Origin of the sequence: Mucilaginibacter kameinonensis (assembly GCF_003675385.1) — a bacterium.
Classification (GTDB): Bacteria; Bacteroidota; Bacteroidia; order Sphingobacteriales; family Sphingobacteriaceae; genus Mucilaginibacter; species Mucilaginibacter kameinonensis.
Genome location: NZ_RCWZ01000005.1, coordinates 519,044 through 576,714, shown reverse-complemented (window position 1 = coordinate 576,714; position 57,671 = coordinate 519,044). Strand labels below are relative to the sequence as shown.

Here is a 57,671-nt window from a genome sequence, read left to right as displayed (position 1 = left end):
TTGATCAGCCTGGCAAGCCTGTTTTCAGGGTTGACCCTTGCTTTGCTGTTGTGGTTGCTGCCTGGGCACAAGCAAACTAACCGGCTGATGGGCCTGATCCTGCTTGCAAGCGGGCTTCAGCAGGTATCGGGCTATGTCGGTTGCTCGGTATTACTCGGCCCATTGATGTATCATTACGTACAAAACCGTGTGAACCCGGATTGGAGATGGCGGTGGTATGATGGATTACATTTGGCCACAGGACTCTTAACCTTCTTTTTAAAAGACTGGATCGTACCCTCCATCATTATCTTTTACTTATATGGCTCATGGCGGCTTATTCGCCCCGCTGCCCGGATATTTCAACCGGGGCAAATGGACAGGCCGCTGCATGCATTCCGTTCGCTGGAACGTTCGCTGATGTTATTAATGACCTTAGGTCTGCTGTGGCTGTTTAATGATGTCTTTAGTATGTGTTTTGCCGCGGTGCTGATCGTGTTGGCAGCGCAGTCGGTGTTAAAGGCAGCTTTTGTTGAACAGGTAACCGCGGCAGTGGGTACACCCCCGGCATTGCGGGTCAGGGGCAGATGGCTGAAGCGCGCTGTAAAGGACGCCCGTCTGTATGAGGACCCGGAGCTGACGGTTACCTCCATGGCCGAAAGACTGGCGATACAGCCGCACGAATTGTCAAGGACACTTAACCTTGGATTGAAAAAAAGCTTTGCTGATTTTATCTCAGAACTTCGGATCGCCGAGGTAATCCGCAAAATGCAGGACCCGGCCTATGACCGGATCACCTTATTAGGCATCGCCTACGATTCCGGTTTTAATTCCAAGACTTCCTTTCATCGCATCTTTAAGGAAATGACGGGCAAAAGCCCGGCGGTTTACCAGAAAGAACTCAAAAAAGAAGTCCCGTTTTCTAAACTGGGACCTTCCGCTGCGACCTGGCCGGTAATTTCGTACCAGGTAACCCGAAATCATATGTTTAAAAATTATTTGAAAATCGCCTGGCGGAATACGACCAGGAACAAAGCCTCTTCATTAATCAATATCTGCGGCCTGGCCGTGGGCATGGCTGTGGCTATGCTCATTGGTTTATGGATCTGGGACGAGGTATCGTTCAATAAATTCAACGCGAATTATGACCGCATCGTGCAGGTGCTGGCCAATAAGCATGTCAGCGGCGGGATAGCGACACAGGCCTCGCAGCCTTTTCCGCTTACAGCCGTATTGCGGGAGCAGTATGGGAGCGATTTTAAAGCCGTCGCCGCCGCGGTAACCTATGAGCAGAACATCAATTATCATAACCATGCCTTTTCCCGCACAGGTTGTTTTGCCGAACCTGCCATGACCGATATCATCACGCTGCATATGGTCAAAGGATCGAAAACAGCTTTCAAGACACCGGGCACGATACTGATTAATGCATCACTCGCGCGGGCCGTGTTCGGAGATACTGATCCCATCAACAAGATGATCAAGATCAGTGATGCCTACCTGGTCCAGGTTGGCGGTGTGTACCAGGACCTTCCCCAAAACACCCAGTTTGGCAATGTCGAATTTATAGCACCTATCCGCCTCCTGTTTAACAGTACCGGAGATATGAATAACTGGTACGATAGTTCTTTCCAGGTTTTTGCCTTGCTGAATCAAGGAATCCAGCTGCCGCAAACAACCCATAAAATACAGCACATCCTGAATGAACGCCGGAAAGATGCTACCAAACCCGAGCTGGTCTTATTCCCGATGCGGGCCTGGCACATCTATGAGTTTAAGGATGGCATTGCTGTCGCAGGCCGCCTGCAGTTCATCTGGCTTTTTGGCATTATCGGCTTATTCGTCCTGCTGCTGGCCTGCATTAATTTCATGAACCTGAGCACGGCCAGGAGCGAAAAGCGGGCAAAAGAAGTGGGGATCCGCAAAGCCATCGGCTCCCTGCGCGGCCAGCTGGTGACGCAGTTCCTCAGCGAATCTTTTCTGATCGTCGCCATATCATTCCTGCTCGCTGTTCTGCTGGCCTGGCTCAGCTTGCCCTTTTTCAACGACATTTCGGGCAAGCAGCTGCACCTGATCTGGAACGACCCACTGGTCTGGCTGATCTGTCTTTGCTTCTGCCTCCTGACCGGCTTGACCGCAGGTAGCTATCCGGCGCTTTACTTATCATCCTTTAATGCCGTTAAAGTATTGAAAGGAACCTTCAAGGCGGGGCCAATGGCTGCCATGCCCCGCAAAGTACTGGTGGTACTTCAATTTGCGGTCTCTGTTACGATCATCATCGGGACCATCGTTGTTTTCAAACAAATTGAATTCGCCAAGGATCGGCCGGTAGGCTATAGCCGGGACAAGCTGGTATCGATCCCTTATAATGCCATCAAAGAATATAGCGCTTTCCGTCAGGAACTGCTGAACACAGGCGCTGTATCCGGCGTATCCCCCTCGTCCAACCCGACAACCGGCACCTGGTCGTCAGCGGATAACCTGAGCTGGAGGGGAAAAGACCCCAACCGGCAGGAGGTTTTCGGCACCGTGCTGGTCGATCCCGATTTCGGCAGTGTCGTTGGCTGGAAAATGAAGGAAGGCCGGGATTTCTCCAGTCAGTTCCGGAGCGATTCCTCAGGATTTTTGTTTAATGAGGCAGCCATCAGGCAGATGGGGCTTAAGCAACCGGTAGGGGAAACCATCAAATGGCATGGCAAAGACTGGAAGGTGCTGGGCGTGGTGAAAGACATGGTCATGAATTCACCTTTCGAACCGGTAAGCCCGGTGGTGTTCCTAATGGATGACCACCAGCGGTCCTTCAATGTGGTCATTTTAAAACTCAAAGCCGGCCAGCCCGTAGCGCGCGAACTCGCCAGCATCGAAGCCGTCTTTAAAAAATTCGCACCGGAAGCACCTTTTAATTACAAATTCGCGGATAGTGAATATGAACAAAAATTCCTGGCCGAAGAACGTACCGGAAAACTGGCCTCCGTGTTCGCGGTGCTCGCTATCTTTATCTCCTGTCTTGGATTATTTGGCGTGGCATCATTCGTAGCTGAACAGCGCATCAAGGAGATCGGCATCCGCAAAGTACTGGGCGCCTCCGTTATCAGCATCTGGGGTTCCTTATCAAAAGAATTTATGCTGCTCGTGGGAATCGCGCTGCTCATCGCCGTCCCATGCTCCTGGTATTTCATGCATCAGTGGCTTCAGCATTATACTTACCGCACCGGATTGTCCTGGTGGGTCTTTGCATTAACCGCAGCAGGCGCCTTACTGATCACTTTAATCACAGTCAGTTACCACAGCATCAAAGCAGCACTGACCAACCCGGTAAAAAGCCTGAGAGCGGAGTGATTGAAGTAAGTTGCATGAGGTATCAATTATTTTAATCTAAGTGCTGCTCTGACCGATTCGCGATAGCTGTTTCCGACGGGTACACGTTGACCATGCACCGTAAGTTGGTTGCTACCGATCATCATAATATCCCTTACCGCAACGATGCGAGCCTGCGTTTGACATTTTCCAGGCCAATGCCTCCTTTTTCTTCCTCCGGCTTTTTGACGGAGCCGTGATCCATATTTTCATAGATAAAAACCAGTTTTTGGTGGTCAACGGCGATCTCCATGACAATAAACTACTGATTGCCGATGGCAACGCCGGCTTGAAAGCATGCTCTAAAAAGGCAGGAGCAGAGTGGGTGCAACTTGCACGGATAATACCGGTGTAGACCCAACTGCCACTACACACATTTTCAGGAGTTGAATTTTTACACAACAAGCCCTTTAAGCTATGACAACATTAAAAAACCGGCCTGAAGGACAGAGCCCGCACAAAGGCAGTAAAAATGAAATCGTTTTTCTCGTTTGGAATAACCAATCCCACCACGACTACACACATTTTCGGTATGGCCGGTAAGCGTTAATTTTTAAATTCCAACATCTATGAAAACTACCCAAAAGACCCTCCGTACGGTTATCAAACTCAAAGTCTGGAAAGTCAAAGCTGAGTTCGCCCATACCAGTACCGAGGTATCTGGCGATAATCCTGCTCATCCGGGCAGCACACTTTTGATCACACCCGGTAAAAATGACATAAAGCAACGATAGGAGTGGTGGTGATGGGATGATGCCGTGATATACCCGGTTTTGGATCGGTTTTACGGAAAAATTGAATGTTTAGTAAAGCCCCGGTACTATGACCGGGGGCTTTACTATTATCGAAAGACCAACTGCAGAGCGACCGGTCTGATTTCGGATAACACGATAAAAAGCTTTATCTTAGAAGCCAACAAAAACCTTACACGATGAACACGATAACAAATGCCGGACTGGTATTGCTCAACAGCTATGTCCCAATGTTATTTGAGCGCCTCGGCCTGATCAATGACCGGAGCGCGTTTACAGATGATAACGCCCGCATCAAGGCGGTACAATATTTACAAGTCCTGGTAACCGGCGAAAGCGCGGCTGATGATAATTTGTTACCCCTGAATAAATTATTATGTAATATGCAATTGACGCAGCCTGTACCATTCGAGATTGAAATCGGAGTAGCAGAGAGCCACTTGATTGAAGGCCTTATTAGTGCCGCGATCAGTCTTTGCCCTGACAGCGGAAGTTCTTCAATCCCTGGTTTCAGGGGAAACTGGCTCCTGCGGGAAGGACTGCTTACCGAAACAAAGGAGCACTGGGAACTTAAAAGTGGCAGCCGAAAAAAAATCACAACTGGATCAGTTGCAGGATAAACTGATGGCAGTCGAAGAAAAATGGATACACGATCAGATCTCAAAGGATACTTACGACCGCTGGACAGGAAATTATAACAGCGACATCGTATTCTTACAAGCCGAGATCAATAAACTTAATAAAGATCAGTCTCCGGCTCTGGCTATTTTAAATAAACACCTGCACCTGCTTACTGACCTCAGATATGTATTTACCCAGGCTGATACGATACAAAAACGGGAATTTATAGCGCAGGGGTTCGATAGCAACTTGTACTACGAAAATGGGGTCTATCGAACCCCTACGATGCTCGAAATATTTTCACATAATCACCTGAAAATGAGAGAGAAAAACTTGGTGATTTTTGAAAAAAAAGGGATTTTCTTACGAAAACCCCCGCGGGTGGAGCCGGAGGGATTCGAACCCTCGTCCAAACATGGTATAAGGTAAGCTTTCTACATGCTTAGCTTCTGTTTAATTGTAGGGAAGGGGAAGGTCAGTCGCTTACCTATACCGTCTTCCTTAGGTGCTTTATCTCGTTCGCTATGCACACCTTAAGCAAACCAGTTTCATCTTTCGATGCCCCGATTGCCGATCCGATGAAACGGAAAACCGGCGGGACAAAAGCTATGCTAATTCTAAATTAGGCAGCTAAGGCGTAGTTATTTTCGCCATTTGTAAGTTTGAGCGTTCAGATTAAAGCGCTAATTCACCCAACGCGCTGCATGCTTACCTACTTATCTCCATCCTGTCAATTCCGGTCGACCCCATTTTTGAGTCTGCAGTTGCCGGTGGGCAGTTTGCAGTTAAGCGGTTACAAATATACGGATTTACTTTGCAGTTGCGGAGAATAGTTCATGGATTTTAATCGTCATTACAACTAAAATTTATCCGGCGACATATTTTAACATCGGTAGCTTACTCATCACATAGATCAGGAGACTGGACAGTAAAAAGGTTAATAATGCCACTAATGGAATACTGAAAATCGGGTTAAAAATGTTGTATGTGATATCATTAAGCTCAAGCACATTTAAGATGAAAGCATGGCTAAGGTATAAGCCCAGGGTATATTTACCTACATTGTTTATGAGTTTGTTTACAACCGGGTTTAAATTGACTTTAATAAATCTTGCCATTAAAAACGCGCTCGACGACAGTATAGCTATAAAAGGACTAACTGGCTCGTGAAAGAAAGTATTTAAGTTTCTGGTTTTCAGTAGTATAAAATACGTACCTGAAGCTATTAGTAAGGCACATGATGCAAATACCAACGCCGCGATTGGAGCTATATTTTTAAATTTAAATGGCTTATAGGCAAGGTAATAGCCAAGTACAAGATACCCAATATATCCGGTAAAATTATGCAGGTCGACGCCGGGATCTAATATGGTTAAATAAGGGCGGCTCAAGATTACTGTTAAAAACCAGACACCTAAAAAGTATAACAACTCTTTTTCTGTTGCGTTACGTACAAACTTGCTTATTACGGGTATAAACAGGTAAAGGCCCATTAAAAGATAAACGTACCATAAATGATAATAACTACCGGTTTGAAGCTGTTGTAATACAAGTTTTATATTGGGCCATATATTATCTGATAGTTCTATCTCTTCGTTGTAAAGTCTATAACCAATATAAACCAAACTCCAAAAAATAAATGGAGGTATTAGCCTGCCAAATCGCCGTTTTAAGAAATCTTTAAGTTCATACTCGCGCTGTAATAATAAAGCTCCTGTTATCATCACAAAAACTGGTACACAAAAACGTACCAGGGCATTGTAAGCATCAGCAGCAAGCCAATCGTTAATGGATGCATCTTTAACACGGAATAACAAGGGAGATGCTGTATGTAGAACAATAACGGCAAACATAGCTATCAACCTTAAATTATTTATCCAGTTGATATTGTGGCGTTTATCTGTGCTAATTGTTTGGCTAAATTTCATTGAATAGGCCTGTGATATATTATATACGATTGGTTGGGGCAAAAAACAACAAAACCCGTTTTGAGCCGGGTTTTGTCTTAATTAAGATATATAAAACGATTTAATTACCAACTGCCAGTTCTGAATTAGCAACTGTTCTGCCCGGATAAACTTTCAATGCTTCATCCAAGCAAACCATAGCTTTTTTAAGATCATCGTTGTTCAATACGTAAGCCATACGTACTTCGTTTGATCCGGCGTCGGGCGTACTGTAAAAACCTGTAGCCGGAGCCATCATAACTGTTTCATTATTAAGGCTGAAGGTTTCCAGCATCCACTGGCAAAATTTATCGGCATTGTCTATAGGTAGTTTAGCCACTACATAAAACGCACCACCTGGGTTAGGGCAATAAACGCCATCCATTTTGTTCAACGCGTTTACAAGGGTATCGCGCCTGCTTGTGTATTCTTTATTTACTGCTTCAAAATAGCTATCCGGGGTATCAACGGCAGCTTCGCCGGCAATTTGTTCAACCATACCGGCACTTAAACGAGCCTGGGCAAATTTCAATGCTGTGGTACGGAGTTCCTTGTTCTTGGTGATCATACAACCTAAGCGAGCTCCGCAGGCGCTATAACGTTTACTGACCGTGTCCATTACAACAACGTTTTCTTCCAATCCATCCAAATGCATTGGCGAGATAAAAGTACGGCCGTCATAGCAAAACTCACGGTATGCCTCGTCCGAAAAAAGGTAAAGATCATATTTTAAAACCAGCTGTTTCAAAGCTTCCATCTCTTCTTTTGAATACAGATAACCGGTAGGGTTATTAGGATTGCAGATGATGATCGCTTTAGTTTTATCTGTGATCAGTTTTTCAAACTCGCTGATAGGAGGCAGGGCGAAACCATTGTCTATAAACGAAAGTATGGGCTTAACCACGATATCGCTTTGGCTGGTAAAGCCATTGTAGTTGGCATAAAACGGCTCTGGAATAATCACTTCATCTCCCGGATCAAGGCAGGCCATCAGCGCGATGCTGATAGCTTCAGAGCCACCTGTGGTAACTATAATATCCTCAGGCGTGATATTATAGTTAAGTTTATTATAGTACTCGGTAAGCTTTTTACGATAGCTTAAGGTACCTTCACTCGGGGTATAGGCCCAAACTTTAAAATCGATGTTTTTAATGGCATTAAGCATGCCATCTGGCGTAGCAATATCGGGTTGGCCGATGTTTAGATGATACACCTTTTTCCCATCCTGCTTAGCTTTATCAGCATAAGGTGTTAATTTACGAATCGGTGATGAGGGCATTCGCTGCCCTTTTTCAGATATTTTTGGCATCCTGCAAATTTACTAAATTGAAAATATACTTTGTAAAACCTTTGTAAACGAAAAAAGACCCGGTTTCGGGTCTTTTAAATATTATTTTAAATATCCCGATTGATATACGGGATATATCAAGCTCATAATAAATTACTTGCTTGCCGCGGGTTTAGCTACAACTTCACCAACAATGTTCAGATATTTTTCTGGTGTTACAGCGTTTGATTTAACAACAATGGTTTTGTTGAACGGAGCAGCAGCAGCAGCGTTGTAAGTGATTTTGATTGTACCTTTGTCGCCACTTTTTACAGGAGTTTTAGTGTAATCGGCAATGGTACAGCCGCAGGTTGGCCTTACTTCTGTTAAAATAAGTGGTTCTTTACCAACGTTAGTAAATTCAAACACAGTAGTAACCGGAGTGCCTTGTGGTATTTTACCGAAGTCATGTTTTTCTTCGTTAAATTTAAACTCAGCTTTTCCGCTATCTTGTGCTGATGCGGTGAAGGCAAAGCCCAATATTACCGCGCAAATCATTAATATCTTTTTCATACGTTATATTTGATTATTACAAATATAAAAGGTTTAACGTAATTACAAAACTATTACTAAAACTCCGGGTTTTATCTGTTAGTTTGCCTAATACAGAATAGAATTTTATACTTTTACCGTCTAAACAAAATTTTATATGCCTGAAACTACAACACGCGCTACCAGTAAATTTAATACTGCCGAGCTAAGTTTTGATGATTTCAAGAAGATTGTTATTGATGATTATCGTATTGGTTATGAGAGTCGTCAGGCCAGTTTGATAGGCCGCAGGGAAGTACTTACGGGCAAGGCAAAGTTCGGTATTTTTGGCGACGGCAAAGAGGTTGCACAACTGGCTATGGCCAAGGCTTTCCGCGCCGGCGACTGGCGCGCGGGGTACTATCGCGACCAAACTTTTATGTTTGCTACCGGCATGAGCAATATGAAAGAGTTTTTTGCTCAGTTATATGCTAATCCTGATATTGAAAAAGATCCTGCATCCGGCGGCAGACAGATGAACTGTCACTATGCTACACGTTTTGTAAATACCGATGGCAGTTGGGTTAACCAGGTTGAAACGATGAACAGTTCATCGGATATTTCAACAACTGCCGGTCAAATTCCCCGTTTGTTGGGTTTAGCTTACGCGTCAAAATTATACCGCCAAAATAAAGAACTGGATTACCTGAAACAGTTTTCGGTTAACGGTAATGAAGTAGCTTTTGGCAGTGTTGGCAACGGTGCAACATCAGAGGGTTCGTTTTTTGAAACTTTCAATGCTGCCGGTGTCTTGCAGGTGCCTATGGCTATTTCAATTTGGGACGATGCTTATGCTATTTCGGTTCCGGCCAGCCTGCAAACAACTAAAGAAGATATTTCTGAAGTATTAAAAGGCTTTCAGCGCGAAAACGGAAGCAACGGTTACGAAATATTTAAAGTTCGTGGTTGGGATTATATCGCCCTTTGTGAAACTTACGAACGGGCTATCAATATTTGCCGTGAAGAACATGTGCCTGTGCTGATCCATGTAACTGAAATGACGCAGCCGCAGGGGCATTCAACTTCAGGCTCACATGAACGCTATAAAAGTAAAGAGCGACTGGCCTGGGAGGATGAGCACGATTGCCTGTTAAAAATGCGCGAATGGATGATTGCTTCGGCCATTACAACCGAGATAGAACTAGAAGAGCTTGAGGCTGAAGCTAAAAGATATGTACGTGAATGCCAGCGAGAGGCTGCTAATGAACTGGCTGTTGTAATAAAAGCTGAAATAGAAGAAGCTATAGGTTTAATAGATGCTTTCGCCGAATCATTACCGGCACAAAAAGAAGTCATATCGGCTTTATCGGTTGGTTTGCGTTCAAGTATCGATGCGGGGCGACGTGAAATATTTACGGCCATCCGTAAAGCATTGCGATTGACGGTTCATGATGACAATACCGAACGCAACGCATTGTCGGGTTGGTTGAAGGCCGAAGGCGTTAAAAATGCCGAGCGTTACAATTCAAAACTATTTACCGGAACACCAGAATCTCCTCTGTACGTGCCTGTTGTGCCGGCCATCTATAATGATGATACAAGGGTAATGGACGGTAGGGAAGTGCTAAATGCAGCCTTTGATGCCAACTTTGCCCGCGATAAAAGCATAGTTGCATTCGGCGAGGATCTTGGTGCCATAGGTGATGTAAACCAGGGCTTTGCCGGTTTACAGGCCAAATATGGAGAAATTCGTATTAGCGATACAGGAATCCGCGAAACAAGTATCATAGGGCAGGGTATGGGCCTGGCTATGCGTGGTTTAAGGCCAATTGCAGAGATTCAATACCTCGACTACCTGATATATGCGATAACTATCATCAGTGATGATATTGCCAGTTTAAGTTACCGTACCATGGGTGGGCAAAAAGCTCCATTAATTATACGTACCCGTGGTCATAGGTTGGAAGGGATCTGGCATTCAGGTTCTCCAATGAGTGTTATTTTGGGGTCGATGCGTGGCTTCCATATTTGTGTACCCCGCAATATGACCCAGGCTGCAGGTATGTACAATACGCTACTGAGAGGAGATGAGCCGGCATTGGTAATTGAATGTTTGAATGGTTATCGCCTAAAAGAAAAATTACCTGCCAACGTTGGTGAGTTTACTGTTCCGCTTGGTAAGGCCGAGGTTTTACGGGAGGGTAATGATATTACGGTTGTATCTTATGGTTCAACTCTGCGCATTGTCCAGGAAGCATCTGAAGAACTTGCCGCTATGGGAATTAATATCGAAGTAATAGATCCTCAAACTTTATATCCATTTGATACAGAGAATGTTTGTGGTACTTCCTTAAAGAAAACCAACAAGTTATTAGTTGTTGACGAAGACCTGCCCGGAGCTGGCTCAGCCTACATTTTGCAGAAGATACTGGAAAACCAAAGCGGCTATTATTCGTTGGATGCCCAGCCTAAAACGCTAACTGCTAAAGAGCACAGGCCGCCTTATGGTTCGGACGGCGACTATTTCAGCAAACCATCTGTTGATGACGTAATTGAAATCGTTTATGCCATGATGAATGAGGCTAATCCGTCAAAATACCCAGCTATTTATTAATAAATTATAATTACGAGTTGGTGAGATTGGTGATTTATAAATCATTAATTTCACCAACTGTTTTTTTATCTAACTATGGACAACACTTTTTTAACCGTCGCCGAAAATATTAAAGCCCGCCGTACCGTAAAACCAGCCATGATGAATGGTCATAAAGCACCAAACGGACATATTGCGGCATTACTTGAACTTGCCGATTGGGCGCCAACTCACGGCTTTACCGAACCATGGCGTTTTATCGTTTATGAAAATCCTGAACAATTTTGTGCCGATCATGCAGAGGTTTACAAAAGTAGCGTATCCGCCGAAGATTTTAACGAAGCTACTTATAACAACCTAAAAACGCTTGGTAATAAAGTATCTCATGTTATCATATCAGTAATGCAACGTGGTGATTTGCCAAAGATACCACCGTTTGAAGAAGTTGCAGCAGTATCAAGTGCTATTCAAAATATCCTGTTAGGTGCTACTGCCTTAAACATGGCGTCATTCTGGAGCACAGGTGGGGCTATCCTGAAACCAGCGTTTAAAGATTTTCTGAATTTAAGAGAGGAAGATAACGTAATGGGTGTATTGTATCTTGGTTACGCCGATCAGTATCCTGAAGGAAAACGTACCGTTCCGCTTGAAGATAAAGTTAAATGGGTTAAGTAAAATTAACCCATATAACCTTTCCCGTTTCCGCTCCGTATAACTGCCCAAAATATTGCTTAGTTTTAAACTTATTTTCATTTAAGTAAAAATTTATTGTTTACTGATTTGGATTTTAGGTTTTAAAGTATATTTTTGTGTTGGCCTGTTAATAACAGGTTAACACACCGTCCAGAACCTGTTACTATACCCTAATTATTTTAAATTAAATTAAACTCAGACAAGCGTATGAGGAAACATTTTTTGTGGGTCACTATGGCGATTTTTTTTATGTCAGCAACAATTTTAAGCTGGAAATCGGATGGTGCAAACAGATCAGTGAGTGTTCGGAAAAAAAGTGCAGCATTTACAACAAAAGAACTATTTGAGCAATACGTTAACAATTTATATGAATCGGCCCATCTTGGGGAAACAGGTTTAGCTTTTAACGTATTTGAAAAAGCGGTTACAGGTTATACTAATTTGAAGCTTTCGCACATGGTGCCCCAAAGCAGTGATGTGCTTACGATAGTTGATTTTTCTAAATCAAGCCGTGAAAAGCGTATGTGGATCGTTAACCTGTTAAGCAAGCAATTGATACTTAATACCTGGGTTGCTCATGGATCGGGTAGTGGCGAAGAAATGGCAAGCCATTTTTCGGATGCTAACGACTCGCATGAAAGCAGCCTTGGATTTTATATAACCGATAAAGTTTACAACGGAAAACACGGTCGCTCTTTATACCTTGATGGTATGGATGAAGGCTTTAACAGCAATGCCCGTATGCGCAGTATTGTTGTACATGGCGCCAATTATGTTGGCCCTGCGGCTATTAACAAGCAAGGATATTTAGGGCGGAGCTTTGGTTGCCCCGCGGTATCTCCGAAAGTAATTAATAAAGTAATTAATGCAATTGCCGGAAAAACTGTTATATTTATTAACGGAAACGACGAATCGTATTATTCGAAATATTTGGATGAGGCTGGCCCGCTTAATTTGATGGCGAGTGCTGATACATCATTCAACTTTGCTAAGTTTTAAATCCAACCCCAACTATAAACCAAATCATGAGGCCCGGCTAACCGAAAGTTAACCGGGCTCTTTTTTTTTATTACTTAGCCAAAAAGTTCTGCAGGTGAGCGTACAGCACAATATCTAAACCGTAAACGTCCGGTCTGTATTGTATGGCGCCATTTTCATCAGCCCAGCAGGTTACATAGGTGATATAGATAGGCATTTTCTTCGGCAAACCAATATTGGTTGGTTCTGGTTTATCCTCAATCATATCTTTCGAAATGGTATCAAGGTCGGCCCCTTCTCCAAACAGGTTTGTTGCAAGACCAAGCGGATCACCCAGGCGTACACAGCCATGACTTACTGCCCGCATAGTATGCCTGAATGCTTCTTTATTAGGCGTATCATGCAGATAAACGCTGCTGCGGTTTTTAAACAGGAATTTTATTTTCCCCAGCGAATTATCTTCGCCCGGGCGTTGTTTAAACTCATATTCAAGATTATCAGGTGTAACTTGTGTCCAGTCAATGGTTTCCGGATCTGCAATCTTCCGGCCATCTTTAAATACGTCAATGTTTTTGTTGGAAAGATAGAAGCGGTCTTCGGCTGCCTCAACAATAATTTCTTTTGTGGCAATGCTGCGCGGAATGTTCCATACCGGGTTTACCTCAACACTATGGATCACACTGTTTAGGATAGGCGTTTCGCGGGGAAATGGTTTATCTGCCCTTGCGGTATCGTCAAAATGTTCAAGAGTATTCTGGTTTTTCATGTTGCGCCCTTGCCCCACGCAAACCTTCATATTTAACACCGATTTGCCATCTTCCATCACGTCAAGCCTGAAATCGGGAATGTTGACGATGACGTATTTGGGCTCATAAGGCTTGTTCCGCCAGCGTAAACGCTCAAGGCTAACCAACAAATAACGTTTGCTTTCCTCTTTTGAAAGGCCATCAATAGTAGCACTATCCCTGTACGCTTTTTGTAAAGCTAAATATTGCGGGTTTTTAGGCTGAATGCTATCCAGAAATGCTTTATAATCGGCTCTTTCTAAAGTAGCAAGCATGGTTGTACTATCAGGCCGGCGGGTAGCCATAAAATACCTCGAATAGATTTTTTTAGGGTTAATCACCCCATATTGCAGCGCATTGGAATATTTTACAAGTGCTCCCGCGGTTAAAATTTCGAGCTTAGCAACCGTTTCGTAGGCTTCATCAATTGTTGTGATCGCTGTTTTGTTTTTGAGTTTGGCAACAAGTGTTTTTATCTCTGCTGTAGGATAAACTGTTGGGTCAAGACCATGCTCATTGATCTTTTCCAGGTATTCAGGTAAAGCATCAAGATCGCCGTTGTTCAAGTGATTTATGACTAAAATGGGTTGATAGTCGTTCTTTTTAAAAAATGATTGGATAACCAGTGGGTTGGCTGTTTTAGACCTGTATTTGGCAAATACCCTTTTAAAAACGGGAATGTATTCTTCGGTATCGGCCTTTTTGAAGATTTCATTTTGAGTAATCCTGAACATATCTTCAGCAATCATCTCGTGCTTTTTTTTACAGCTTTGTAGTACAACGGGCAAAACCAAACACGTGGAAAGTATAATCGGGATAAAGTGTTTCCTAAGGGAAATAGGTATCATATAAACGAAAGATAGTTAAATATTGCATATGAATAGCAATAGCCATACCATAAACGGCTATGCTTTTTATTTATTTTTGAACAAAGCCCATTGTAACCACTAACAGGTATTAATTGTTTAATTAAAATGAAAAAACTCTTTTCGCTTGCCTTAATCATATCATTGCCTTTCATGGCTTTAGCACAAAGTTTTAAACCAGTAAATAAAGAAGCATCATCTGAAGTAAAAAAATTACTGAGCTTCCTTTATAGCATAAAAGGCAAACATATTTTGTCGGGGCAGCAGAATTACAACAGCGACCGTGACGTTTTTTCAGACAGTGCCAAAGCAATTACCGGACAGTATCCCGCTGTGTGGGGTTCAGATTTCATGCTTTGGGGAGATAAAGACCTGGGCCCCGACCTGGTTAATGAAGCTAAACAAAAATGGCAAGACGGTTATCTGGTAACACTCATGTGGCATCAGGGCCGGCCATTGGACAATCCACCGTATGATTGGAAGCAAAGCATCCAGGGGAAAATGACCGATGCGCAATGGAAGGAATTAATTACCCCCAATACTGAACTGAATAAAAAATGGCTGGCCCAGATTGATGTGGTAGCTGGCTATTTGAAACAACTCAGAGATGCCCATGTACCGGTTTTATGGCGCCCTTACCATGAAATGAATGGCGTGTGGTTTTGGTGGGGAAACAAAAAAGGGAATGACGGTATTATCAAACTTTGGAAAATGATGTACGACCGTTATACTAATTATCATCATTTAAACAACCTGATTTGGGTATGGGGGCCTAATGGTTTGCGCGATCTGCCATTAGATGAGGCATATGACTATAAAGACTTTTACCCGGGTGCCGATTATGTAGATATCTTGGGTGCCGATATTTACCATTTTGATTATGAACAACGGGATTACAACGATTTACTAAAGGTTGCCAATGGTAAGATCATAGCGTTGACAGAAACCGGCGAACTGCCAAAACCCGAAATTCTGGCAGCCCAGCCCGAATGGGCCTGGTTTATGGTGTGGACAAGCTGGCTTTGGACTGATAATACACATGAGCGGGTAAAAACCATATATGGCCTGCCTCAAACGTTGAATCATGAACAAGTAAAATCAATGCTTAATAAAAACTGATGTCAGCAACAAAACTACCAGAGGTTTGGCTCCGTGGGCCATTAGTTGATGTACCGGCCTTGCTTCAACCGGTAGCACATGCCCTTTTACAGGCCAGGGAAGAATTGAATGAATTGATGGAAGGGTTTCCTGAAGCGCTGCTATGGGAAAAGCTTGTCGGGATGGCATCGCCTGGCTTTCACTTGCAACACCTTACCGGGGTGCTTGACAGGCTTTTTACCTATGCAAAAGGCGAGGTGCTAAGCGAAGCCCAATTGGGTTACCTTGCTGCTGAAGGAAAACGGGGCGAGAATATAATCAGCGTAGCGGATTTAGTAAATGCTTTTAACACTCAGGTAGATAACGCTATTGCCCAGCTTAAAGCAACCGATGCCAATAATTTAACCGATTGGAGAGGGGTAGGCCGGGCACAGTTACCATCAACGCTTATTGGTTTGTATACGCATTCTGCCGAACATACCATGCGTCATTTCGGGCAGCTTTTGGTTACGGTAAAAGTGCTTAAGCAATAATAGCAACTGCGTCTTTCAGATTTTGTGAGCGATAGGTTACCAGGGCGTTTGGATGTTTATTTTCAGGGTCATATAAGAAGGTATCGATACCCAATTCGCTTGCCGCTTTTATTTCTGATTCGGGATCGTCACCAATAACGAGTACGTCTTCGGGTTTGTAATTGTGCTTCTCCAATATCGACGCGAAAATATCTTTCTTGGTTAGAGGCGAAAGCTCCGGGTCTACAATGTGGATGGCTTCAAAATCAGCCTCGATATTCAGCATTTTTACCTTGCTCCATTGTAGCTTGGTAAAGCCGGTAGTAACCAAAAACCTGGTGATCTTAGCTTCGCGGATATGTTTGTAATCATCAAAAGGCTGCATTGGCCGGTTATACTCGATATTATTTAATAGTTCGAGCCCTTTGCTTTTAACGAGATCGCTAAACTGGTATTTGTCGGCCACCTTTTGATATGGGATCCTTTTTAAATCCTCTTTGGCATTATTGATATGCTCAACACCCTCGCCTGCGATATGCAGATCAAGAAAATTGAACAGTTCATTAAATAGATGATCGGCGATAGAACTAACCGGGTATATGGTATTATCAAGATCTAATATGATAGCTTTTTTCATCGCAACAATTTAAGGTAAAACAGGGACTTGTTTGTTGAACTGTATCGAACGTTTCATAAGTAGGTATCCACAGGCAACAAGCAGGCAAACACCACCCAATAACCACCAGAGCATTTCAAAGCCACCATAGGCAATAACCTGGCTGCCTAAAAACGGCGCTATGATTTGTGCGCCTGCCCATGACATGCTGTACAACGCAGCATATTCGCCGCGATTGCGAACATTGGAACGAGCTATCCAAAAGGTATTCATAAAAGGCATGCAAAGCATTTCGCCCAATGTTATCATGCACACAATCAATATGGCAACTGCTGGTACATGCGGCATGAGGTTAAGCAATACAAAGCCACTGCCAGCAACTAAAATGCCTGAGATGATATAACTCAGCGGATGACGTTTACCTTCAAGCCAGTTGATCAGTATCATTTCAATCAACACAATGAGTACTCCGTTTAGCGCCAGCAGAAAGCCTATAAAACGTTCATTAAAATGCCATTGTATTTTGTAAAACACAGGTTGCATAATAAAGAACTGGAAAAAGCAGGTTGCAAATAGTGTGGCAAGCAGGATGAACAACAAGTAAACGCCATCTTTATAAGCCGATGAAACGATTTCATCAAAACCTGCAACGGCTTCTTTAATGGTTTTTGCCACTTTTGAGCGCGGCATCAGCGTAAGTAATAGTATGCCCGCGGCGATATTGGTACAGCCATCTACCCAGAAAAGTAAGTGATAATTGATTGAGGCTAATAATCCGCCTAAACCACCACCAAAAGCCCAGCCCAGGTTTGTAGCCAACCGGTTAAGCGAGTAGGAGCGTGTTTTATTTTCCTCGGTACTGTAATGTGCTATGGCTGTGGAGTTTGCCGGTCTGAACGATTCATTACAGATGCTTAGTACCAGCGTGAAGATAGCCATGCTGATAAAATTGGTTTGATAACCCAGGATCAGAAACAGTAATCCGCCGGTAAGCAAGGCGCCCACCTGTAAATCATAAAATCCTATTCTATTGATCAGCTTACCACCTATAAAGCCACCTGATACCGCACCTACACCAAAAATAGCCATGATATAGCCCGACTGCTCAATGGTAAAATGCAGTTGCCTGATGGTGTAAATGGTCATGAAAGGTACAACCATGGTACCGCTACGGTTAATAAGCATTACGATGCTCAGGTACCAGCTGTTTTTTGAAAGTCCGCTATAGGCTTGTTTGTATAATTGGATAATTGAGGTTAGCATGAGGATGATATGCAAATGTGCGGATATGCAAATGTGCAAATTATGAAATGAATACAGATGTGCGAATTAATACTTAATCTGCACATCTGCATATTTGCACATCATTAAATCAAACGAGCGTTCCTATTTCTGAGCCAATGGTCGGCCAGTACAAGGGCTGCCATGGCTTCTACAATAGGCACAGCGCGCGGTACCACGCAAGGATCATGACGGCCTTTGCCTGATATTTCTGCAGCGTTGCCCTCGCTATCAATTGTAGCCTGATTTTTCATGATAGTAGCTACCGGTTTAAAGGCAACCCTAAATTCAATAGGCATGCCATTGCTGATACCGCCCTGGATACCTCCCGAAAAATTGGTGATAGTTTGAATATCACCTAAATGCGATTTTACAAAAATGTCGTTATGTTCTGACCCACGCATTTCGCTGCCTTCAAAGCCTGAACCAAATTCAAAGCCATGAACGGCGTTGATGCTCAGCATTGCCTTGCCTAATTCTGCATGCAGCTTGTCAAATACCGGTTCTCCAAGGCCAACAGGACAGTTTTTTACGTAACAACTGATTTTGCCGCCAACGGTATCGCCATCTTTACGTACGCTATCAATGAATTCGATCATTTCTTCGGCTGTTGCCGGATCTGCGCAGCGTACAATGTTTTTTTCACGTTCCTCAATAAATTCAAGCGGATCGCTGATAGATACGTTAGGCGCGTTGATCTTTCCTACGCTGCTTACGTGCGCAACAATTTCGATGCCCTGTGTTTTAAGCAACAGTTTGGCTAATGCGCCTGCAGCAACGCGGGCAGCAGTTTCACGGGCTGACGAGCGACCGCCGCCGCGGTGATCGCGGATGCCGTATTTGGTTTGATAAGTATAGTCGGCGTGTGACGGGCGAAAAACATCCACGTTATGGCTGTAATCTTTTGAGCGCTGATCTTCATTGGGGATCAGCATAGCAATAGGAGTGCCGGTGGTTTTACCTTCAAATGTGCCTGAAAGGATTTTTACCGTATCGCTCTCTTTGCGCTGGGTAGTGATCTTTGACTGACCAGGTTTGCGTTTATCCAGCTCGCCTTGAATATAATCAAGGTCAACTTCCAGACCGGCCGGGCATCCGTCAATAATTACGCCGATGGCTTCGCCATGTGATTCGCCAAAAGTGGTTATCCTGAATAATTGCCCAAATGAATTGCCTGCCATAGTTTTTAGATATGAGATGTTAGATATGAGATATGAGAAACCATATCTGAATATCCTTAATTGGTTTGTTTATTACCGTCATTGTAGAATATAGACTTACGAAGTTTTTAAAACTTCGTAAGTCTTAACCCTTGATTGGAATTGCTTCGTAGCAATGACGGGCTTTAGTATTTTGCTTCGAGCCTTCGGCTTTCTGCCTTAAGCTTCTTTTTCTTCCACTTCAAATCCTTGCTTTTTCAGATCGTTCCAGAAAGCTGGATATGATTTGTCAACAACCGGTCCGTTCTCAAACTCCATTTGCGGGAGGACGAGGGCGAGCGGCGCAAAGGCCATAGCCATACGGTGGTCGTGATATGTGTTAATAAAGATATTCTCCGGAATAAACTTTCCGCTGCAATCAAGTGTATAAACCTCGTCTTTTTCAATCAGTTTAACACCCATTTTAGCCAGCTCTGTTTGCAGGGCCAGGATGCGGTCGGTTTCCTTGATTTTTAAAGTTTCCAAGCCGGTGAACGAAGCTTCGTGATTTAAAGCGGCGCAAACAACAATTACAGTTTGTGCCAAATCCGGACATTCTTTCAGATCAAATTCGCGGCGGGAAATCGGTTTGTTCTCTTTTTTCAAGTGAACACCGCCATCCTTGAATTGTGAAGTAATACCAAAGTTGGCCATGAGCTCCGTGATCACGCTATCACCCTGCAAGCTGTAGGGTGTGAGGCCTGTTAAAAACAGTTCGGCTTCGTTAGCAAGGGCTGCGATAGCATACCAGTATGAAGCGGCGCTCCAATCAGGTTCAACGTACAATGATGTCGTTTTAAATTCCTGATTTGAAATTGCAATAACATTGCCTTCCCATGTGTGCTTGATACCAGAAGTTTCAAGCATGGTTAAAGTCATTTCAACGTAAGGGCGAGATGTTAACTCTCCTTCAATATGTAACTCCAAACCTAAAGGTAAGCGGGCGGCAATAAGTAGCAAGGCAGTAATATATTGGCTGCTGATATTACCTTTAATATTGATTTTGCCGGTTTGCTGTTTAAAGCCACCTTTTAGTTTGATGGGAGGATACCCGTCATTTTCTTCGTAATCAATATTAGCACCTAAAACCCGTAAAGCATCAACCAATATACCTATTGGTCGTTCCTTCATGCGTTTGCTACCGGTTAAGATCACCTCATCTTCCTGAATAGCATAGTAAGCCGTCAGAAAACGCATAGCAGTGCCGGCAGGACCGATATCAACGATTTCGGACTTGCAATTTTCGATTTCGGAATTATTTGCTGCAGAATCTGCTGGTACAGCCTCCTGATTCCCCCTCAAAATTCCCGACAACAAAACAGCATCAGCAGCGTCTGAAACATTTTCAACCTTTACTTTGCCTTCGCTAAGCGCTTCGATGATCAGGGCACGGTTACACTCACTTTTTGAACCGGTGAGGTTAACCGTACCATTAACAATCTTGTTGTTTCTTTTAAGAATGATGTTTTGCATCATTATAAAATTAAGCGTGTGTAAGTTTTTCTGCAGCCTGACCCTGAGCAGCATCAGCGTTCATAACGTCTGTTTGCCTGCGGATAGATTCGTTGTGAACCAGTTCAAGCAATTTTTCAGTGAACTCGGCGCTCAGTTTTAAAGCTTTACCATAAGTAGTACGTTTTTGAAGGATCTCATCCCAACGGCCAACTTGTAAAATGGTAATGTTGTTATCTTTTTTGTACTGACCGATTTTTTCAGCAATCTGCATACGTTCAGCAATTTTCTGAATTACCAGGTCGTCGATTTTGTCAATCTGGTTACGTAGTTCGGCCAGCTTGTCGCTTACTTCTGCGTTTTTAACTTCTGGTTTGCGTAAAGTTAAATGGTCAATGATATCAGCAAGAGCAGCAGGAGTAACCTGTTGTTTAGCATCAGTCCATGCTACACTCGGATCGATGTGCGATTCGATCATTAAACCTTGCATATCAAGGTCTAGCGCTTTTTGTGAAACGTAACCAATCAAATCACGATTACCGGTGATGTGGCTTGGATCATTGATGATAGGTAACTCAGGAGCTAATGTTTTTAAGCTGATAGCAACATCCCACATTGGTTCGTTACGGAAAGCTGATTTTTCGTAAGATGAGAAACCGCGGTGAATAGCAGCCAGTTTAGTGATACCTGCATTATTTATGCGCTCTAAAGCACCAACCCATAATGAAAGATCAGGATTTACAGGGTTTTTAACCATTACCGGTACGTCAACACCTTTTAATGCATCAGCAATTTCCTGAACGGTGAAAGGGTTAGCAGTTGAACGTGCACCTACCCAAAGGATATCAACGCCTGCTGCAAGGGCTTCTTCAACGTGTTTAGCGGTAGCAACCTCAACAGCGGTTGGCAAGCCGGTTTCTTCTTTGGCGCGTTTTAACCATTCCAAACCAATGCTGCCAATACCTTCAAACTCACCCGGGCGGGTACGTGGTTTCCAGATACCTGCACGCAGTGCTGAAATTTTACCTGTTTGGGCTAATAAATGTGCTGTGGCTACTAATTGCTCTTCGGTTTCAGCGCTGCAAGGGCCTGAAATTACCAGAGGTTCCTTACCTGTTTTAATCCAGGTACTAAGCGGCTGTATGTTTAAATTTAGTTTCATCTTGTTTTTTGTTTGTCCGGTGATAGCCGGGATTGTTAGTTGATAATTTAAATTATGTTAGTTTTTTTGGTTTCTGTTTGATAGCGCCTTTAGCTTATGCATTGCGTCTGATGTTGATATACTTGCGGATGCTGCGTTCGGCGCGGTGCGGCTTTGGCGTAGACGACGGTTCATCATCATGCCTTTCGTACTCGCCAAGGATATTGAAATTATGGGTATACTTCAGGATCTGTCTTATCGAAGTATCATATTGTTTTTGCTCGTCCCATTCAATATCTACATAGAAATTATACTCGTTACGTTTACCCAAAATCGGCATCGACTGAATTTTGCTCATGTTTACACCTTCTTCGGCAAAAATATTGAGCACTTTGGCCAATGCGCCAACCTTGTTGCTTACCTGGAAGCATAATGATGCTTTGTTGGCGGGCTTTTTCTCAACGTTATCATGCTGAGTCATGATCAGGAAACGGGTAAAGTTTCTTTTGTTTGATTCGATACGGCGCTCCAGTACGTCCAGCCCATAAAGCTGGGCCGCCAAAGCATTGGCAACAGCAACAGTATCGGTTAGTTGTTCATCCCTGATGCGTTTAGCACAGGCAGCAGTATCACTGCTTTCCACAATTTTCAGGTGTGGATATTCGTCAAAGAAATCAACACACTGGCGCAAAGCGATGGGGTGGGAGGTTACATATTTAATATCCTCAAACTTTACGCCCGGCAAAGCCATCAGGTGCAGTTGGATTGGCAGATAAATTTCGCCCACAACCGGAAAGCCATAATCAAGCAGCAGGGTATAGTTTGGCAGGATACTGCCGGCAATGCTGTTTTCGATAGCCATCACCACATAATCAGCTTCACGTTTCTTTAAGCTTTCAAATGTTTGCTTAAAAGAGTTACACTCAATGGTTTCGATGTTTTCACCGAAATACCTTATCGCGGCTTCTTCGTGAAAAGAAGCCCTGATCCCCTGGATTGCAACTTTTGGTCTTTCTATTTTCATAAACCCCTGTTAAAGCAAAAAGTCCCGGCTTTTTGGCCGGGACTTTTTGTGTTTTTTATATGTTTTGTTTAGTACATATTAGTCCCGGCTCTCACTGGTAAAGTAAAAGTAGTAACCAAAAAAGTATGCACCTGTTAATTTCATTTGTTGTTTTTTATTACGACGTAAATGTACGGTAAAAAAAGAGTTTGTCAATAGAAAATTTTATTTTTTGTTAAAAAAGAATAGACAACCAAATTAAATTTGGTGACAAAGCCATTTTTACCTACTGCTAAAAGAAGCAAACCTCTGGTTAGTGACAGTTTTAGGCGTTTTGGGGAATTTTTCGAGCAACGTCATTCCATCAAGTAAATTAGTGGGTTGAATAAATTCACCATTCTTAAACATTATTTTTATTTTGCCTACTGATCCTTTACTGCCAAGAGTGTATGAGATTTCGGTTATATCGGTTTTATCATATACCATAATATGCTGTTCGTCGTATCCGTATGAGAATTGGCTTTTTCCTTTTGATAACTGTAAATATTGATGCCTCCCTCTCATAGTTTTTGTGGTAATATAACCGATCAATATCCCCAACGCTATCACCAGCGTTAGAATTGCACCCACAGGCATAGTTTTCTCTTTTCCAATAGAGGTAAAAAACAGGATGCTTAATACAAATAAAAAGTAAACTGAAATCACTAACCCAATTGCGAATATTTTGACGGAGTTAAACCAATATATAAAATCATTGGTTATAAAATGAGGTTTGTTGCCAATATTAAAGAAGTGTTTTTCAAATAAATTTAAATCGCTCGTCTGATTAAAAAAGTCTGTAACTAAATTGCAGGCTTCATCGATATTTTTTGCGTGGTACTCATATAAATGATTTGCCTTGTCGAGGTAGTAAACACAGAATTTACCATTAAAATAGAGTCCAAGTTTAAGGTAATTTAGGTCGCCGTCCTGAATGGTGACAGAAGGTCCGGTTAATTGAATATCAGTTAGCGCTCTTTCGGCATCCCACGGGAAGTTTTTTATAATCTGAATTGCTTCATCTAAATCACGGGGCTGTTCGTCAGAAAATTCACCCTTTTCGTAAGTATTGTGCTGAAGTTTGGATATTAATTGTAACATGGTTTAGTGCGGCACAAAATGCCACGCCAAATATAATATTGTCAGGCTGCAGTTTCGTGCTTTTTATGTGCCTCTTCCATTTCTTTATATTCTCGTTGCAATACACGTGCAGTTTGAGTGCTGCCGTCGTGGCTCCATCCGGGTGGATGAATAAAGTATCCTATTTTTGATTTAAGATCGGGGGCATTCTTTACATCATGCAGGAGTGCTTTCCATTCGTGAAACAATACATTCACCGGGCCCATATCCTCAGGTTGTTTGGTTAAGCCGTATTTAACCGGTTCAGGTAAGTCTTCGTCACGGAACGTACCAAATATCCTGTCCCATATAATAAATACCATGCCCATATTTTTATCAAGATATGGAATATTGGAAGCATGATGTACGCGGTGATGTGCTGGTGTTACGAAGATCCATCCGTACCATTTGGGCAAAGGAATCTTATATTGAGTATGTACCAGGTTGCCGTACAGCTGTGTTATTAAGTAAGCGTACAAAATATCCAAAGCAGTAAACCCCATTACAGCCAGTGGCAGGTAAAAGAATACCCTGTAAAGTGGTTCAAACACTGTTGAGCGAAAGCCGGTGGTAAAGTTGAAATGCTCGGACGAGTGATGGGTAACGTGCATAGCCCAAAACATGCGACAGTAATGCCCAGTATAATGCAGCACCCAATATAAAAAGTCCTGAACTACCACCAGCACAAACCAATACCAAAAAATGTTCTCGATTTGAAAAAGCCTGTAGTGATGATAGGTATAATCAAGTATAAAAAAAGTAAATACCTTAACACAAAGGTTAGTAACCACAGCCAGCGATGTAAGATAAATATTGGTAAGCGTATCGCGTGTTTCATAATATTTGCGATCTTCCCAATAGCTTAAGGCCATCTCAACCAGGGTTAAAACAACTAATAAGCCCATTAGCACGAGGGCCGCCTGGTTACGCGGATCTAAATGTTGCAACATGTTACAGGTTAATGTAATATCTCAAACTTTCACAAAGTTCGTCAGCAGTGCAAACATTATCAATACTAAACTGGCCTATGCGTGTCAGTAAGGTGCAATTAATCTCGTCGCCTACGTTCTTTTTGTCCTTTTTCATATTAAGGAGTAACTCGTTAAAGTTTTCTTCTTTAATAGTGTATTTAGGGTAAAGATCGGTTAATACCTTAACAATTTCATGAAGTTCGTCTGAAGTCAATCCCGTCTTTTTATGAGCAAGGTATGATTCACAGATCATGCCTATAGCTACAGCTTCGCCGTGCGATAGACTATCCTTATCATGCAATAAAGAGTAAGTTTCAACGGCGTGCCCTATAGTATGCCCAAAGTTAAGTGCCTTACGGATACCTTTCTCATGCGGGTCCTCGATAGTAATCTCATTCTTAATCTCTACCGAACGATGAACAAGCTCAACTGATGGATTTTTGAGATCGCTGTTTTTTAGATTATTCCAATAGGCAGCGTCAACAATTAAACCGTGTTTAAGCATTTCGGCAAGACCTGAAAGGATTTGTCGTGCCGGAAGGCTTTGTAAAAACTCATGGGCGATAAAAACAGCTTTGGGCATAGTAAATGTACCGATGATGTTTTTGATACCATCAACATCAATACCTGTTTTGCCACCAACCGATGCGTCAACCTGCGAAAGCAGGGTAGTGGGCACCTGTACAAAATCTATCCCTCTTTTATAGGTAGATGCAGCAAAACCGCCCATATCTGTAATAACACCTCCGCCTAAATTGATCATCAGGCTTTTACGGTCGGCACCAAAATCAATCAGCATTTTCCAAACACCAACACAAAAATCAATATTCTTGCTTTCTTCACCAGATGTGATCTCTATCAGGTCGTAATTATTAAAGCCGGTAAGTTTGCTTGTTAATAGTGGCAGGCAGTGCTCGCCTGTATTTTCGTCGGTTAAAATAAAAAATTTGGAGTAGTTGCCTTTTTTAATAAAATCAACTAACTCATCAAGGCTATTGTTAAAATAAACCGAGTAATTATCGCTTAGAATAGTGTTCATTATTATATTACTATAATTTTATTCCCATCGAACTCCACCGTGTCACCTCTTTTTACTTTAAGGCGTTTGCGGTAGTCAATCGTGCCGTTATACTTCACGAGACCCTCAGTTACAACTATTTGTGCCTCGCCGCCGGTTTGTACTAAGTTCACAGCTTTGAGTAGCTGGATCATTGGGATAAAGTCCCCTTCTAACTTAAATTCGATCATGGGATGGCAAAAATAAACTATTCATGCAATTATGAGTTATCATTTTATAATTTTGCAGATGACCTCTTTTGAAACTAACAATAATCAAGGGCAAAATACGCCCTCATTCGAAAATACAGAAATAGCATTTCGCCATTCATCCAATACCGATCTGAACCGGGCTTACTGGCTGTTCAGGATGATCAATATCAACTTTTTAGTAAAGATAGGCCCTCCAGTCACCAATTTTGCCATGAAGATTGGTTTACCGATAAAAAGCATTATCAAAGCTACGATATTTAAGCACTTTTGCGGCGGCGAAACCATTGCCGAATGTGACAATACCATTAAAAACCTTTACAGCGGCCGGGTAGGTACTATTTTAGATTATTCGGTAGAGGGAGAGGAAGAAGAAACTGTATTTGACAGTACCCGTGATGAGATCATCCGTACCATTGAGCGTGCTGCTAAAGATAAAGCCATCCCACTAACTGTATTTAAAATAACGGGGGTAGGCCGTTTTGGTCTGCTTGAAAAATTAGATGCTCGTCTTAAATTAAACGACACAGAGGAAGAGGAGTGGAGAAGGGTACAAGCCCGAGTGTTGGCCATTTGCGACAAAGCCTTTAAAAACAATGTGCCTGTAATGATAGATGCCGAAGAAAGCTGGATCCAGGACACCATCGATCTTTTGGCGCTTACCATGATGACGCAGTTTAATAAGCAAAAGCCTATAGTATATAATACCTATCAAATGTACAGGCATGATAAGTTGGCTTCAATGTTAAATGACCATGCCATAGCTCAAAGTGAAGGATTTATACTGGGTGCGAAGATTGTGCGCGGTGCCTATATGGAAAAAGAGCGTAAACGTGCTGAGGAAAAAGGATACCCTTCGCCAATTCAACCTGATAAGAAATCTGCCGACCTGGATTATGATTCGGCACTTGATTACTGCACCAGCCATATTGAACAGATCGCTTTTATTGCAGGTACACATAACGAAGAAAGCTGTCGTTTGCTGGCCGAGCTGCTGGACAACAAAGGCATTGATCATAAGCATCCGCATGTTTATTTTTCGCAATTGCTGGGCATGAGCGATAACCTCAGCTTTAACCTGGCTGACGCAGATTATAATGTAGCTAAATACGTGCCATACGGACCGGTTAAGGCTGTGTTGCCATATTTGTTCCGCCGGGCACAGGAAAATACGGCTATAGCCGGACAAATGAGCCGAGAACTTAGCTTAATAGCTAAAGAAAGAAAACGCCGAAGCGCTTAATTTATAGAGACCAGTAAAAGGGAGCGTTTATTAAATTAAGTGCTCCCTTTTTGCAAATAGCTGTATAGTATCCGGCGCCGTCATTAAAAAGGTTTGAATGCCCAGTTTTTTGGCAGCCTCGAGGTGTTGCGGACTATCGTCAATGAATAAAGTTTCCTCAGGCTTTAAATTATTCTCTTTTAATACTTGCTCAAAAATAGCCTGCTCTGGTTTGCGCTTACCTGTAAGGTGCGAGTAGTATGTTTTTTCAAACAGGTGATCGTTACCATCAAAGCCAAAATCGGTTTTAAGATAGTTCATGATATAATCAAAATGGATAGCATTGATATTGCTGAGCAAAAAGGTGCGGTACTTATCTTTCAACTTTAACAGCAAATCGTGGTTGCCTTCAGCAATTCCAACTAAAATACTGTTCCATGCGGCATCAATTTGCGCATCGGTAAGCGAAGGGTTGCTGGTTTTTTCTCTTACGTACTCCCTGAATTGGGCAGCTGTAACTTCGCCGCGATCAAATTTATCAAAAATTTCATCCTGGGTTTTGTGACCAAAAAAAGTTTCGGGGTTGGCGATACCTAACTGATTCCATGCTTGTTGTACATTGGCGAAGCTAAGACTGAATATAACGTTACCATAATCGAAGATGATATTTTTAATATTTTCCATAAAAAGAGTTTGAGATATGGCCGCAAATATGTAAAATTGCACCCGCAAACAAAAACAAAATAACCGCGCCTATAGCTCAGTCGGTTAGAGTAGAAGACTCATAATCTTTTGGTCCCTGGTTCGAGCCCAGGTGGGCGCACAGGGTATAAAACCCGCTTTTTACGTATGTAGAGCGGGTTTTTTCGTCTTACACACGCGGGTCAGGATCCCCTGCAGCACCGTGGCTGTTATTTATCTTTACTGGATTTACATAGTTTTTTATTGAACCTGGTGTCTCCATGTAAATAAATACGTAACTGGATTGCATCATAATTTACGTTAATTATGACGCCGCTGTAAGTACGAGAGCTTATTCGCACCATGAAAAAGCAGACGCTATTTTCAATATGAAATACATTGTCTATTCGAAAAAAGGGAAGAATGTTTACCGGCTCGCCCCATTTTGTTCCAAAGGCAGATCGCCAAAAAATTGAGATTAAGGACAGGTTTAATCTGTAAAAAACATAAAAAGAAGTGATAATATTATAAATCCCTTGTCCGTTAAATTAGCAATATTTGTATTGTGGTAAAAAAGCTGTTCGTAACCTTCTTAATGGTGTTGTACCTGGGAGTTTCTTCCGGGGCTACGCTGCATTACCAGTACTGCATGGGCAGATTGGTAAAGGTATCGCTATGGCATAGTCACACTGATAAATGCCATATCTGCGGAATGGATCGCAAGGCAAAAGCAACCGGGAAATGTTGTACGGATCAACATCAAAAGCTTAAATCCGAGAAAAGCGGCTCTATTACTTACAGTCAGCTTACGTTTGCAACAGGAGATGCGCTCCCTGTAGTATTGCCTTATGTATCTGTAGATTACATTTATGTGCCGCTTACCATTCAGTATCCGGTAAGTAAGGCACCACCTGCTCCATCAGGCATACCTGTATTTCTACGTAACTGCAATTTTCGTATCTGATCTTCTTTTATCCTTTCTTCAGGCCTGAGGAAACCTGCAACCTTACGGGTTGCAGCCAATACTGAAGCTTCTTTAATCCAATCGTTTCCTGCATAGCAGGAACGCATCATTTATTCTAATAAAAACTAAAAAATGAAAAGTTTTCAAATTTTCGCATGCGCCGTTATGATGTTATTATTCGTATCACAGGTAAAAGCGCAAACCAATTCATCAAAAGATGCTGTACTGACTGCCTATTACGGTGTGAAAAATGCATTGATCAGCGGTAATGCAACCACAGCTAATGCCAAGGCTAAAGAATTTCAAACTGCAGTAAGTGCCGTTCCTGCGGATCAACTGACCGAAGCTCAAAAAGACAAATTATTGTTTGATGCGCGTCATATTGGCGAAAGCAATGATATTGCCCATCAACGCGAACATTTTGCGAACCTTTCGGAAAACATGTACGCGCAGGTCAAGGCCGGTAAGTTTAACAGCGCCCCGGTTTACCGCGACTATTGCCCGATGAAAAAGTCGTACTGGCTAAGCGAATCTTCCGCTATCAAAAATCCTTACTATGGCAATCAAATGTTAACCTGCGGCGAGGTAAAAGAAACTTTACCAGCCACTAAATAAATGCAAAACACCGGGGTGCGAGCCCCGGCGTTCCTACTACGATGAAGAAGTTTAATTTATTGATTTGCCTGTTTTTACTTGTTCAGGCAGCTTCGGCCCAGCACGCCATGATGGGCATGAAGCATAATACAAAGGACAAGCATCTGCCGCTTTATACCAGGATTGGAAAGCGGGTGATCTATCATTTGTATATTAATGATACCACCGTCAATTACACCGGGAAAAGCCGGCCGGCAATGGCTATCAACGGTAGTATTCCCGCGCCAAAACTGGAATTTACCGAGGGTGATACTGCAGAAATCTACGTGCACAATGAAATGATGATGGAAACCTCCATTCACTGGCACGGACTGATCCTACCTAATCGTTATGATGGCGTTTCGTATCTGACAACAACTCCTATCGAAGCCGGGCAGACCCATCTCTTCAGATTTCCGCTGGTACAACATGGTACTTATTGGTATCATTCGCATACTATGACGCAGGAACAAAGCGGGCTGTACGGTGCTTTTATTATCCACGAAAAACAAAGGGCTCCGATAAAAGAATATACCTTATTGCTGAGTGACTGGACGGATGATAACCCGGAACAGGTACAGCGCAGGTTACACAATGCTTCTGATTGGTATGCCATCCGAAAAGGCAGCACACAGGATTACCTGCAAGCCATCCAAACAGGTCATTTGAAAACAAAACTCACCAACGAATGGAAACGGATGACCGCGATGGATGTCAGCGATGTTTATTACGATCGTTTTTTCAGTAATGGTAAGGTAGGGGATTCAGCACCGCAATTCAAGGCCGGCGAAAATGTAAGACTGCGTATTATCAACGGCAGTTCTTCAACTTATTTCTGGCTCGGCTGGGCAGGCGGCAAACTCAAAGTAGTTGCCAACGATGGTGAAGATGTGCAGCCTGTGGAAGTTGACCGGATGATTGTGGGTGTGGCCGAAACCTACGATGTAGAAGTGAAGATACCCAAAAACGGCAGCTATGAATTTTTGGCTACCCCCGAAGACCGGACAAAATACACGTCACTATGGCTGGGCAGCGGCACTAAGCATCCTGCCTTAAAGCTGCCCAAACTAAAATATTTTGACGGCATGAACATGATGAACGGCATGATGGATATGCAGGGCAATATGAAGGAAATGGAAGGAATGAAAATGACCAACCAGGTGATGGATATGAACACGGTCATGTACCCCGAGATCGGACAGGGAGAACCACCGGTAACGCTGAACTACGGGATGCTGAAATCCATTCACCCAACCACCTTGCCGGAAGGGTCGACCAAAACGCTCAACTTCGAGCTCACCGGAAACATGAACCGTTATGTATGGACGATCAATAACAAAACGGTTTCCGAGTCGGACAAGATATTGATCAAACAGGGCGAAAATGTGCGCATCATTCTTTACAACAATACGATGATGCGACATCCCATGCACTTGCACGGCCATTATTTCCGGGTATTGAATGGGCAGGGCGAATATTCACCTTTAAAAAACACATTAGACATCATGCCGATGGAAAGGGACACCATCGAGTTCAGGGCTACCGAAAGCGGAGACTGGTTTTTCCATTGCCATATTCTTTACCACATGATGAGCGGCATGGGCCGTATTTTTAGCTACGAAAATTCACCTGCCAACCCCGAGGTGCCCGATCCGGTGGCTGGCTTCAAAAAAGTAGCGGCGGACGATAGAAAATTCTACGCGGCTGCCAAACTTGGTTTAGAAACCAACGGCAGCGACGGCAATGCGGCTTTAGCCAACACACGCTGGAAGTTTTCGACCATGTGGCACCTGGGCATAAACGACAATAAGGGCTACGAAAGCGAGACGATGCTCGGTCGTTACTTTGGCCGGATGCAATGGCTGTACGGTTATGCCGGATTTGATTACCACTATAAGAAAACTAATGAGCAAGAGAAGAACCTGTTCGGTCAGGTTAGCAATAAGAACAATCGTCATACTGTAGTTGCTGGTTTGGCTTATACCTTGCCGCTTCTTTTCGTGGCCGACGCCCGTATCGACGGAAATGGTAAACTAAGGTTCCAGTTGGGGCGCGATGATATCGCTTTAACAAGCCGTTTGAGATTCTCGGTTGTAGGCAATACCGATAAAGAATACAGCGGCGGCTTACGTTATATTGTCAATAAAAACTTCTCTGTGTCAAGTCACTATGATAGTGATATGGGGCTGGGGGCAGGAATAACACTAACTTATTAAAATTATGGAACACCTATCTTAACATTACTGTTTGTACAAACTAAAGATTAAGAAAAATCATATAGCCCAGGCGGGGCCGCACCCTGGCAAAGAGCTCCACGAAGGTGGGGCTCTTTCTGTTTATACCCTGGGTGAAGATGGTAACCTTTAATTTACTTCTGTCTTTCCGCTGTTTTTTTTCTTGGTGTTCATTTGCCATTCCTGTTGCCTTTCCCTGGAAGGATTTTGGCTAAGGTGCATAATGTCAATATTTTATTTACAAAGTTTACATTTTTATTTACAATCCAAATTCCTCGTACTGAATGACATCAAAGTAATTTTGTTGCGCCGACTTTAAGAGGACATGAAAAATAAAAAGATGTCTTAAACGGTCCTCATTTATCAGTAGATAGATCGATGTTAATTAAACCTAAAAAGAAATGAAAAAAGTAATTTATGCGATGATCTTACCGCTGGTTGTGGTAAGCGGATTTGTATTTGCAAACCATGAAATTAAAAATGACACTTCTAAAAAGTTAACCTCAAAGCCGCTTTCTGCTGCTGAAAAGGAAGCTGCATTGAAAAAATGGGAAGCAAGCCCCGATGGTATAAAGTACAAAAAATGGGAAGCATCTCCGGAAGGTGAAAAAGTGTATGCCGGTGCGGCTAAAATAAGGAGGTACATTAGAAATTATACCAATATGGAGGCAGTTGTAACTTCTCTTTCTCTTCCGCCAGGCTCATTATTAGGTTTCGGGGTAATGGCCAGGATTAATGGTGACGATTATATTCTTAGGTTTGACGATGAGCCACAGCAGCTAAATAGCCTGAAGGTTAACGACAAACTGATTATAAAAAGCCACGGCGTATCGTATGCGCCTAAGTATGCATATCCAATTGTATCGGGCGAATATGTAGAACGAGATGGTAAAATACTTTATAAGCATGCCCCCGCAAAGGTGGTTGCTAAGTACAAGTATGTAAATTTAGAAATACACGCGTATATGTTTGCCTTTCATGTTTGAAAGAAATTCAGGCTAACACGCAATCTTCATTTCAAGTACATAAAACAACTAATTGCTGCAATTCATTCATAAAATGGTTCGAGAGCTGCATATTTAGTGCACGGAAATAAAAGCACTTATGACGAAAATCTAAGTGCTTTTTTGTTTGCAATACTCAAAAGATTAATAAGAAGAAATGTTTATTATAAATTTATAATTATCAATATTTTAGTGCTGGTAATGTACCTCGCCTATAATTAGCCCATGAAAAAGCTCCTCTTATTGCTTCTCGCGTTGTTTCCTTTGTTCGCGCAAGCCCAAACAGATTCTGTATTGGTTTTATCAGACGTGCACGTTGATTTGAATTTAAAGCCGGATGTGTTTTATCATAAAGTAGATACCGATACAGCGCTTTTTAAATCGGCGACGAAAAATGCAGGATCAGGGAAATATACTTTCGTTATTATGCCAGGTGACCTTCTTTCGCACGGGGACAATCATACTGAAGCGGATATGGGTAAAACCTTCAAATATGTGGTAAATCATGTTCATCTAATTGATAAAAACGCGGTCATTTTGCCAGCTTTAGGGAATAACGATTGCGCACAGCATAACACACCAGATACCACAACTTACCGCATATTTTATAATTCACTGCTGGCGCGTATTGACCACAATAATCATATCTATAACACTTTTAAAAAAGGAGGCTATTATACTTATGATAAAGGCGATCTGTCTGTCATCGTACTCAATACCTTACTTTTCGCATTCGGGCCGGATAGCGAGGCAATAAAAGAGTTGGATTGGTTAAAGAAAACGTTGCGTGAGGATAGTAAAAAGCATAAAAAGGTCTGGATGGTTTACCACATCCCACCAGGAACAGATCGTTATGCCGACGGGCCATTCTGGCATTCAAATATTAAAGAACTTTACCTAAGTATCATTAAAACATATGCTTCAACCGTAAAATTTCAACTGGCAGGGCATACCCACATGAACGATGCTGAACTGATCTCTGATCATGGAAAGTTAATTTCATATGTGGCTATAGCACCTGGATTGGATACCAGGAACCAAAATAACCCCGGTTACCAGGTTATCCATTTCAATAAACGGGATAAAGCGGCAAATGAAATACGAACTTATTATACCAGCGGTTCAAATCCTTATCAGTGGCAGTCTTTTAGTTTCCGGGCGTTAGATTTTAATTTCCTCCGCAATTTTAAAGCTGAAAGCGTGCAAGGGATAAACTTTGTTAAAGATTACTCGATGCAAAGGGGGACAGTGATATCAAGCAAGAAGCAGGAAATTGTATGGAATGAAAAGTTTAGTACGGATTCTCAGGTTAAGTAGTGGTTTATAAGGAGGGGACATTTATTTAAACACCCCTAAATTCTAATGGTGTTTTACCTGTTTTTTGCTTGAAAAGCTTGTTGAAGTATTGGGGGTATTCAAATCCAAGGGTGTAGGCGATTTCCACTACGGATTTGCCGGTATTTAGCAATATGTTTTTGGCTTCCTCAATCAAATAATAATGAATGTGATCTTGGGTATTTTTGCCCGTTTCTTTTTTGAGCAGGTCGCTTAGATAGCCTGGAGATAGGTACACGTGTTCGGCAAGTTGCTTTACTGTGGGTAAGCCTTTTTCACTAATATCGGTTTGCTTAAAATAGTCTTTCAGAATATTTTCCACCTGCGTAACTACCGCGTTATTGGAGTTTTTGCGGGTGATGAATTGCCTGCCGTAAAAACGGGAACAATAGTTTAACAGCAATTCAATGGTGGATACAATTATGGACTGGCTGTGGATATCGATATTCTCCTTTAATTCGGTTTCTATTTTTGATACACACTCCATTAGCACCTGGTTTTCTTTTTCAGAGAGGTGAAGCGCTTCTGATACTTCATACGAAAAGAAACTATAATCTTTCATCTTATCGTTCAGCGTTGTTGCCCTGATCAGATCGGGGTGGAAAAACAAGCCCCAGCCGGCTACTATTGCTGTAGGTTCAACTTCCTTTTCCAGTTCAAGCACCTGGTTGGGCGCCATACAAATCAAACTACCACCCTGAAAGTCAACAATCTTACAGCCGTACCTAACGTTATTCCTATTGTAGTTTTTGCAGATCAACGAATAGAAATCAGTAGAAAGCTTGATTTCGTCCTGTAAATCCTCGTTTACCCGGCTAAAATCAACCACCGCAACCAAGGGATGCCTAACAGCGTGATCAAGCTGAAAAAAGCGGAACAAGTCTGAAATGGTTTGCAGATGGAGGAATGTGCTCATTAATTGTAAATATAAACAATAGCGCCCTCGCACAGGCAAGGGCGCTATCAATTTAAAGTCCGAATTGTGTTTTTATAGTTCCCATAAAGCTTGCATCGTCTGCCTGGAGACGGTTCGCAATTGTTTCCCTTGCGTCTTCCCCTGCTGTATACCTTAACCTGGTGGTACCATCGGTAGCAGCTTCATAAATAACATCGGCAACAACGCTTGCAGGTGAAGCGTGCTCAAAAAAGGCAGGCATTCCGGCCAATACTTTTCCAGCGATTGACTGATATTCGGTCAAACTCTCGTCATTGCTAAAATCAAGCGAACGGCCGGCGAAATCGGTAGCTATGGCACCTGGTTCTATGATTTTTACTTTTCCACCAAATTCTTCTACTTCGTAGCTTAGGGATTCTGAGATACCTTCAACCGCGAATTTTGTTCCGTGATATAACGTGCCCAATGGGAAGGTCATTTTTCCGCCAATAGAAGAAATATTGATGATCACACCGCTTTTGTTAGCGCGGAAATGGGGTAGAAGGGCTTTGGTAACGTCAACAAGTCCGATGACATTGGTGTTGAACTGGCGGATGATTTGATCCCTTGTAAAAGATTCCAGGATCCCGAACGCGCCGTAGCCTGCATTATTAACCAGTACATCTATCTTTCCAAATTTTTTTATGCCTTCATTTACTGCGTTTTGGATAGATTCCAAATCCAATACATCGAGCCTGGTAAGCAATAGGTTATCTGTTGCATTTAATTCTGTTTGTTTTTCCGGTTGCCGCATAGTAGCAATAACGTTCCATCCTTTAGCTTGAAATAGTTTGGCAGTTGCCGCACCGATACCACTGCTGGCACCGGTTATTAATATGGTCTTGTTCATCTTATTTGTTTTTAAATAACGATGTAAAGTTCCGGGGAAACATGGGGCGGGAGATAATACAAACTCCGGGGATTTGTATGCTTTTTCCGGTAACTGCTGTGATTAGTATAATTATCGCGGGTGCTGTGATGTGTTTAATGGCTATAGTTTCCTTTATGTTAAAGCAGCATTAGTGCCAATATGAAAATAATTGCGGACAGGCCATGAAAAAAATTATAAATTGAAACCGTCAATTTATCTGCCTATGTACCGTAATGTTTTTGTCGCTTTACTGCTTGCTGTCCCGGCTATTGTATCTGCACAGGAAAGGAGGAAGCATGCGACCCTCCCCAATGTAATCTATATTTATGCCGATGATTTGGGTTATGGAGACCTGAGCTGTTACAGCAAAACCGGAATCCGTACACCCAATTTAGATAAACTGGCAGCTTCGGGTATCAGGTTTACCAATGCCCATGCTACTTCTGCAACGTGTACGCCATCAAGGTATGCTTTAATGACGGGTAAATACCCATGGCGCCAAACAGGAACTGCTATCCTGCCCGGAGACGCAGCACTGATCATCCCCACAGATAAAACTACTTTACCTAATCTTTTCAAAAAAGCCGGATACAAGACCGCAATTGTGGGTAAATGGCATCTTGGTTTAGGAGAAGCGGTTGCCAAGGATTGGAACGGCGAAGTAAAACCTGGCCCCAACGAGGTGGGTTTTGATTACTCGTTTATTTTTCCCGCTACGGCCGACCGTGTACCGACTGTATTCTTAGAAAATCATAAAGTACTGGCATTGGAAGCCAACGATCCTATATCTGTTGATTATAGTAAAAAGGTTGGTAATGATCCCACTGGTGAAGAACATCCTGAACTGCTCAAATTAAAGTCTTCGCCGGGACAGGGGCACAACCAAACCATTGTAAATGGAATAGGCAGGATTGGTTATATGAGCGGAGGGAAGCTGGCCCGCTGGACAGATGAGGAATTATCTTCTACTTTCCTGGCAAAAGCCGAAGGCTTTATTGAAGATCAACGTAAAGCCACTTTCTTTCTGTATTTCGCCCTCACCGAACCTCATGTCCCCAGGATGCCGGCAACACGTTTCAAGGGCAAGAGCGGGCGGGGCCTGCGCGGTGATGCCATACTGCAACTGGATTGGACGGTTGGTGAAATAATGAAGCAGCTAAAGTACCTCGGCCTGGAGAAAAATACGCTAATTGTTTTCAGCAGCGATAATGGGCCTGTACTTGACGACGGTTACCAGGATGAAGCGGAAGAAAAGTTTAAGGTGCATCCGCCGGCCGGCCCGTTGAGGGGAGGGAAATACAGTGTGCTGGAAGGAGGTACCCGTGTTCCGTTTCTTGTTAGCTGGCCCGGTAAAATTAAACCTCAGGTATCATCGGCAATGGTGAGCCAGATTGATCTTATAGCCTCTTTTTCGAAACTGATTGGCCAGCCAATCCCGGCAGGTGATGCATCTGATAGCGAAAATGTACTTGATGCCTTGCTTGGGCAAAACAAAAACGGGCGTTCTGTACTGGTTGAACAAGGTATTGGTAGCAGTATCGCCATTGTAAAGGACGGATGGAAATATATTCCACCTAATAACGGCGATGCGGTTATGAAGCTGGTAAATATCGAAACCGGAAACCTGGCTCCGCCTCAATTATATAATTTAAATGAAGATATAGGCGAGCAAACTAATCTCGCTACAAAATACCCCGATAAAGTGAAGGAACTGGCTTTGCTTTTAAGTAATATCCGGAATAAGTAATAGATAAACAAGATATCATCAAAACATGAAAATATTTCATACCATTAGCCGCAGACCAAATGGGGCAGGTAAAACCTGGATGTTGTTAGCAATAACTATTTGTTCCTTTGTTTATACGCATGCCCAAACCGCAAAGCGCTCGTTAGCGCTTGAAAAGATTAAAGGTGAAAAACCAAGAAACGTTATTTTTATTTTGACCGATGATCACCGTTTTGATTTCATGGGGTTTACTGGTCGTGTGCCATGGCTCAAAACGCCTAATCTTGATAAGCTATACCATGAAGGAGCATGGTTTAAGAATGCATTTGTAACAACGTCTTTATGTTCGCCCAGTCGCGCGTCGATATTGACTGGTGCTTACTCGCACGTACATACCATTGTAGATAACAATGCGCCCGAACCGCCAAACCTCACTTATTTTCCGCAGTACCTGCAGAAAGCCGGGTACCAGACTGCCTTTTTTGGTAAGTGGCATATGGGAAATGATGATGACTTTCCTCGTCCTGGATTTAATCATTGGGAGAGCTTTAAGGGGCAGGGCGTTTACTATAATCCTACGCTGAATATCGATGGTAAACGTGTAACATACGGCGACTCCACCTACATTACCGATCTGTTGACAGAACATGCATTGGGATGGCTAAAAAACAGGGATAAATCAAAACCATTCTTTTTATATCTGTCCCATAAAGCGGTGCATGCACCTATGCAGCCTGCTAAAAGGCATCTTGGATTATATAAAAACCTGAAATACCCCTTACCATCCACTTATTATCAAACCCAGACAGATGAGTATAAAAAACTGGGCTGGCCAGAATGGGTTAAGCAACAACGGTACAGCTGGCACGGTGTAGATTACATTTATCATACACACCAAAACGTAGAAGAATTAGTGCAGTCATACTGTGAAACCCTAATGGGTGTTGATGAAAGTATAGAGGAAGTGATGGACTATCTTAAAAAAGAAGGATTGGATAAGAATACTTTGGTGATTTACATGGGTGATAACGGTTTTAGCTTTGGCGAACACGGCTTGATAGATAAACGTCATTTTTATGAAGAGTCGGTAAAAGTACCTTTCCTGGTGCGTTGTCCTGACCTTTTTAGTGGTGGTAAAACCATCAATAAAATGGTACAGAATATTGATGTAGCGCCAACCATTTTACAGGCTGCTGGGTTACAGAAACCAGCCAATATGCCTGGCAAATCATTTATACAATTGCTTAAAGGAGATTCCACAAAATGGCGGGATAAGATTTTTTATGAGTATTACTGGGAGTATGATTTTCCGATGACGCCGGTTATTTACGGCGTGCGAACTGATAAGTTCAAGTATATCCGTAATCAGGGCGTTTGGGACACCAACGAACTTTATGATCTGGAAAAAGATCCGGCGGAGCGAGTGAACCTTATTGGCAAACCCGAATACGCGGATACGGTAAAGAAAATGGCAAACGAACTTTATGACTGGCTTGAGCAAACAGGAGGGATGCAGATCCCGTTAAAGCGTACTGTAAAGCATCCTTTCGGTGATTACCGGCATCCGGATAATGACTAAAAGTGTTGCTTGTTTATTGGAAGCCGCTTGCAATGGCGTCCAGGTAAGCTGGGATATTTGATTTTTTAAATTCAATATCCCGACATTGGTTAAAATGTACAAATGCTTTCAGGGCACTTATAATCTTTGTTATCGCGGTTTCATCCAATTCCAGATCTTCAAAGTGCAGGTTATGAACAATCAATACTTTTTGTTTGCGGTCGGCTTTGGCATCCATTCTGGCAACAAAGGTATCACCGACCAATATGGGCAGACTAAAGTATCCGTACTTACGTTTGGCTGCAGGTACAAAGCATTCTATCTGGTAGTCAAAACCAAAAAAATCTTTTAAACGATGACGAAATACATTCAGGATATCAAAGGGGGATAGAATGAATGCTTCGCCGGACAGTTCAATGGCCGTCGGTTGATCGGGCAGCATATAAAGCTGGGCACTTTTCAATCCTTCTATTTGAACAGTGAGCAATTCTCCCTCGGTTACCATTTTTGCAAGCTCCTGTTTAACCAGGTTGCCTTTTACATAGCGGGCCCGCCAGGCCATCTCTTTGGCATAGGCGATGCCTAATGCTCGCAGCGTTCTCCTGATTACAAAACGCGCGTATTCCTCATCTGTAGGTACAGTGAGGTCGGTTTCTTCTGGTACCATGTTCATGGGCAAGTCATACATCTTATGAAAAGCCCTGGTGCGGGTGATCATGAGTTCACCATCAAGGTATAATCGTTCAAGGGCAACCTTCGCGGGGCGCCAGTCCCACCAGCCGGAACTTGCCTGCACGCGGTCATTTTCAAAATCGCCGACCATCAGCGGCCCCTCGCGTCCTACCCGGTCAAGTACCTGTTTCATCAAATTTATTTCCTGCTTATCGGTTGTTTTATGCCTGTTGGTAAAGGCTTGTTTAACCGGGAGGGAAAATCGGAAATCATGCATAGGCAAATAGCCGGCATCGGAGGTAAAGTATTCAAAAATTAGGCCATCTTCCGTGAGCTCTGCCAACCAACTTACTTCATAATCCGGGATACGCGCAGCCATTACATGGTGATGAGCCCGTTCAACCACATAGTTTGTATCAAGTTGCACAAAGCCAAGTTGATCTATCAAACGGTAAACGGCTTCGCGGCCGGTTCCGAACTGAGCCTTTTGGGCCAGTCCGGCTGCATGCAGAATGATTTTACGGGCCTGCGACGCGGATAGAAGTATTGGTTCCATTGCAGCAAAGTAATAAAATAATCAAATAACGAAGGGCTGTTAGCTATTCTTGGGTTTATGGCAGAGTAATATCCCAGTATCTATCAGGAATACTCAAAATGCTCAATAGCGGGGGTATCAATAATTGAATTAATGAACATATCCATTTTAGCTGAACGTCCCTGAAGCTGCCATGTTAAAAAAATGTATTCGCCATCTTTCACTCTTTTAATCAGCTTGAATTTAAGCCTGTGATGCCTCATCATATTTTCACATAATTCGATGCCATTTGCCGAGATCGCACATTTGATTTTAAATGTTTTAGACTGGTTATAGTAGTCAATCTTCTTTTGAAAAAAGGGAAGTACAGCCAATATGAACAAGATCATCACACTGGCACATCCGGCCGCTAAGTAAAAACCTGCACCGATACCCATACCTACGGCAGCGACAGCCCAGATGGTAGCTGCTGTGGTGATACCATTCACCCGGTTTTCGCCCCTGAAAATTACACCTGCACCGAGGAAGCCTATCCCGGTAACAACGTTAGACGCAATCCTGTCGGCGTTATTAGGCGCACCTATAGCCATTGACATCAACGTGAAAAAACACGCGCCAAATGATATCATGATGGTCGTGCGGAAACCTGCAGCTTTACCATGGTATTCCCTTTCTGCACCTACAAGCCCTCCCCATAAAAGAGCCAACAAAAACCGGATCAGAATCTCTGTATTAAAAGCCATTGTTTGAATATATCTGATTATAATCGAATATATGACTTTTATAAATATTTCGGTCTTTCGAATTCATAGACCGAACTGTCACTATCTGCTATAGTGGTAAACACCTGGTCCAACAGTGATTTTTTGGTAAGTTTTACCTTGAAAATCAGGGATAAATATATCGGCTGTTGTGTTTTGAGGTATAGTGACATTCATGTTCAACTTATTAGCTATGATTTCCCATTTGCAGGAAATACTGCCGTAGGGACATTCATATTTCCCTTCGGCCCATGAAAGGCCGCCGCCAATTACCGGTTTAATTAGTATTTTTTTATAGCCTGGAGCAGCGGGTATTATACCAGCTATATTGCGATACATCCAATCGCCAATGGCGCCGTAAGCGTAATGATTATAAGAGTTCATGGATGGCTCTTCAAAACTGCCATCGGTTTTAATGCCGTCCCATCTTTCCCAAATGGTAGTAGCTCCCTGTTTAATTGGATATAACCAGGAAGGATAGGTGTCTTGTAATAGCAATTTATAAGCTACGTCGGCATAGCCAAATTTGCTTAACGCGTCGCAAAGATAGGGAGTCCCCAGAAAGCCCGTTGTTAAATGACCGTGATATAATTCAATATTTTTAACAAGCCGTGCCGCCGCCTGTTGTCGTAAATTAATCGGTAACATATCAAACTCCAGGGCCAACACATAAGCCGTTTGTGTGTCGGACGAAATGAGGCCATTAGCGGTAACATATTCGTTTACAAAAGCCTGTTTTATTTGAGTTAACAGCTTTGCATAATATTCTTCATCGGCCTTTTTATTTAAAACTTTGGCGCTATTGATCAGTATTCGGGTTGAATAGGCATAAAAACACTGGGCTATCAGGTATTTATTGGTTATGGCAGATATTCCGTCCCTGTCGTCATTAACGCTGTAAAACAGCCAGTCGCCAAAATGGTTACCCGTTACCCATAAACCGTTTTTGGTCTGTTTTTGGATATAATTAACCCAGGCTTTCATACTTTGAAATTGGTTTTCCAATATTTTTTTATCTCCATAGGCGTAGTACATATTCCATGGGATAATAGTTGACACATCTCCCCATCCCGAACTACCTCCAACCTCATCTTTGCCATTTGTAAATACATCTGGGATCACGTAGGGAATGCTGCCACTTTTATACTGATCGGCGGCAACGTCCTTTAGCCATTTGGTGAAGAAATTATGCACATCCATATTAAATGCAGCAGTACGTGAAAACACCTGTGCATCGCCTGTCCAACCCAAACGCTCGTCACGTTGCGGGCAATCTGTAGGCACATCCAGGAAATTTCCTTTCTGCCCCCATTGAATATTATGTTGTAATTGGTTGAGCAGCGGATTAGAGCAGGAAAAGCTACCGGAAGCTTTCATGTCTGAGTAGATGGCTACCGCGGTAAAATCATCAGGATTTAAGGGGCCTTTAATACCCTTGATTTTGATATATCTAAACCCTTGCCAGCTAAATTGGGGCTCAAAGGTACGTCTGACAGTATCTTTTAATATGTAGATATTCTCAGCTTTTGCAGCACGCAGGTTTTCTGTATAGAACTCGTCAGCTTTATCAAGCACCTCCGCGTGTGCAATTTTGATAGAATCTCCGGCATTGCCTTTTAGGGTAACTTTAACCCATCCAACCAGATTTTGCCCAAAATCAATAACTTTTTCGCCACGTGGAGTGGTTATGATTTTTATCGGTTTAAATACCTCGTGTTGTTTTACCGTTTCATTATATGTAGCTACAAGGGTGTTTTTAGAGAAGGGTATTACATGTACCGGAAGCCAGTCCTGATCATTAAAAGCAGGATTAGTCCATCCGGATTTTTCCAGCCGGGTATCGATAATGCAGCCATTGTAGATCTCGGCAAAGCGCAAAGCCCCTGTTGATGATTTCCAGTTCTGGTCTGACGATATAATTTTTGTTGAGCCGTCTGTAAATACAATTCTGATCTCCATCAAGAGGGCTGTTTTATCGCCGTAAAAATTAGCTCTTGGCGTATATGGCCCCAGCGGGCTTCGGTACCAACCGCTTCCGAGTGTGACACCAATGGCATTTTCTCCTTCGGTTAGTAATGAGGTAACGTCGTAGGCCTGGTATTGTAATCGTTTGTTATAGCTTGTCCATCCAGGGGTAAGGAAGCTGTCGCCTATTTTATGACCGTTTAGCTGCGCTTCATAAAATCCGTGTGAAGTTATGTAAGCAGTCGCTTCCAGTACCGTTTTATTTAGTGAAAAACTGTTTCTGAGTAAAGGGGCAGCGGCATTAACGGTATCATTTGATGCCGGTACAATCCATTGAGCATGCCAATCTGGAGCTGATAATAATCCCATTTTCCAAAATGCTTGTTCGCTCCAGTCCGAGCAAACTCCCTTCGTATCCCAAATCCTTACGCGCCAGAAATACTTATGACCCGATAGCAATGATTTACCGGAATAGGGGATATAGACGGATTGGTCGGAGTTTATTTTACCACTGGACCATAATGGTGAATGATTGTTGTTATCAAATGAGCCTGAATCTACTTGCAATTCATAAGCTTGTTGTAAAACTGGCTTGTTATATTTCTCTGTAAGTTGCCAGCTAAAACGCGGATTCTGCGTATCAATGCAGATTGGGCTTTTCATGTTTTCGGTCAAAAGATTTTTTACAGCTATTTGCGCCGATGCTGTATACCATGAAAATAAAAGGCACCCGATAAGAAGTGGTGTTCTCATAATTTGATGTGAAGGTTCAATCAGGAAATTGGTTGTTAAAAATAAAGCAGGATAGTAATTAAACTATCCTGCTCTGTCCTGAAATTGTTGAATAAGTTCGGGGATTATATGCCCGATTAAATTGTTTCTTATTTGCCTTTAAGCTGAACCATAACTCGTATGGTTTGAAAAATGATGCCTAAATCGTTGTTGAAGTTTATGTTTTTCAAATAAATAAGATCGTAACGAACACGGTCGCGCATTTCCTGAACGTTTTCTGCATAACCATAATTTACCTGGCCAATAGAAGTAAGGCCTGGTTTGAGTTTGAATAACTTATGATAATTAGGCGATTCCTCTATTAGCTGCTCAATAAAATATTGACGCTCTGGTCGCGGACCCACTATAGACATGTCGCCTTTCAGAACGTTCCAGAATTGAGGTAGCTCGTCTAACCTTGATTTGCGTAAGAATGAGCCCCATTGCGTAATTCGAGGGTCTTTATCTTTTGACAGCATTGGGCGCCCAGCTTGCTCAGAATTTACATACATGCTCCTGAACTTGTATATGTTGAAGGGTTTGTGGTTCCTACCAATTCGTTCCTGGCGATAGAAAACGGGGCCTTTTGACGTTAACTTAGTTGTGATAGCCAACGCGATAAACACAGGGAGTCCTGGGATCATCACAAACAGCGAAAACAGAATATCGAAACAACGTTTGAAGAAAATGATCTTCAGACTAATTTCAATGGAAGACGAAAGCTGTATAACCGGTAGATTTTCGTAATTGACTATGCTGGCATAACTGTTCTCCAGCACAAGGTCAGAAACCAGTTTGATTTTAATATTATGCTGATCGCCCAGGTCGACAAGCTTTCTTAATAAAAGCTGATCTATGTACTTATAACAGATAAACGCTTCGTCAGGCCTTGCTTCAAGAATCTTATTAAACAATACTTCATTGGGCTGGCTTTCAAGCATATCTTCAGAGATAGTTGTAATAAAGTTATACCCATACTCCGGATGTCTTGAAAATGATTTTTTCACCCGATTGACGATATCGGTGTTCCCAACTATAATAACATGCTTGATGTTGTAGCCTTTTTTGCGGATATAGTCGAGCGTGAAAAAGATCAGCGAACGTTGCGCAACTATCAGGATGAAAAACAACAGGTAAGTGCAGAACATTACCATCCTGCTTACCTCATATAGTTTAAAAAAGTAAACTATTCCAAGAACCATCACCAAGTGATAAACCATAGATGTCATGAATTTGCTTAGGTTGTCACTCAGCATCAAGGGACGCTTTATGACATAGTTTTTAGTTACCGAAGCTATTGTGACCCAGGTTAGATTAACTAATAATAAAAAATCAATTGATTGAATTTCGGATGAGTAGAACGTAAATATAAATAGATGAGCACATTGCAGCGCGATATTTAATAATAATAAATCACAAAAAAATGTGAATGGCTGAAGTAATTTAGAATAACGCATTTGCGATCAAGGTTAAGTTATGCAAATATAAAAATTTTTACTAAAACAAATTTATTTTAAATAAAATCAACATTTGTTAAACTTAATTACGGGGCAATTGCTTGAAACGCTACAATTAAAAACTAAAAATTTGCTATTTTATTTTGTGTTTATTTTATCAATGTGGGTAAATAGTTTATCATTAACCTTATTTGTTTGAGATAGAGTGGGGTTTGAAATGATTTCTTTATAATTAAATAACAATTTTAAAACATGACGCCCTGAAAAATGCAGTAATGATTGATAAATTTAAGGCAGCTACTTTTATTTATTTCCAATAAAATGAATGCATGGAGAAGCGTTTTAAAATCTGTTTTGGCAATTTTTTATAGAATTTACCGCTTTTATACCCCAGCCATTTTGCCCCCAAAGAGAATACTGAATTTAGAATAATGCTCTTTTTATGTTTTAAAACATAGTTTAATTCAGATCTCATGAATTTGAAGCCTTCGCCCGTGGGCTTGCCAAAATCACGTACCAGCCATTTATTCTGCTCATGGAAAACCCGCGTATCAAAGTACCTCCTAAATTCTTGCAAAAGGGTATAGGTATGAGAGTGGTAAACAGTAGCATCTGCTACATAGGCTTTTTTGTATCCGGCTGTTAACATTTTGGCGGCAACAATCGCGTCTTCACCCATAATAGAATCTGTTGGGAAACCACCAATCGCCAAAAGAGCATCCCGCCTGTATGCAGCAAAAGAATTGGAGCAGAAAGATACTTTAAACCCCATTAGTGCTATATCATCATATGATCTGACATGTGATATGGCAGGGTAATTATATAAACGTGCATGGCTTTCTAGTGTTTGAGCATTTTTATGAGGAAGCTGCCTGCCATATGCCATGCCTACCTTGGGATCATTAAAAGCATTAACAATATGGGATATACTGTCGGGAGAGGCTAAGATTGCATCCTGCGTTAAAAAGATGCAGATGTCGGCATTGTCGGATAGCTCAACAAGTTGCTGGCGGGTTTTACCATGATTAAATTCAGATTTGTTAATATTAATTATTTCAAATCCAAATTGCTCTGCTACGAAAATGGTCTTATCTGAAGACCCAGAATCGATAATTAATTTTTTATTGATTTTGATAGACTGATTGTGTATGCTATCGAGAGTATTTATCCATTCTTCTCCAGCATTAAGAGAAGGAATTAATAGCGCAATTTTGAAATTGAATGTCATAAATATAAAAATCCGTATGAAGATTAAAATAATGTTGTTTATAAAGGAGAATAGATTTTTATTATCTACTATAAATAAAAGCCTACTGAATTAAAAACGCAATTAACTTATCCCAATTATTAAAAAACGGTTTGTCAGGATCATTAATCTTATTTGAGTCGAAGGTTAATTTGTCGTCAATTAAAATTTCCATATAATTTGCAAGTTCAACCGGATCATCAGGGTTGAAAAATTTCAAGAAGGAACAATTTGCAGCAGTCTCGTGCGCATATCTTAAGTCTGCCAGAAGCATTGGTTTATTTAGATTTTTAAATTCACTTATAGGCAAACCCCATGTTTCAAGTTTCGATGGAAAAACCATACAGTCAATTTCATTATATAATTCGAAAATTTCCTCTCGTTTCTTCTTCCCATCAAATTTAACTTCTTTGACATGTTGATACCTGTTAAAAAGATTTGTTGCATATCTATTTTCATTGCCCGTAATAGAAAGTATTACATTGAAATCAGTTCGTTTTTTTGAAAGCAATGATGCAGATTCCAAAAGCACCTGGAAATTTTTGGGAACCCTTGGAAAGGCGGGATAGAAGAAAGTAAACTTCTCCTTTTTTTGCTGAAGTGGATGGACATCTTCTTTTAGAGGTACTTTAACATCAACAACCGGATAGGCAACGATGGTTTTTACTTTGTAATTACGTTCAAACTCTTCCCTTAACCATTGTTGCTGAACGATCACATATTCGTTTTTTTTAATATTTATTCTGTACAAAAATTTGTAGAAAAGGCAAAACAAGAAAAACGTAGGATCGGTAAATAGCTCATTGCCCTTCATGCTATAAAAAGGGGCGGGGTTATGGCAATAAACAACTTGTTTACATGTCACGATAGGTGTCATATCATGTAATGCTATCCATAAATCGGGATTAAATATCTTTTCTAATTTTCGACACTGAAAATATTCAAAATAAACTCTTCTAAACCATGACGATTTGATTTGGGGGAATTCAATTACATTAAAATATTCTGCATATTTCTTTACCAAGCTTACTTTATGAACCAATACTGTAACTTGAATGTTTTGTTTGCGAGCAATCGTATCTAATGATGCTAAGCAATCATTTAAAACACTCAAAGGACCACCCTCGTTAAAGTTAACGGCAGATACTACAATTTTTGTTAAATTACTTTTTCCCATTTTTGTGTTTCAAAATTATACTTTTTAATAACCCTTGCCGGCGTACCAACTGCGATACAATAAGCGGGAATAGATTTAGTCACAACAGACATGGATCCAATAATACTCCCTTTACCTATATTTACTCCTGGCAAAATGGCGGTAAACTCACCAATCCATACGTCATCTTCGATATTGACAGCTTTTCCAAATAATGGTCTTTTATTGGGTGGCGTAAGAGGAGAGCTGTGGATTTCTGGATCTGAATAATTACCATGATTATGGTCCGAAATGAACACGTTGCTGGCAATTAATACATTATTGCCGATTTTTATTGAATATTTGGCACCTATGTGAACAGAATTATTCATTACAATGTTATCACCAAACTCAATGATTTTTTTCTTCTTTGAGTAGTCAATTTCACGAACTGTCACTTCGATCCTGCAGTTTTTCCCTGTAGTAAGTTTTCTTCCAAAATCTATAAACTTTTTCCCCCTAATTTCGATTGGCAGTCTGATAAGTCTTGCATTTTTATAAAAGAGAAGCGTGTTTATGTATATAAAGACATTAACGAAGCAACCTTTATAGCCATATATATTAATAGCAGTTTTTATTTTGTTTAACATACAGAAGATGGTTTGGACTTTGCAAAGAAAGAATTTATACTAAGATGCCAAAGCTAATCTTTCGGCATTCGACTTTAATTTTAAAAAATAGTATGTAAATACAAAAAAGTACATTTCTGCAGGAAAATAATGGCCTTCTCGAAATAGCTTATATAAAAAATACAAAATTATGCCCCTTGATATCTTATAGTTATCCTCATAGCCGCAATAATTTTTTATTATAAAATAACAAACGCCTATTAAGCCTACTATACCTAATTCAGATAGTATTCTAAGCGTTAAAGAATCGGCGTCGGTTGAGTTAATAAACATCAACTCTTCGTTGTCTCCATAGCCTTCAATCCCTGTTATATCATAAATAAATTGCTTACTACTTAATGGATGCGAACCTATACCATGTCCAATAAAGGCGTTGGATTTTAGTACCTGTAGCGTCACAAATGAATTGGTTGCCAAAGCCAAAGTGCTTGAATTAACATTAGATACATCAAATTCGTTAAATACCCCTAAGGTATCGTTGGCCCTGAATTTAACATTGTCAATATAAGTATACGCTAAGACGCCAATTAATACGGCCACAAAAGTAAGTGATAGGGTTGCAAATATATTTACCTTCTTTTTGATCATGACCAAACCTATCAGCATCCCTATATACCCAATTGAGGACATGCTTAATAAAAACGCTATTAAGATGACGACGAATTTCTTTTTATATTTTGAAAAATTGGTCATATAGTAATAGTAAGCAGGTAACACTGTACCCGTAAAATGTGCAGGTTCCTGTAATAAGCTATGTAATCTATATGAACTATCAAAGCTCACCAAAATGAAAAAAAGCGGAATTCCTATCAGAGATAAAATAAAGCAGATATTACAATATTTTAAAAAGATGTCTTTAACATCGAATTCAAAGCATAGAAAAAAATTGTAGAAGTATATGCTCATGAATGAGATCCCGAATACCTGAAAAATGATTTTCGAAAATTGGTTGTTGTATAAAAAAATAGTGCCTATACCTACAGTAAATATATATATCAAACTGTACAACCAATATTTAGGAATGGTAAGATCGCCCCTTATCTGTTTTATAACAAAGTAATTGCATAAAATTATTATATAAACAAGTTTAAAATCAAACCCAATATTAATATATAGTGATTCTGAAAAAACACCGAACAAGGTACTATATATTAAATAATTTTTCATTGTACTCAACGCAACTGTTTCAGAAATTAACTGCTTGTATTTTATGTACTGTAATAAAAAATGTATTATTTTGATAAATAACCTTTTATTCTCCGCAAAAAATACATTATTAACCCAGCATAAAACCGTACATAGGCTTTAAGCATCGGTACATTTCTCGAATCTCTTTTTGCTTTTAAAACTTCTTTAAAAAGAAAAAGACCATTACTACTTACGCCCCCTTCCCTCATCTTTACCGTTATAATATTTACAAATCCGGCTTTTAAGTTTTTTCCGGCTTTTAATAGCAATGCATAATCTCCCGCGCTTTTATAAGATTCATCGAAGTGTCCGTATTTTTCAAAAAAAAATTTACTATGCAACGCCCCACTATGGATAGTTACCATAGTATCATTAAATACCTTCCAATACCATGGCTTTCCAATAAGCCTTAATAAATTAAGGTCTTTGTCTACATATTCCATAACCGATGATACAAAATCAAATTCTGTTCCCTGTTGGCTTTGATTAATATAGTCAACATAGTTTTCTATTGCATCGTTTAAATAAATATCATCCGCCCCTAAAAATGAAATCCAATCTCCTTTTGCAATTTTCAAACCTTTGTTCCAGGCATTATAAATCCCATTGTCAGGTTCACTAATCCAATAAGTTATGTATTTATCATATTTTTTTAATACATCTAAAGTGCCGTCTGTAGATCCTCCGTCTATAATGATATATTCTATATTTTTATAACTTTGGTTAACTACGCTACAAATGGTTTGTTCAATTGTGTTTACTGCATTAAACGACGACGTTATAACAGAAACCAGGGGCTTATTCATTATTATTTTACAAGTTGACATAATTACCGCTAAATACGGTGATAGACATTGGAATACGCATTTGCGACGTTAACACTTTTACACTCAAGAAGCGGTTGGATATCGGGTATGTAGCTTACAGGATTATTCATGACGTTTTTTAAGCCGGTTTTAATTGAGGAAATTGAATCTGGATTAACAAGTTGGCTATTATTATAGTACTTCTGTCGAGCATAAGCCCTGTCAGCAATAATCAAAGGTTTACGTAAAACTGCTGCTTCAAGTAAGGCTATAGGTTGTTGTTCTGCAAAGCTTGGTAAAGCTAATGCCGTGCAATTAGCAAAATATTTAATTAGCTCATCAGAGTTTTCTTTTAATCCATTTATCCAGGTAATATTATTGCTTTGTTTTATAATGTTATTTAATTCATCGGCATATTTCTCTTCTCCATTTAGCACCTTACCAATTAGAAGTAGGGGGATCTTTGCTTCGAGGCAGCTTTTTGCTAAACTGACTTGATTTTTACGATTGCATATATTACCTACTGCTAATATGTACGGGTTTTCCGGGTTTGAACTTTGTCTGTAATTGAAAAACTTGTCATCTACTACGTTAGGTATTATACTAACTTTTTGGTTAGGTATCTTTAAAATATTATGACAAACTTCTGCTTGTTTATCATTTACAACAACTACCATATCGATACTTGGTAGCATTTCCTTAATTAGCCTTTGTTTATAGATCAGAGATGATAAATGAAATTTAAATTTCTGAATATTAGATTCGTAGTAGTTTAAAAGAGCGGTGACTACAACCTTTTTATTGGCTCTTTTTGCCCAGTAAACATTTTCGTAGTTCCCCATATCAAGGCCCCAGCAATGTAAAATATCAAAGTTATCATCTCTATCCCAAACATCAAGCTTGTTTACATTTAAGCCTAATTGTTTGATAGCATTGAATGTAGATAACATTTGTATTTCGAAACCACCAAATGCGAAGCTATGGGGTTGGTATGGTAAAAATTTAATTTCCATAAATTAAGTCGTCTGAAATTTTATTAAATAAGTTATTTACCATTCCAGCAGATAAAAATTCATTGTAAGCTTCAGAGTACTTTTCGCCGGTAAAATTATTGCTATCGTTAACAATTTTTAAAATAGTATCAATTAGATGTTGTTTATTGTTAACATCACATATATAGTTCAATAAGTTTTGGCTAAAAAACTGGGTTACTGAACTGTATGTCGGGCCATAAATGAGTATTGGTTTTTGATACTGAATAATTTCGGCAACTTTTTGAGGAAAAGATGTTTTTACAATTTGTACATCTTCTTTATCGAAAGAATATGGTATAATAAAACACTGGCAATTGTTATAAATTCCCATCAACTCATCGCGATTGCTAACGGTAGAATAAAACGTTGTAGAAGGATTAAAATTTAAGCTACTATATTCATTTATACTGGTATAAGTTTGAACTTGAAGTTTTAAATCCTTATCGCATTTTCCACTTAGGTTTATTTCATTGAGCATAAACGATAATTCTAATAGTGGCTTATTATATAAAAAACTTAATCCTCCGGTAAATAAAAATGTAAAAGAGTTTTCCGGTTTATATTTAGGCAGAGGCTCACGTTTGGTAAAATGTGGTAATAAGATATAGCTTTTCTTATTATATTGAGTTAAATAAGTTTCCTGAAGTCCCGAGCTAATTGTTATCAGAAAATCGGTACTTTTAATTGCCTTGGGTAATAATTTCTTTATAAGAGCAACTTCTATTTTTTGATGTAGTTTTCTGTTTATCAGTTGCAAATCGTCAACAATATAAAGGCCGTGCTTAGCTTTGCCAAATAGGAATTTCAACGTTAGAAATTTCCATAACGGTCCTGAACTTGCTCCAACAAGACAAATCACCATATTATCTGGTTTATTAATAATTTGGCCGATTTTCCTTAAGTTTAAAATAAACGACAAAGGTATAATTAATTTTTTTATGCCTTTTATTTTGTAAAAGGCCGTTAATTTTTTATCGCAAACGTGAACATCGATACCAGAATTATCATCTTTTATTTCTTCTTCCTTTATGTTATGTCCGTGACAGAAGGTGATTAGTTGAGGATTTTTTTCTTTAGTAGCTAATAAAATATTGTATAATAAAACCGAAATACCAGACCCTTTACTTTTTAGAGCAGGGTTTTCAGAGAAAAAAATCAATTTATTATTCTTCAAAATCAGTAAGTTTAGGTTGATAATACCCGAAAGGTGAAACTACGAGTTCTGTGCTTTTTCTTTTTTTGATAACCTTTGCCGGAATGCCTACCGCAATTGAATAGGGTGCTATGTCTTTATTGACAACTGACCCGGCGCCTATTATTGCTCCCCGGCCAATTGTAACTCCACCTAAGATTGTTACATTAGCCCCAATCCAGTTTTCTCCCTCTATTTTTATTGATTGGTTTGTTAAAGGTTCATAATTACTGGTATTATGCCCACCTGCTATAACGGTTAAACCAATGGCTGTTTGTACATAATCGCCAATGATTACTTTATCAAAAGCCCAAATTTTATTATAATGGCCAAGTGAACAGTTTGTCCCAATGGTGATATTCCTGGGGTAAATAATCCTAAAGCCGCGATCAATAAAACAATGGTAGTTGATTTTCAATCCTAAGAGTTTTAATAAAAAGATTTTTAAATTTCTGATTCCATCTGTTTCAAATGTTATCAGATCACCTAAATTCAAAACAATTATGGTAACTAACGATACTACGTCTTTGTAAAACTTTTTCATTAGCTTAAGCTTAATTAAGTTTTTAATTAATATTATAACTACTTCCGAATTCGGGCTTTTAACCTGTCAAAAAAACGAACAAGTCGTGAAACAGGTCCGAGATCAGTTAAAGAAAGAATATCGGCATGCCATTTATCTGCCTTTGCATTTCTGATTATTTCGGTTGGATGAATAAGCGAATCTAAAGAATAGGTTTTTAGATTCTCTAAAAAATGCTCTGTGTTAGTATGCGTTCCTCGACTATCAAAACCAATATTCTTCACCAGGTTAACCTTTGGCATGATACTAAGACCATTATTTTTCCAACAGTAATAAAACCATTGATAATCCCAGGTATCTATTTGACCATTTCTAACGCGATTGAAGATATCTCGCCAATATTTTTTCTCAAATTTATCTGTTACAAAACCATTAAAGTCCCATTTATCGTCGTAGTCTGTTAAATAAAAATCGTACTTTTTCCATGCGCGCTTCCATGTAGCCCACCCCCACATATAACAGGCGTAAGTAAAAAAGTATGAATGTTCTGACACTTCACTCAAGTGGAAGTTACTACCAGAGATGTGCATTATCCGTTCATCAGATTTATATCTTAATAAAAGATCTTCGCAAAATTCGAAAAAACTTTCATTGGCAATGCAATCATCTTCTAATATAATTCCACTTTCAACATGGTCAAAAAACCAGTTTATAGCACTTGAGACACCTTTTCCACAACCGTAATTTTCATTTCTGAATAATGTGTGAACCTCACATTTCCAATCGATCTGCCCTAACATATATTTTCGGATATTATCAACTAACTCTGCTTCACCAACTTTAGTTATTCTTGGTCCGTCAGAGGCAATAAAAATACTTTCTGGTTGATATCTCCTAATCGCTTTTAAAGTGCGCTCAAGCGTATCAAGCCGATTAAATGTCAATAATAATACAGGTTGCTTCATCTTAAATTCATCGTTAACCAACTAATGATGGCTTGTGTTTGTTTGTTTCGTTTAGGTATCAATTTCATCAATTCTTTTTTCATATTGAATGTACCCGATAATTTTTATTTAATAAAAAAGAGAATGGATTTACTTTGGAGATAAAAAATATGTCTTGTAGATTTTTGAAATGCGAAATAGAGATATGACGCAAAAAACTGCGAAATCAAAGTAGCGATGGCTGCCCCATTAATTCCGTATCTGGGTATCAAAATAAAGTTCAGTGTCACATTTAAAATAAGCCCCAAAATAGATTTCCTGAAATTGTGAATATTCAAATTTTCAATCACCAGTATATTATTTATCCCTACCCCCCAAAAAACAAAAATCCCAGTCCAAATACTAATATTTAAAGCAAAAGCGGCCTCCCTGTACACCTTACCAAAAAGCATATTCACTATTTCAACAGAAAAGGAATTAACAACAATTGAAATCGAAAAGCTGATAAAAAATAAAATTTTAAGGAGAAGCAATACAAGCTTATAATAACTGTCTTTATTATCTTTCATTTTTACAAGCTTGGGATATAAAGTTGATGTTAAAATCATTGGTATAAAATACCATAGTTCTGTAACCCGTACAGATACAGAATATTCACCAACAGCCTTATGACCAGCTAAATTATCAAGCATAATCTGATCAACTCTCATATAGAACAAAACTATAATACTTGATAACATTAGTGGCCAGCACTCTATTAACAATTGTTTAACTAAGCTGAATTTAAGCCTCCATAAAAGTAGATTTTTAAGCTTGTAAAATATTATTAAACCAAATATCGCCAAAAAACTTTCAGATACTATAGCAACAACTATGATTACTAAACTAAACCCCTTTATGATGAAAAGCGCTTTAACAACTGAAGAAATGATGAAAGCGCCGTTTTTTGCTATTACGGTTTTTCTCGATTGTAATTTTGCCTGAAAATCGTAATCAATTACGTCAAAGCAAGAAAATATTGGCGACAAAGAAACAATAAAAGTGATAAGAAGCAAGTTTTTATCACTATCACTAATTGCTACGTACAAACAGCATATGCATAAAGAGATGATCCCTCCAAAAACGCGTAAGAAAAAAGCCGTTCCGATAAAAAAAAAATTGCTTTCCGGATGATCTATAACCTTTTTTATAATTATCTGATCTAATCCCAAAGTAGATAACGCACTCATCAAAGCAACTAAAGCTGTAGCGTAATTTAATTTACCGAATGATTGCGGACCAAGATATCGTGCGACCCATATGCCCACGATCAGACCAACACCCAAACGCAAAAATCTGTCAAAAAACAACCAGAATGCATTGCTTGCCATCTTCTTCATATCCGTAACCGAACTGATTTTTTTATATAAATTAGCAATGATCATAATTGAAAATTATTTGAATTACAAGCATAGTACAACAAAGCAATTCAAGTAGTGAGTGTTTAAAACAATAAATTAGATTGTGAGATATATGGCTTAAAGTTGAAGCTTTAAAAATTATCGCATCATATTTTTGTAAGCTTTTCTTACCATGATAAAAAATGCACAAAAAATGGTGGCTATAAAAAAACCGGCTAAAAGACATTTAGGTTTACTTGGTTTTTCCGTTAAAAGCGGCAATACGGGGCTATCTATCAATTGTATTAAAGGCGTCTCTTGCCTTAATGAAATTTTCGCCAACTCAAGATTTTTAACAAGTTCACCATAAATCCCGGTGTTTGCCTGTACATCAACCTGTTTTTTTTGCGAGGGAACCCTTAGCGTTAACAATGACGGGTTAGCGTTGGGGGCGGCGTCTAATTCTGAAGCTACGGCACCTATTGAATTATTAAGAACCGACTTAACACTATCAACTTGCTTTTGTAAAATAAAAACATTGTGTGCTGTTTTTTTTGTTTTTGTTTTTATATAAAAGTCGTTAACAGTTTCAACTAACTTGTTGTTGAACTGCATAGCAAAAGCTTCATCTTCAAATTTTGTATCTACTTCAATGATATTTAACTTTTTATCAGGTTTGCTTACGGTTAGTGAATTTTTGTTGATGTCTATCACTATATTTTTTATAATGCTATCCTGATGCCTGTTAAAATGATCCGGATCTCCGCCGAAATTCATATTTTTCAACTTATCATCTTTTTGCATGGATTTTCTCAAATCCTTAAAGTCGATATACCTGTCAATCATGAGCTGATCTTTACCGTTAAAATTAGCTTTAGCCAATAAAGTTTTCTCAATCATTAAACGTGACTGATAAAGGGCAAATATGTTATCCCCCTCAAATATTCCTCCGTTGCTGCTGCCGCCCAAATTTATTCCTGCTAATGATGCTAATCCTGCGTATTGCCCCATAGCGCCACTTTTTGAGTCTTCTAAAACGAAATTACAGGATGCTACGTATTGAGATTTTTTCAAAAAAGCATAACATGTACCAGTTATTCCGCCTAAGAATCCTATGGCAATTATAATTTCCCAATTTCGAATAAGGTACTTAAGGCCAAGTTGTATTTTGGTAATTAGTTCTTTTATTGAAATCTCATTTTTAGCATTAGGATTTGCGTTTGATGAATCTTGAATCATATCTTGCACAATAGTCTATTTATTCAAACTTAAGATCCCCAGAATAATCGCGCCCAATGAAGCCAGCCCCGTTGTAAACCCTAAAATAGTTTGAGCCGTATTACCCTTGCTTTCCGATTTTTTAGGTACGTATATTTCGCTCCCTGGTTTCACTGACGGATGGTTATTAAAGAACAGGAACTTGCGGGTACCTTTTACAGTCCCATTTGGATAAACGACATAGGCGCCGCGCCTCAAGGCGTCAGGTCCATACCCCCCGGCATTTGAAACAAAATCATTAAAAGACTTTGATTTATCATATACAACGGCACTTGGATAAAGTACCTGTCCGTTAACACGCACAACCTGCTGTTGCTTGGGCACCCTTATAACGTCGCCATTTTCTAAAAGTAAGTCGGTTTTTGAGCCTGGAGATTTCAGGATTTTATCCAGTTCAATACCTACATAGTTGTTTCTTAATTGTGTGGTATCAGTAGATATGTTTGTGGAGTCTTTATACGATCTTTTTAAGCGGTTAATCCGTGCCGAACGCTCTGCATTAATAGAGGCAGTATCCGTTTTATTTTTATCAATACCCAAAATAGCAAAGTTGTCACGTTTTAATGAACCGCCCGCAGCGTCTGCCGAAGCAGTAAGCCCGCCAGCTCTGGCAATGAGGTCTGATATCTTCTCGTTTTTACTTTTGATGGTATACGAGCCCGGATATAAAACTTCACCTTCTACTTTTACCGTTTTTTGTTTTTCATAGCCAGGTAAACTGTATACTGAAACTATATCAAAAGGAGTAAGGACAAAATTGGCATCGGCAGGTTTAAGATTGCCATCAATATTTACACTGAATACTTGAGATACTGAACTGTTTTTTGATGACGGGTCGGCATCCGTTACCCGCCTGGCTACTTCAATAC

At 40.6% G+C, this 57,671-nt stretch carries 50 protein-coding genes, 1 tRNA gene, 1 other RNA gene and 1 pseudogene (2 of these 53 running past the window's edge); 18 read left to right on the top strand and 35 right to left on the bottom strand.

What is annotated here, in order from left to right:
- Window positions 1-3,318 carry the 3' portion of an ABC transporter permease gene (locus tag EAH55_RS25500; RefSeq protein ID WP_162997041.1) on the top strand. The gene continues 48 nt to the left of window position 1, outside the view, so 3,318 of the gene's 3,366 nt are visible here — the last part of the coding sequence; its start codon lies off the left edge, out of view; the stop codon is at window positions 3,316-3,318.
- Window positions 3,319-3,451: 133 nt separating this feature from the next.
- Here EAH55_RS25500 and EAH55_RS31080 read toward each other — a convergent pair whose 3' ends face one another.
- Entirely contained in the window at window positions 3,452-3,589 is a 138-nt protein-coding gene (locus EAH55_RS31080; RefSeq protein WP_162997040.1) for a hypothetical protein, read from the bottom strand.
- A 316-nt stretch (window positions 3,590-3,905) separates the two neighbouring features.
- Between EAH55_RS31080 and EAH55_RS31075 the strand changes: the two genes are divergently transcribed.
- From EAH55_RS31075 to EAH55_RS31070, 3 genes and pseudogenes are all read left to right on the top strand, one after another.
- The gene (locus tag EAH55_RS31075) at window positions 3,906-4,070 is read left to right on the top strand and encodes a hypothetical protein (protein ID WP_162997039.1); all 165 of its coding nucleotides are present in this window, start codon (window positions 3,906-3,908) and stop codon (window positions 4,068-4,070) included.
- 194 nt (window positions 4,071-4,264) lie between these two features.
- Window positions 4,265-4,708: pseudogene (locus EAH55_RS25495) on the top strand (contractile injection system tape measure protein); the annotation flags it as partial.
- Window positions 4,665-5,138, top strand: coding sequence for a hypothetical protein (locus tag EAH55_RS31070; protein WP_162997038.1), 474 nt, complete (start codon window positions 4,665-4,667; stop codon window positions 5,136-5,138). The pseudogene EAH55_RS25495 and the gene EAH55_RS31070, both read left to right, overlap by 44 nt.
- On the opposite strand, the gene ssrA is transcribed toward EAH55_RS31070, so the two are convergent.
- From ssrA to EAH55_RS25475, 4 genes are all read right to left on the bottom strand, one after another.
- Window positions 5,089-5,457: a transfer-messenger RNA gene (gene ssrA / locus EAH55_RS25490) on the bottom strand. The genes EAH55_RS31070 and ssrA overlap by 50 nt on opposite strands.
- A gap of 118 nt (window positions 5,458-5,575) precedes the next feature.
- Window positions 5,576-6,637, bottom strand: coding sequence for an acyltransferase (locus tag EAH55_RS25485; RefSeq protein WP_121812135.1), 1,062 nt, complete (start codon window positions 6,635-6,637; stop codon window positions 5,576-5,578).
- 100 nt (window positions 6,638-6,737) lie between these two features.
- Window positions 6,738-7,964, bottom strand: a complete 1,227-nt coding sequence (locus EAH55_RS25480; RefSeq protein WP_121812134.1) for a pyridoxal phosphate-dependent aminotransferase — start codon at window positions 7,962-7,964, stop codon at window positions 6,738-6,740.
- 132 nt (window positions 7,965-8,096) lie between these two features.
- Window positions 8,097-8,495 (bottom strand): DUF1573 domain-containing protein, encoded by a 399-nt coding sequence (locus EAH55_RS25475; protein WP_091207513.1) that lies wholly within the window; start codon window positions 8,493-8,495, stop codon window positions 8,097-8,099.
- 136 nt (window positions 8,496-8,631) lie between these two features.
- On the opposite strand from EAH55_RS25475, the gene EAH55_RS25470 reads away from it, so the two are divergent.
- The 3 genes from EAH55_RS25470 (at window position 8,632) to EAH55_RS25460 (ending at window position 12,738) form a co-directional block, all read left to right on the top strand.
- Window positions 8,632-11,067, top strand: coding sequence for an alpha-ketoacid dehydrogenase subunit alpha/beta (locus EAH55_RS25470; RefSeq protein ID WP_121812133.1), 2,436 nt, complete (start codon window positions 8,632-8,634; stop codon window positions 11,065-11,067).
- A gap of 75 nt (window positions 11,068-11,142) precedes the next feature.
- The gene (locus EAH55_RS25465) at window positions 11,143-11,721 is read left to right on the top strand and encodes a nitroreductase family protein (RefSeq protein ID WP_121812132.1); all 579 of its coding nucleotides are present in this window, start codon (window positions 11,143-11,145) and stop codon (window positions 11,719-11,721) included.
- A 267-nt stretch (window positions 11,722-11,988) separates the two neighbouring features.
- Entirely contained in the window at window positions 11,989-12,738 is a 750-nt protein-coding gene (locus EAH55_RS25460; protein WP_244228356.1) for a murein L,D-transpeptidase catalytic domain family protein, read from the top strand.
- 70 nt (window positions 12,739-12,808) lie between these two features.
- On the opposite strand, the gene EAH55_RS25455 is transcribed toward EAH55_RS25460, so the two are convergent.
- Window positions 12,809-14,251, bottom strand: a complete 1,443-nt coding sequence (locus tag EAH55_RS25455) for a L,D-transpeptidase scaffold domain-containing protein (RefSeq protein WP_244228354.1) — start codon at window positions 14,249-14,251, stop codon at window positions 12,809-12,811.
- 225 nt (window positions 14,252-14,476) lie between these two features.
- On the opposite strand from EAH55_RS25455, the gene EAH55_RS25450 reads away from it, so the two are divergent.
- Window positions 14,477-15,487 (top strand): glycosyl hydrolase, encoded by a 1,011-nt coding sequence (locus tag EAH55_RS25450; protein WP_121812129.1) that lies wholly within the window; start codon window positions 14,477-14,479, stop codon window positions 15,485-15,487.
- Window positions 15,487-15,999, top strand: coding sequence for a DinB family protein (locus tag EAH55_RS25445; protein WP_121812128.1), 513 nt, complete (start codon window positions 15,487-15,489; stop codon window positions 15,997-15,999). The genes EAH55_RS25450 and EAH55_RS25445 overlap by 1 nt, the downstream gene beginning before the upstream one ends.
- Here EAH55_RS25445 and EAH55_RS25440 read toward each other — a convergent pair.
- The 10 genes from EAH55_RS25440 to EAH55_RS25395 all read right to left on the bottom strand — a co-directional run bounded on the left by EAH55_RS25440 (window position 15,989) and on the right by EAH55_RS25395 (window position 26,047).
- Window positions 15,989-16,615, bottom strand: a complete 627-nt coding sequence (locus EAH55_RS25440) for an HAD family hydrolase (RefSeq protein WP_121812127.1) — start codon at window positions 16,613-16,615, stop codon at window positions 15,989-15,991. The two genes, EAH55_RS25445 and EAH55_RS25440, sit on opposite strands and share 11 nt — an antisense overlap.
- Before the next feature lie 9 nt (window positions 16,616-16,624).
- On the bottom strand, window positions 16,625-17,857 hold the full coding sequence (locus EAH55_RS25435) for an MFS transporter (RefSeq protein ID WP_121812126.1): 1,233 nt from the start codon (window positions 17,855-17,857) through the stop codon (window positions 16,625-16,627).
- A 104-nt stretch (window positions 17,858-17,961) separates the two neighbouring features.
- Window positions 17,962-19,056: a chorismate synthase gene (aroC, locus tag EAH55_RS25430; protein ID WP_114937598.1), complete on the bottom strand. Its 1,095-nt coding sequence runs from the start codon at window positions 19,054-19,056 to the stop codon at window positions 17,962-17,964.
- A gap of 198 nt (window positions 19,057-19,254) precedes the next feature.
- Window positions 19,255-20,550: a 3-phosphoshikimate 1-carboxyvinyltransferase gene (gene aroA, locus EAH55_RS25425; protein ID WP_121812125.1), complete on the bottom strand. Its 1,296-nt coding sequence runs from the start codon at window positions 20,548-20,550 to the stop codon at window positions 19,255-19,257.
- A 7-nt stretch (window positions 20,551-20,557) separates the two neighbouring features.
- Entirely contained in the window at window positions 20,558-21,688 is a 1,131-nt protein-coding gene (locus EAH55_RS25420) for a chorismate mutase (RefSeq protein ID WP_112566383.1), read from the bottom strand.
- Between the two features lie 94 nt (window positions 21,689-21,782).
- The gene (locus EAH55_RS25415; protein WP_114937600.1) at window positions 21,783-22,691 is read right to left on the bottom strand and encodes a prephenate dehydratase; all 909 of its coding nucleotides are present in this window, start codon (window positions 22,689-22,691) and stop codon (window positions 21,783-21,785) included.
- Between the two features lie 261 nt (window positions 22,692-22,952).
- Window positions 22,953-23,810, bottom strand: coding sequence for a hypothetical protein (locus EAH55_RS25410; RefSeq protein WP_121812124.1), 858 nt, complete (start codon window positions 23,808-23,810; stop codon window positions 22,953-22,955).
- A 41-nt stretch (window positions 23,811-23,851) separates the two neighbouring features.
- Window positions 23,852-24,778 carry a sterol desaturase family protein gene (locus tag EAH55_RS25405; RefSeq protein ID WP_121812123.1) on the bottom strand — a complete coding sequence of 309 codons (927 nt, stop codon included), beginning with the start codon at window positions 24,776-24,778 and terminating at the stop codon, window positions 23,852-23,854.
- A 1-nt stretch (window position 24,779) separates the two neighbouring features.
- A complete protein-coding gene (gene aroB / locus EAH55_RS25400) occupies window positions 24,780-25,838 on the bottom strand; it encodes a 3-dehydroquinate synthase (RefSeq protein WP_121812122.1) in 1,059 nt (352 codons plus the stop codon).
- 2 nt (window positions 25,839-25,840) lie between these two features.
- Window positions 25,841-26,047, bottom strand: coding sequence for an RNA-binding S4 domain-containing protein (locus EAH55_RS25395; RefSeq protein ID WP_121812121.1), 207 nt, complete (start codon window positions 26,045-26,047; stop codon window positions 25,841-25,843).
- A 58-nt stretch (window positions 26,048-26,105) separates the two neighbouring features.
- On the opposite strand from EAH55_RS25395, the gene EAH55_RS25390 reads away from it, so the two are divergent.
- The gene (locus tag EAH55_RS25390) at window positions 26,106-27,308 is read left to right on the top strand and encodes a proline dehydrogenase family protein (protein ID WP_121812120.1); all 1,203 of its coding nucleotides are present in this window, start codon (window positions 26,106-26,108) and stop codon (window positions 27,306-27,308) included.
- A gap of 30 nt (window positions 27,309-27,338) precedes the next feature.
- Here EAH55_RS25390 and EAH55_RS25385 read toward each other — a convergent pair whose 3' ends face one another.
- Window positions 27,339-27,971, bottom strand: a complete 633-nt coding sequence (locus EAH55_RS25385; RefSeq protein ID WP_208644933.1) for an HAD family hydrolase — start codon at window positions 27,969-27,971, stop codon at window positions 27,339-27,341.
- A 65-nt stretch (window positions 27,972-28,036) separates the two neighbouring features.
- Here EAH55_RS25385 and EAH55_RS25380 point away from each other — a divergent pair.
- From EAH55_RS25380 to EAH55_RS25355, 6 genes are all read left to right on the top strand, one after another.
- Window positions 28,037-28,110: transfer RNA gene (locus tag EAH55_RS25380), tRNA-Ile, on the top strand.
- Window positions 28,111-28,533: 423 nt separating this feature from the next.
- On the top strand, window positions 28,534-28,932 hold the full coding sequence (locus tag EAH55_RS31065) for an HYC_CC_PP family protein (protein ID WP_162997037.1): 399 nt from the start codon (window positions 28,534-28,536) through the stop codon (window positions 28,930-28,932).
- 132 nt (window positions 28,933-29,064) lie between these two features.
- Window positions 29,065-29,547, top strand: coding sequence for a DUF3347 domain-containing protein (locus EAH55_RS25370; protein WP_121812117.1), 483 nt, complete (start codon window positions 29,065-29,067; stop codon window positions 29,545-29,547).
- A gap of 41 nt (window positions 29,548-29,588) precedes the next feature.
- Entirely contained in the window at window positions 29,589-31,781 is a 2,193-nt protein-coding gene (locus tag EAH55_RS25365; RefSeq protein ID WP_121812116.1) for a multicopper oxidase domain-containing protein, read from the top strand.
- Window positions 31,782-32,200: 419 nt separating this feature from the next.
- On the top strand, window positions 32,201-32,785 hold the full coding sequence (locus EAH55_RS25360; RefSeq protein ID WP_208644932.1) for a hypothetical protein: 585 nt from the start codon (window positions 32,201-32,203) through the stop codon (window positions 32,783-32,785).
- Window positions 32,786-33,028: 243 nt separating this feature from the next.
- The gene (locus tag EAH55_RS25355; protein WP_121812115.1) at window positions 33,029-34,120 is read left to right on the top strand and encodes a metallophosphoesterase family protein; all 1,092 of its coding nucleotides are present in this window, start codon (window positions 33,029-33,031) and stop codon (window positions 34,118-34,120) included.
- A gap of 25 nt (window positions 34,121-34,145) precedes the next feature.
- Here EAH55_RS25355 and EAH55_RS25350 read toward each other — a convergent pair whose 3' ends face one another.
- Both EAH55_RS25350 and EAH55_RS25345 read right to left on the bottom strand, forming a co-directional pair.
- Complete coding sequence (locus tag EAH55_RS25350; RefSeq protein WP_121812114.1) at window positions 34,146-35,054, bottom strand: helix-turn-helix domain-containing protein; 909 nt, start codon at window positions 35,052-35,054, stop codon at window positions 34,146-34,148.
- Window positions 35,055-35,106: 52 nt separating this feature from the next.
- Complete coding sequence (locus tag EAH55_RS25345) at window positions 35,107-35,922, bottom strand: SDR family oxidoreductase (RefSeq protein WP_121812113.1); 816 nt, start codon at window positions 35,920-35,922, stop codon at window positions 35,107-35,109.
- 244 nt (window positions 35,923-36,166) lie between these two features.
- Between EAH55_RS25345 and EAH55_RS25340 the strand changes: the two genes are divergently transcribed.
- Both EAH55_RS25340 and EAH55_RS25335 read left to right on the top strand, forming a co-directional pair.
- Window positions 36,167-37,690, top strand: a complete 1,524-nt coding sequence (locus EAH55_RS25340; protein ID WP_121812112.1) for a sulfatase family protein — start codon at window positions 36,167-36,169, stop codon at window positions 37,688-37,690.
- A 25-nt stretch (window positions 37,691-37,715) separates the two neighbouring features.
- Window positions 37,716-39,248, top strand: a complete 1,533-nt coding sequence (locus EAH55_RS25335) for a sulfatase family protein (RefSeq protein ID WP_208644931.1) — start codon at window positions 37,716-37,718, stop codon at window positions 39,246-39,248.
- 13 nt (window positions 39,249-39,261) lie between these two features.
- On the opposite strand, the gene EAH55_RS25330 is transcribed toward EAH55_RS25335, so the two are convergent.
- From EAH55_RS25330 to EAH55_RS25255, 16 genes are all read right to left on the bottom strand, one after another.
- The gene (locus tag EAH55_RS25330; protein WP_121812111.1) at window positions 39,262-40,455 is read right to left on the bottom strand and encodes a winged helix-turn-helix domain-containing protein; all 1,194 of its coding nucleotides are present in this window, start codon (window positions 40,453-40,455) and stop codon (window positions 39,262-39,264) included.
- An 83-nt stretch (window positions 40,456-40,538) separates the two neighbouring features.
- Window positions 40,539-41,177, bottom strand: a complete 639-nt coding sequence (locus EAH55_RS25325) for an MgtC/SapB family protein (RefSeq protein WP_121812110.1) — start codon at window positions 41,175-41,177, stop codon at window positions 40,539-40,541.
- An 81-nt stretch (window positions 41,178-41,258) separates the two neighbouring features.
- Window positions 41,259-43,913, bottom strand: coding sequence for a glycoside hydrolase family 78 protein (locus EAH55_RS25320; protein ID WP_121812109.1), 2,655 nt, complete (start codon window positions 43,911-43,913; stop codon window positions 41,259-41,261).
- A 128-nt stretch (window positions 43,914-44,041) separates the two neighbouring features.
- On the bottom strand, window positions 44,042-45,388 hold the full coding sequence (locus tag EAH55_RS25315; protein ID WP_121812108.1) for a sugar transferase: 1,347 nt from the start codon (window positions 45,386-45,388) through the stop codon (window positions 44,042-44,044).
- 307 nt (window positions 45,389-45,695) lie between these two features.
- Window positions 45,696-46,616 carry a glycosyltransferase gene (locus EAH55_RS25310; protein ID WP_121812107.1) on the bottom strand — a complete coding sequence of 307 codons (921 nt, stop codon included), beginning with the start codon at window positions 46,614-46,616 and terminating at the stop codon, window positions 45,696-45,698.
- Between the two features lie 82 nt (window positions 46,617-46,698).
- Window positions 46,699-47,811, bottom strand: coding sequence for a glycosyltransferase (locus EAH55_RS25305; protein WP_121812106.1), 1,113 nt, complete (start codon window positions 47,809-47,811; stop codon window positions 46,699-46,701).
- The gene (locus EAH55_RS25300) at window positions 47,793-48,419 is read right to left on the bottom strand and encodes an LbetaH domain-containing protein (RefSeq protein ID WP_121812105.1); all 627 of its coding nucleotides are present in this window, start codon (window positions 48,417-48,419) and stop codon (window positions 47,793-47,795) included. The genes EAH55_RS25305 and EAH55_RS25300 overlap by 19 nt, the downstream gene beginning before the upstream one ends.
- 39 nt (window positions 48,420-48,458) lie before the next feature.
- On the bottom strand, window positions 48,459-49,151 hold the full coding sequence (locus EAH55_RS31060; protein WP_162997036.1) for an O-antigen ligase family protein: 693 nt from the start codon (window positions 49,149-49,151) through the stop codon (window positions 48,459-48,461).
- Between the two features lie 539 nt (window positions 49,152-49,690).
- Window positions 49,691-50,452, bottom strand: a complete 762-nt coding sequence (locus EAH55_RS25290; protein WP_162997035.1) for a glycosyltransferase family 2 protein — start codon at window positions 50,450-50,452, stop codon at window positions 49,691-49,693.
- Window positions 50,453-50,481: 29 nt separating this feature from the next.
- Window positions 50,482-51,465, bottom strand: a complete 984-nt coding sequence (locus EAH55_RS25285; RefSeq protein WP_121812102.1) for a glycosyltransferase family 4 protein — start codon at window positions 51,463-51,465, stop codon at window positions 50,482-50,484.
- Window positions 51,455-52,660, bottom strand: coding sequence for a glycosyltransferase family protein (locus EAH55_RS25280; protein ID WP_121812101.1), 1,206 nt, complete (start codon window positions 52,658-52,660; stop codon window positions 51,455-51,457). Before EAH55_RS25280 ends, EAH55_RS25285 begins: the two co-directional genes overlap by 11 nt.
- Window positions 52,650-53,222, bottom strand: a complete 573-nt coding sequence (locus EAH55_RS25275) for an acyltransferase (protein WP_121812100.1) — start codon at window positions 53,220-53,222, stop codon at window positions 52,650-52,652. The genes EAH55_RS25280 and EAH55_RS25275 overlap by 11 nt, the downstream gene beginning before the upstream one ends.
- A 38-nt stretch (window positions 53,223-53,260) precedes the next feature.
- Complete coding sequence (locus EAH55_RS25270; RefSeq protein WP_121812099.1) at window positions 53,261-54,166, bottom strand: glycosyltransferase family protein; 906 nt, start codon at window positions 54,164-54,166, stop codon at window positions 53,261-53,263.
- A gap of 104 nt (window positions 54,167-54,270) precedes the next feature.
- Window positions 54,271-55,569: a flippase gene (locus tag EAH55_RS25265; RefSeq protein ID WP_121812098.1), complete on the bottom strand. Its 1,299-nt coding sequence runs from the start codon at window positions 55,567-55,569 to the stop codon at window positions 54,271-54,273.
- 114 nt (window positions 55,570-55,683) lie between these two features.
- A complete protein-coding gene (locus EAH55_RS25260; protein ID WP_121812097.1) occupies window positions 55,684-56,763 on the bottom strand; it encodes a GumC domain-containing protein in 1,080 nt (359 codons plus the stop codon).
- Window positions 56,764-56,778: 15 nt separating this feature from the next.
- Window positions 56,779-57,671, bottom strand: the end of a protein-coding gene (locus EAH55_RS25255; RefSeq protein WP_121812096.1) for an SLBB domain-containing protein. It continues 1,588 nt past the right edge of the window; 893 of the gene's 2,481 nt are visible here — the last part of the coding sequence; the start codon falls outside the window, past its right edge — the gene reads right to left on this strand; its stop codon occupies window positions 56,779-56,781.

Coding starts and splice junctions, on each gene's coding strand:
- EAH55_RS25365 (WP_121812116.1), top strand. CDS start 29,589: ATGAAGAAGTTTAATTTATTGATTTGCCTGTTTTTACTTGTTCAGGCA.
- EAH55_RS25420 (WP_112566383.1), bottom strand. CDS start 21,688: ATGAAACTAAATTTAAACATACAGCCGCTTAGTACCTGGATTAAAACA.
- EAH55_RS25450 (WP_121812129.1), top strand. CDS start 14,477: ATGAAAAAACTCTTTTCGCTTGCCTTAATCATATCATTGCCTTTCATG.
- EAH55_RS25340 (WP_121812112.1), top strand. CDS start 36,167: ATGTACCGTAATGTTTTTGTCGCTTTACTGCTTGCTGTCCCGGCTATT.
- EAH55_RS25465 (WP_121812132.1), top strand. CDS start 11,143: ATGGACAACACTTTTTTAACCGTCGCCGAAAATATTAAAGCCCGCCGT.
- EAH55_RS25325 (WP_121812110.1), bottom strand. CDS start 41,177: ATGGCTTTTAATACAGAGATTCTGATCCGGTTTTTGTTGGCTCTTTTA.
- EAH55_RS25445 (WP_121812128.1), top strand. CDS start 15,487: ATGTCAGCAACAAAACTACCAGAGGTTTGGCTCCGTGGGCCATTAGTT.
- EAH55_RS25435 (WP_121812126.1), bottom strand. CDS start 17,857: ATGCTAACCTCAATTATCCAATTATACAAACAAGCCTATAGCGGACTT.
- EAH55_RS31060 (WP_162997036.1), bottom strand. CDS start 49,151: ATGACCAATTTTTCAAAATATAAAAAGAAATTCGTCGTCATCTTAATA.
- EAH55_RS25320 (WP_121812109.1), bottom strand. CDS start 43,913: ATGAGAACACCACTTCTTATCGGGTGCCTTTTATTTTCATGGTATACA.
- EAH55_RS25455 (WP_244228354.1), bottom strand. CDS start 14,251: ATGATTGCTGAAGATATGTTCAGGATTACTCAAAATGAAATCTTCAAA.
- EAH55_RS25305 (WP_121812106.1), bottom strand. CDS start 47,811: ATGGGAAAAAGTAATTTAACAAAAATTGTAGTATCTGCCGTTAACTTT.
- EAH55_RS25395 (WP_121812121.1), bottom strand. CDS start 26,047: ATGATCGAATTTAAGTTAGAAGGGGACTTTATCCCAATGATCCAGCTA.
- EAH55_RS25310 (WP_121812107.1), bottom strand. CDS start 46,616: ATGACATTCAATTTCAAAATTGCGCTATTAATTCCTTCTCTTAATGCT.
- EAH55_RS25290 (WP_162997035.1), bottom strand. CDS start 50,452: ATGAATAAGCCCCTGGTTTCTGTTATAACGTCGTCGTTTAATGCAGTA.
- EAH55_RS25330 (WP_121812111.1), bottom strand. CDS start 40,455: ATGGAACCAATACTTCTATCCGCGTCGCAGGCCCGTAAAATCATTCTG.
- EAH55_RS25390 (WP_121812120.1), top strand. CDS start 26,106: ATGACCTCTTTTGAAACTAACAATAATCAAGGGCAAAATACGCCCTCA.
- EAH55_RS25470 (WP_121812133.1), top strand. CDS start 8,632: ATGCCTGAAACTACAACACGCGCTACCAGTAAATTTAATACTGCCGAG.
- EAH55_RS25370 (WP_121812117.1), top strand. CDS start 29,065: ATGAAAAGTTTTCAAATTTTCGCATGCGCCGTTATGATGTTATTATTC.
- EAH55_RS25360 (WP_208644932.1), top strand. CDS start 32,201: ATGAAAAAAGTAATTTATGCGATGATCTTACCGCTGGTTGTGGTAAGC.
- EAH55_RS25275 (WP_121812100.1), bottom strand. CDS start 53,222: ATGAAAAAGTTTTACAAAGACGTAGTATCGTTAGTTACCATAATTGTT.
- EAH55_RS25485 (WP_121812135.1), bottom strand. CDS start 6,637: ATGAAATTTAGCCAAACAATTAGCACAGATAAACGCCACAATATCAAC.
- EAH55_RS25285 (WP_121812102.1), bottom strand. CDS start 51,465: ATGGAAATTAAATTTTTACCATACCAACCCCATAGCTTCGCATTTGGT.
- EAH55_RS25355 (WP_121812115.1), top strand. CDS start 33,029: ATGAAAAAGCTCCTCTTATTGCTTCTCGCGTTGTTTCCTTTGTTCGCG.
- EAH55_RS25350 (WP_121812114.1), bottom strand. CDS start 35,054: ATGAGCACATTCCTCCATCTGCAAACCATTTCAGACTTGTTCCGCTTT.
- EAH55_RS25270 (WP_121812099.1), bottom strand. CDS start 54,166: ATGAAGCAACCTGTATTATTATTGACATTTAATCGGCTTGATACGCTT.
- EAH55_RS25405 (WP_121812123.1), bottom strand. CDS start 24,778: ATGTTGCAACATTTAGATCCGCGTAACCAGGCGGCCCTCGTGCTAATG.
- EAH55_RS25475 (WP_091207513.1), bottom strand. CDS start 8,495: ATGAAAAAGATATTAATGATTTGCGCGGTAATATTGGGCTTTGCCTTC.
- EAH55_RS25345 (WP_121812113.1), bottom strand. CDS start 35,922: ATGAACAAGACCATATTAATAACCGGTGCCAGCAGTGGTATCGGTGCG.
- aroA (WP_121812125.1), bottom strand. CDS start 20,550: ATGATGCAAAACATCATTCTTAAAAGAAACAACAAGATTGTTAATGGT.
- aroC (WP_114937598.1), bottom strand. CDS start 19,056: ATGGCAGGCAATTCATTTGGGCAATTATTCAGGATAACCACTTTTGGC.
- EAH55_RS25410 (WP_121812124.1), bottom strand. CDS start 23,810: ATGTTACAATTAATATCCAAACTTCAGCACAATACTTACGAAAAGGGT.
- aroB (WP_121812122.1), bottom strand. CDS start 25,838: ATGAACACTATTCTAAGCGATAATTACTCGGTTTATTTTAACAATAGC.
- EAH55_RS25335 (WP_208644931.1), top strand. CDS start 37,716: ATGAAAATATTTCATACCATTAGCCGCAGACCAAATGGGGCAGGTAAA.
- EAH55_RS31075 (WP_162997039.1), top strand. CDS start 3,906: ATGAAAACTACCCAAAAGACCCTCCGTACGGTTATCAAACTCAAAGTC.
- EAH55_RS25415 (WP_114937600.1), bottom strand. CDS start 22,691: ATGAAAATAGAAAGACCAAAAGTTGCAATCCAGGGGATCAGGGCTTCT.
- EAH55_RS25385 (WP_208644933.1), bottom strand. CDS start 27,971: ATGGAAAATATTAAAAATATCATCTTCGATTATGGTAACGTTATATTC.
- EAH55_RS25265 (WP_121812098.1), bottom strand. CDS start 55,569: ATGATCATTGCTAATTTATATAAAAAAATCAGTTCGGTTACGGATATG.
- EAH55_RS31080 (WP_162997040.1), bottom strand. CDS start 3,589: ATGGAGATCGCCGTTGACCACCAAAAACTGGTTTTTATCTATGAAAAT.
- EAH55_RS25315 (WP_121812108.1), bottom strand. CDS start 45,388: ATGCGTTATTCTAAATTACTTCAGCCATTCACATTTTTTTGTGATTTA.
- EAH55_RS25300 (WP_121812105.1), bottom strand. CDS start 48,419: ATGTTAAACAAAATAAAAACTGCTATTAATATATATGGCTATAAAGGT.
- EAH55_RS25480 (WP_121812134.1), bottom strand. CDS start 7,964: ATGCCAAAAATATCTGAAAAAGGGCAGCGAATGCCCTCATCACCGATT.
- EAH55_RS25260 (WP_121812097.1), bottom strand. CDS start 56,763: ATGATTCAAGATTCATCAAACGCAAATCCTAATGCTAAAAATGAGATT.
- EAH55_RS25440 (WP_121812127.1), bottom strand. CDS start 16,615: ATGAAAAAAGCTATCATATTAGATCTTGATAATACCATATACCCGGTT.
- EAH55_RS25460 (WP_244228356.1), top strand. CDS start 11,989: ATGTCAGCAACAATTTTAAGCTGGAAATCGGATGGTGCAAACAGATCA.